General features: G+C 63.5%; 51 protein-coding genes (2 of these 51 cut by a window edge). 11 read left to right on the top strand and 40 right to left on the bottom strand.

Features of this window, described 5'->3' with window-relative positions; genetic code table 11:
* From AC1RJW_RS01525 to AC1RJW_RS01510, 4 genes are all read right to left on the bottom strand, one after another.
* Positions 1–5,163 carry the 5' portion of a YDG domain-containing protein gene (locus AC1RJW_RS01525; RefSeq protein WP_493042880.1) on the bottom strand. The gene continues 2,712 nt to the left of window position 1, outside the view, so the window shows 5,163 of its 7,875 coding nt (coding positions 1–5,163); it begins with the start codon at positions 5,161–5,163; the stop codon falls past the left edge of the window.
* Positions 5,164–5,179: 16 nt separating this feature from the next.
* On the bottom strand, positions 5,180–6,790 hold the full coding sequence (locus tag AC1RJW_RS01520; protein ID WP_493042879.1) for a ShlB/FhaC/HecB family hemolysin secretion/activation protein: 1,611 nt from the start codon (positions 6,788–6,790) through the stop codon (positions 5,180–5,182).
* Positions 6,791–7,000: 210 nt separating this feature from the next.
* On the bottom strand, positions 7,001–9,202 hold the full coding sequence (locus AC1RJW_RS01515) for a CHASE2 domain-containing protein (RefSeq protein ID WP_493044195.1): 2,202 nt from the start codon (positions 9,200–9,202) through the stop codon (positions 7,001–7,003).
* 50 nt (positions 9,203–9,252) lie between these two features.
* Positions 9,253–10,875 (bottom strand): GAF and HD-GYP domain-containing protein, encoded by a 1,623-nt coding sequence (locus AC1RJW_RS01510; RefSeq protein WP_493042877.1) that lies wholly within the window; start codon positions 10,873–10,875, stop codon positions 9,253–9,255.
* Between the two features lie 198 nt (positions 10,876–11,073).
* Here AC1RJW_RS01510 and AC1RJW_RS01505 point away from each other — a divergent pair, with 198 nt between their 5' ends.
* Entirely contained in the window at positions 11,074–11,970 is an 897-nt protein-coding gene (locus tag AC1RJW_RS01505; RefSeq protein WP_493042875.1) for an MBL fold metallo-hydrolase, read from the top strand.
* Between the two features lie 169 nt (positions 11,971–12,139).
* Here the strand turns inward: AC1RJW_RS01505 and AC1RJW_RS01500 are convergent, their stop codons facing one another.
* From AC1RJW_RS01500 to rpsF, 7 genes are all read right to left on the bottom strand, one after another.
* Positions 12,140–13,153, bottom strand: a complete 1,014-nt coding sequence (locus tag AC1RJW_RS01500; RefSeq protein WP_493044194.1) for an inorganic phosphate transporter — start codon at positions 13,151–13,153, stop codon at positions 12,140–12,142.
* A gap of 39 nt (positions 13,154–13,192) precedes the next feature.
* Positions 13,193–13,819, bottom strand: a complete 627-nt coding sequence (locus tag AC1RJW_RS01495) for a DUF47 domain-containing protein (protein WP_010400015.1) — start codon at positions 13,817–13,819, stop codon at positions 13,193–13,195.
* 94 nt (positions 13,820–13,913) lie between these two features.
* A complete protein-coding gene (locus AC1RJW_RS01490; RefSeq protein WP_034750488.1) occupies positions 13,914–15,299 on the bottom strand; it encodes a replicative DNA helicase in 1,386 nt (461 codons plus the stop codon).
* Positions 15,300–15,434: 135 nt separating this feature from the next.
* Positions 15,435–15,890, bottom strand: coding sequence for a 50S ribosomal protein L9 (rplI, locus tag AC1RJW_RS01485; RefSeq protein ID WP_034783456.1), 456 nt, complete (start codon positions 15,888–15,890; stop codon positions 15,435–15,437).
* Positions 15,891–15,917: 27 nt separating this feature from the next.
* Entirely contained in the window at positions 15,918–16,208 is a 291-nt protein-coding gene (gene rpsR, locus AC1RJW_RS01480) for a 30S ribosomal protein S18 (protein WP_010400024.1), read from the bottom strand.
* A gap of 25 nt (positions 16,209–16,233) precedes the next feature.
* On the bottom strand, positions 16,234–16,533 hold the full coding sequence (gene priB / locus AC1RJW_RS01475) for a primosomal replication protein N (RefSeq protein WP_034783455.1): 300 nt from the start codon (positions 16,531–16,533) through the stop codon (positions 16,234–16,236).
* A gap of 20 nt (positions 16,534–16,553) precedes the next feature.
* The gene (rpsF, locus tag AC1RJW_RS01470; protein ID WP_034750499.1) at positions 16,554–16,943 is read right to left on the bottom strand and encodes a 30S ribosomal protein S6; all 390 of its coding nucleotides are present in this window, start codon (positions 16,941–16,943) and stop codon (positions 16,554–16,556) included.
* A 275-nt stretch (positions 16,944–17,218) separates the two neighbouring features.
* Between rpsF and lexA the strand changes: the two genes are divergently transcribed.
* A complete protein-coding gene (lexA, locus tag AC1RJW_RS01465) occupies positions 17,219–17,854 on the top strand; it encodes a transcriptional repressor LexA (protein ID WP_034750502.1) in 636 nt (211 codons plus the stop codon).
* A 65-nt stretch (positions 17,855–17,919) separates the two neighbouring features.
* On the opposite strand, the gene AC1RJW_RS01460 is transcribed toward lexA, so the two are convergent.
* The 16 genes from AC1RJW_RS01460 to leuC all read right to left on the bottom strand — a co-directional run bounded on the left by AC1RJW_RS01460 (position 17,920) and on the right by leuC (position 36,005).
* Positions 17,920–19,161, bottom strand: coding sequence for a cystathionine gamma-synthase family protein (locus AC1RJW_RS01460; RefSeq protein WP_493042872.1), 1,242 nt, complete (start codon positions 19,159–19,161; stop codon positions 17,920–17,922).
* A 69-nt stretch (positions 19,162–19,230) separates the two neighbouring features.
* Complete coding sequence (purF, locus tag AC1RJW_RS01455; protein WP_493042871.1) at positions 19,231–20,754, bottom strand: amidophosphoribosyltransferase; 1,524 nt, start codon at positions 20,752–20,754, stop codon at positions 19,231–19,233.
* Between the two features lie 39 nt (positions 20,755–20,793).
* Complete coding sequence (locus tag AC1RJW_RS01450; protein ID WP_077407525.1) at positions 20,794–21,282, bottom strand: CvpA family protein; 489 nt, start codon at positions 21,280–21,282, stop codon at positions 20,794–20,796.
* A gap of 20 nt (positions 21,283–21,302) precedes the next feature.
* Positions 21,303–22,289: an SPOR domain-containing protein gene (locus tag AC1RJW_RS01445; protein WP_493042868.1), complete on the bottom strand. Its 987-nt coding sequence runs from the start codon at positions 22,287–22,289 to the stop codon at positions 21,303–21,305.
* A 24-nt stretch (positions 22,290–22,313) separates the two neighbouring features.
* Complete coding sequence (gene folC / locus AC1RJW_RS01440; protein WP_493042866.1) at positions 22,314–23,612, bottom strand: bifunctional tetrahydrofolate synthase/dihydrofolate synthase; 1,299 nt, start codon at positions 23,610–23,612, stop codon at positions 22,314–22,316.
* 103 nt (positions 23,613–23,715) lie between these two features.
* Positions 23,716–24,588, bottom strand: a complete 873-nt coding sequence (accD, locus tag AC1RJW_RS01435; RefSeq protein WP_010400390.1) for an acetyl-CoA carboxylase, carboxyltransferase subunit beta — start codon at positions 24,586–24,588, stop codon at positions 23,716–23,718.
* A 197-nt stretch (positions 24,589–24,785) separates the two neighbouring features.
* Positions 24,786–25,583: a tryptophan synthase subunit alpha gene (trpA, locus tag AC1RJW_RS01430; protein ID WP_493042864.1), complete on the bottom strand. Its 798-nt coding sequence runs from the start codon at positions 25,581–25,583 to the stop codon at positions 24,786–24,788.
* A gap of 86 nt (positions 25,584–25,669) precedes the next feature.
* Positions 25,670–26,920 carry a tryptophan synthase subunit beta gene (gene trpB, locus AC1RJW_RS01425; RefSeq protein ID WP_493042862.1) on the bottom strand — a complete coding sequence of 417 codons (1,251 nt, stop codon included), beginning with the start codon at positions 26,918–26,920 and terminating at the stop codon, positions 25,670–25,672.
* Entirely contained in the window at positions 26,913–27,596 is a 684-nt protein-coding gene (locus AC1RJW_RS01420) for a phosphoribosylanthranilate isomerase (RefSeq protein ID WP_493042860.1), read from the bottom strand. The genes trpB and AC1RJW_RS01420 overlap by 8 nt, the downstream gene beginning before the upstream one ends.
* Positions 27,597–27,618: 22 nt before the next feature.
* A complete protein-coding gene (truA, locus tag AC1RJW_RS01415; protein ID WP_493042858.1) occupies positions 27,619–28,449 on the bottom strand; it encodes a tRNA pseudouridine(38-40) synthase TruA in 831 nt (276 codons plus the stop codon).
* A 250-nt stretch (positions 28,450–28,699) separates the two neighbouring features.
* The gene (locus tag AC1RJW_RS01410; protein ID WP_493042856.1) at positions 28,700–31,201 is read right to left on the bottom strand and encodes a motility hub landmark protein FimV; all 2,502 of its coding nucleotides are present in this window, start codon (positions 31,199–31,201) and stop codon (positions 28,700–28,702) included.
* A 255-nt stretch (positions 31,202–31,456) separates the two neighbouring features.
* The gene (gene asd / locus AC1RJW_RS01405; RefSeq protein WP_493042853.1) at positions 31,457–32,584 is read right to left on the bottom strand and encodes an aspartate-semialdehyde dehydrogenase; all 1,128 of its coding nucleotides are present in this window, start codon (positions 32,582–32,584) and stop codon (positions 31,457–31,459) included.
* A gap of 45 nt (positions 32,585–32,629) precedes the next feature.
* Positions 32,630–33,700, bottom strand: a complete 1,071-nt coding sequence (leuB, locus tag AC1RJW_RS01400) for a 3-isopropylmalate dehydrogenase (RefSeq protein WP_409028109.1) — start codon at positions 33,698–33,700, stop codon at positions 32,630–32,632.
* Positions 33,701–33,711: 11 nt separating this feature from the next.
* Positions 33,712–34,359, bottom strand: coding sequence for a 3-isopropylmalate dehydratase small subunit (gene leuD / locus AC1RJW_RS01395; protein WP_099410045.1), 648 nt, complete (start codon positions 34,357–34,359; stop codon positions 33,712–33,714).
* Positions 34,360–34,410: 51 nt separating this feature from the next.
* Positions 34,411–34,533 (bottom strand): entericidin A/B family lipoprotein, encoded by a 123-nt coding sequence (locus AC1RJW_RS01390; protein ID WP_010400408.1) that lies wholly within the window; start codon positions 34,531–34,533, stop codon positions 34,411–34,413.
* A 68-nt stretch (positions 34,534–34,601) separates the two neighbouring features.
* Positions 34,602–36,005, bottom strand: a complete 1,404-nt coding sequence (leuC, locus tag AC1RJW_RS01385) for a 3-isopropylmalate dehydratase large subunit (RefSeq protein ID WP_493042850.1) — start codon at positions 36,003–36,005, stop codon at positions 34,602–34,604.
* Positions 36,006–36,336: 331 nt separating this feature from the next.
* Between leuC and AC1RJW_RS01380 the strand changes: the two genes are divergently transcribed.
* Positions 36,337–37,482, top strand: coding sequence for a S41 family peptidase (locus AC1RJW_RS01380; RefSeq protein ID WP_493042848.1), 1,146 nt, complete (start codon positions 36,337–36,339; stop codon positions 37,480–37,482).
* 58 nt (positions 37,483–37,540) lie between these two features.
* On the opposite strand, the gene AC1RJW_RS01375 is transcribed toward AC1RJW_RS01380, so the two are convergent.
* A complete protein-coding gene (locus AC1RJW_RS01375; RefSeq protein WP_493042845.1) occupies positions 37,541–39,439 on the bottom strand; it encodes a chemotaxis protein CheA in 1,899 nt (632 codons plus the stop codon).
* On the bottom strand, positions 39,439–40,299 hold the full coding sequence (locus tag AC1RJW_RS01370; protein WP_493042843.1) for a protein phosphatase CheZ: 861 nt from the start codon (positions 40,297–40,299) through the stop codon (positions 39,439–39,441). The genes AC1RJW_RS01375 and AC1RJW_RS01370 overlap by 1 nt, the downstream gene beginning before the upstream one ends.
* Before the next feature lie 466 nt (positions 40,300–40,765).
* On the opposite strand from AC1RJW_RS01370, the gene AC1RJW_RS01365 reads away from it, so the two are divergent.
* From AC1RJW_RS01365 to AC1RJW_RS01340, 6 genes are all read left to right on the top strand, one after another.
* Positions 40,766–41,233 carry a universal stress protein gene (locus AC1RJW_RS01365; protein WP_436494519.1) on the top strand — a complete coding sequence of 156 codons (468 nt, stop codon included), beginning with the start codon at positions 40,766–40,768 and terminating at the stop codon, positions 41,231–41,233.
* 142 nt (positions 41,234–41,375) lie between these two features.
* On the top strand, positions 41,376–42,020 hold the full coding sequence (locus tag AC1RJW_RS01360; RefSeq protein WP_034750556.1) for a response regulator: 645 nt from the start codon (positions 41,376–41,378) through the stop codon (positions 42,018–42,020).
* A gap of 337 nt (positions 42,021–42,357) precedes the next feature.
* Complete coding sequence (locus tag AC1RJW_RS01355; RefSeq protein WP_034750901.1) at positions 42,358–43,164, top strand: Crp/Fnr family transcriptional regulator; 807 nt, start codon at positions 42,358–42,360, stop codon at positions 43,162–43,164.
* A 241-nt stretch (positions 43,165–43,405) separates the two neighbouring features.
* Entirely contained in the window at positions 43,406–43,603 is a 198-nt protein-coding gene (gene hemP, locus AC1RJW_RS01350; RefSeq protein ID WP_034750559.1) for a hemin uptake protein HemP, read from the top strand.
* Positions 43,604–43,688: 85 nt separating this feature from the next.
* Positions 43,689–44,015, top strand: a complete 327-nt coding sequence (locus AC1RJW_RS01345) for a hypothetical protein (RefSeq protein WP_493042841.1) — start codon at positions 43,689–43,691, stop codon at positions 44,013–44,015.
* 48 nt (positions 44,016–44,063) lie between these two features.
* A complete protein-coding gene (locus AC1RJW_RS01340) occupies positions 44,064–45,293 on the top strand; it encodes a DUF2325 domain-containing protein (protein WP_493042840.1) in 1,230 nt (409 codons plus the stop codon).
* A gap of 59 nt (positions 45,294–45,352) precedes the next feature.
* On the opposite strand, the gene AC1RJW_RS01335 is transcribed toward AC1RJW_RS01340, so the two are convergent.
* Genes AC1RJW_RS01335 through AC1RJW_RS01315 form a run of 5 tightly spaced genes read right to left on the bottom strand, consistent with a single transcriptional unit; the run spans position 45,353 to position 49,823 of the window.
* The gene (locus AC1RJW_RS01335; protein ID WP_493042838.1) at positions 45,353–46,717 is read right to left on the bottom strand and encodes a sulfite reductase subunit alpha; all 1,365 of its coding nucleotides are present in this window, start codon (positions 46,715–46,717) and stop codon (positions 45,353–45,355) included.
* A gap of 13 nt (positions 46,718–46,730) precedes the next feature.
* A complete protein-coding gene (locus tag AC1RJW_RS01330) occupies positions 46,731–47,759 on the bottom strand; it encodes an FAD:protein FMN transferase (protein WP_493042836.1) in 1,029 nt (342 codons plus the stop codon).
* 26 nt (positions 47,760–47,785) lie between these two features.
* Positions 47,786–48,610: a DUF4198 domain-containing protein gene (locus AC1RJW_RS01325; protein ID WP_493042834.1), complete on the bottom strand. Its 825-nt coding sequence runs from the start codon at positions 48,608–48,610 to the stop codon at positions 47,786–47,788.
* 12 nt (positions 48,611–48,622) lie between these two features.
* The gene (locus AC1RJW_RS01320) at positions 48,623–49,138 is read right to left on the bottom strand and encodes a DUF2271 domain-containing protein (protein WP_436553067.1); all 516 of its coding nucleotides are present in this window, start codon (positions 49,136–49,138) and stop codon (positions 48,623–48,625) included.
* Positions 49,139–49,169: 31 nt separating this feature from the next.
* Positions 49,170–49,823 carry a PepSY-associated TM helix domain-containing protein gene (locus tag AC1RJW_RS01315; RefSeq protein ID WP_493042831.1) on the bottom strand — a complete coding sequence of 218 codons (654 nt, stop codon included), beginning with the start codon at positions 49,821–49,823 and terminating at the stop codon, positions 49,170–49,172.
* A gap of 263 nt (positions 49,824–50,086) precedes the next feature.
* On the opposite strand from AC1RJW_RS01315, the gene AC1RJW_RS01310 reads away from it, so the two are divergent.
* On the top strand, positions 50,087–50,584 hold the full coding sequence (locus AC1RJW_RS01310; RefSeq protein WP_493042829.1) for a pyridoxamine 5'-phosphate oxidase family protein: 498 nt from the start codon (positions 50,087–50,089) through the stop codon (positions 50,582–50,584).
* Positions 50,585–50,671: 87 nt separating this feature from the next.
* Positions 50,672–51,268, top strand: coding sequence for a DUF2239 family protein (locus AC1RJW_RS01305; protein WP_493042828.1), 597 nt, complete (start codon positions 50,672–50,674; stop codon positions 51,266–51,268).
* 9 nt (positions 51,269–51,277) lie between these two features.
* On the opposite strand, the gene AC1RJW_RS01300 is transcribed toward AC1RJW_RS01305, so the two are convergent.
* The 6 genes from AC1RJW_RS01300 to AC1RJW_RS01275 all read right to left on the bottom strand — a co-directional run.
* The gene (locus AC1RJW_RS01300) at positions 51,278–51,544 is read right to left on the bottom strand and encodes a hypothetical protein (RefSeq protein ID WP_493042827.1); all 267 of its coding nucleotides are present in this window, start codon (positions 51,542–51,544) and stop codon (positions 51,278–51,280) included.
* Between the two features lie 196 nt (positions 51,545–51,740).
* The gene (locus tag AC1RJW_RS01295; RefSeq protein ID WP_493042826.1) at positions 51,741–52,112 is read right to left on the bottom strand and encodes a KGG domain-containing protein; all 372 of its coding nucleotides are present in this window, start codon (positions 52,110–52,112) and stop codon (positions 51,741–51,743) included.
* A 192-nt stretch (positions 52,113–52,304) separates the two neighbouring features.
* Positions 52,305–52,979 carry a ligase-associated DNA damage response endonuclease PdeM gene (gene pdeM, locus AC1RJW_RS01290; RefSeq protein ID WP_493042824.1) on the bottom strand — a complete coding sequence of 225 codons (675 nt, stop codon included), beginning with the start codon at positions 52,977–52,979 and terminating at the stop codon, positions 52,305–52,307.
* Positions 52,976–55,435 (bottom strand): ligase-associated DNA damage response DEXH box helicase, encoded by a 2,460-nt coding sequence (locus tag AC1RJW_RS01285; RefSeq protein ID WP_493042822.1) that lies wholly within the window; start codon positions 55,433–55,435, stop codon positions 52,976–52,978. Before AC1RJW_RS01285 ends, pdeM begins: the two co-directional genes overlap by 4 nt.
* A gap of 7 nt (positions 55,436–55,442) precedes the next feature.
* Positions 55,443–57,074 carry an ATP-dependent DNA ligase gene (locus AC1RJW_RS01280; protein WP_493042820.1) on the bottom strand — a complete coding sequence of 544 codons (1,632 nt, stop codon included), beginning with the start codon at positions 57,072–57,074 and terminating at the stop codon, positions 55,443–55,445.
* Positions 57,067–57,191, bottom strand: partial view of a ligase-associated DNA damage response exonuclease gene (locus tag AC1RJW_RS01275; protein ID WP_493042818.1) — the end only. 916 nt of this gene lie beyond the right edge of the window; 125 of the gene's 1,041 nt are visible here — the last part of the coding sequence; the start codon falls outside the window, past its right edge; the stop codon is at positions 57,067–57,069. Before AC1RJW_RS01275 ends, AC1RJW_RS01280 begins: the two co-directional genes overlap by 8 nt.

Below are 57,191 nucleotides of genomic sequence, written 5' to 3'. Positions count from 1 at the left end.
GCCAGTCCCTGCGTTCTTGTTGCCGAAGGCAGCGTTGCCCGCCACCGTCAGGCTATCGCCCTGGACGCGGTCGTCGCCAAAACTCACTTGCGCGCCCGTTGTGCCGTCGTAGGTCTTGTTGACGCCGTTAAAGCTTACGTTCAAGGTACGCGCCGCGATGTCGGCCGTGGTGCTGCCCGCATGGCTGTTCAGCACATAGTTGCCGGCGTCGCTTCCGCTCACGCCCACATTGGTCACATTAACGGCTTTGCCAGTCCCTGCGTTCTTGTTGCCGAAGGCAGCGCTGCCCGCCACCGTCAGGGCGTCGCCCTGAACGCGGTCGTCGCCAAAGCTCACTTGCGCGCCCGTCGTGCCGTCGTAGGTCTTGTTGACGCCATTGAAACTCACATTCAGGGTGCGTGCCGCGATGTCGGCCATGGTGCTGCCAGAGTTAGCGCCCAGCACATAGTTGCCGGCATCGCTGCCGCTTACACCCACGTTCGTCACCGTGACAGCCTTGCCAACACCCGCGTTCTTGTCGCCAAAGGCAGCGTTGCCCGCCACCGTCAGAGTATCGCCCTGGACGCGGTCATCGCCAAAACTCACTTGCGCGCCCGTCGCGCCATCGTAGGTCTTGTTGACGCCGGTAAAGCTCACGTTCAAGGTACGTGCCGCAATGTCCGCCGTGGTGCTGCCAGAGTTAGCGCCCAGCACATAGTTGCCGGCATCGCTGCCACTCACGCCCACATTGGTCACATTAACGGCTTTGCCAGTACCCGCGTTCTTGTCGCCAAAGGCGGCGCTGCCCTCCACCGTCAGGGTATCGCCCTGAACACGGTCGTCGCCAAAGCTCACTTGCGCACCTGTCGTGCCGTCGTACGTCTTGTTGATGCCGTTAAAGCTGACGTTCAAGGTACGTGCCGCGATGTCGGCCGTCGTGCTGCCCGCATTGCTGTTCAGCACATAGTTGCCGGCGTCGGCACCGCTCACACCCACATTGGTTACATTGACGGCCTTGCCAGTACCCGCATTCTTGTTGCCAAAGGCGGCGCTGCCCGCCACCGTCAGGGTATCGCCCTGAACGCGGTCGTCGCCAAAACTTACTTGCGCGCCCGTCGTGCCGTCGTAGGTCTTGTTGACGCCATTAAAGCTCACGTTCAGGGTACGCGCCGTGATATCGGCCGTCGTGCTGCCCGTATTTCCATTGAGCACGTAGTTGCCCGCATCGGCGCCCGTCAGGTGGCCCGTCGCCACTTGATAATCGACAGTTTTGCCAGCGCCGACATTCTTGTCGCGGAAACTGCCCTGCAAGCCGGCCATGCCCACTTGGTCGCCCGTCACGAGACCTTCGAAATAGCCATTCAGGGCCGCCTGCAAGGTACCGTCGTAGACGCGGCTTTGCGCGCCCGAGACGCCATAGTTCAGGACGCGCGCCGTGATGGCCGCCGTACCATCGGCCGTCGTCGCGGCCAGGCTGTAGTTGCCCAGTTCATTGCCGCCCAGGGCCAGGCCGCTGGCGTGCACGGTCTTGCTGGTGCCCACATTCTTGTCGAGGAAGGCGGCGCTGCCGCTGACGCTGATGTTGTCGCCCGCCACCACATTGCCCAGCACAAAGCTGGCGCCATCGTAGCCGAGGGTGCCGTCATAGATCTTGCCATTGCCGCCGATGCTCACCGTCAGCGCGCGTGGCGTGATGGCGAAGGTGGTCGTGCCGCCCATGGTGATGTCGTACTTGGTCGACCACAGGCCCGTCGCTTCGTAGCTGCCCACGTTGCGCGCGTTGCTGCCGTAGCCGAGGCTGCCATTCACGCCAACGTCACCGTCGAGCAGTCCCACGTAGCCGATCGAGCCGAGGAAGGTGGCCAGCTGGCCATCATAGACCTTGCCCGCGGCATTGCCCGAGAGGTTCACCTGCAGCGGCTTGAGGAAAGCCTTCAGCATCGGCGTCGTGTAGCCTTCGTAGATACGCCACACGCTGCTGAAATTGTAGTCGTTGAACATGCCCTGCTGCTGCATCTGCGCCGTGCTGCGGCCGCTGGAGCCGCCGCCATCGGTCTGCACCAGCGACGTTTCATAATTGAAAAAGCCATAGGCGAACGGCGAACCGGTAGCCACGCGGCCGGCCACCGCGCCCATCGCCGCATAGCCGTCGCCGGTCACGGCACCGCTGCTGAAGACATGGCTGACGCTGCCCGTGCTTTCACCGACCAGCCCGCCCATGTTTTCCCGGACCAGGATGGGATCGGCAATGCCGGCCCGGCCCACGGCGCCGCTGGCATACGCATCATTAATGGTGCCGCCGTTCAAGCCCACCAGGCCGCCGATACTGCGCGCGCCAGTGACATTGCCGGTGGCATAAGACTGGCTCAGCGCGCCCTGGTTATTGCCGACCAGGCCGCCGATCATCTCGCGCGCGCCCGTCACCACGCCGGTGGCGTACGAGGTCGCGATGCTGGCGCCGGACGCATTCGATCCCGCCAGGCCGCCGATGGCGCCGCCGCCATCGGCATTCACGCCGGTGACGGCGCCGCTGCTGGCCGACAGCGTGATGGCGCCGCCGTTGCTGCCCACCAGGCCGCCGACATTGCGCTGGCCGCTGACGGCCACGCTGCTGTTCACGCCGTCGATAGTGCCGCTGACGACCTCGCCCGCCAGCGCGCCCACGTTGGCCGTGCCGGTGACGCTGCCGCCGCTCAGGGTCAGGTTGCGCAAGGTGCCACCCTGCACGCTGCCAAACAGGCCTGCCGCCGAACTTGGGGCCAGACTGCGGTCGATTTTCAAATTGCTGAGCGTAAATCCGCCGCCATCGAACACGCCGGAAAAACCGCTGCCGCTGCCGGCGATCGGCATGAAGCCCTGTCCATCGTTCCAGTTCACGGTGCCGCTGGCGTCGATATTGCCAGCCAGGCGATAGCTGTTGCCAAGACCAAGGCTGGCGATACCTTGCAAGCCATAGATATCGGCGAGCAGATAAGGTGTCGCGGCACCGTCGCCGCCGGCCACGCGCAGGAAACTGGCGCCGCTGCCGATGGTGAAGTTTCTGGCGCTAAATCCTGGCAGGACCGCCGCGTTTTGCACCCAGGCACCGCCTTCGAGAGCAAACGTGCCGTCGACCGTCACGGCGCCCGTGGCGGTGATGGCGGAACCTGAATTGATGTGCAGATCGCCGGTCCTGGCGAGCGCATCGGATATCCGCATGTCGCCCGTATTCGTGCCATCGCCAATGGTCAGCTTCGCGGCCGAGATGCCAGCGAGTTCAACCGTGTTCAAACTCAGGGCCGTGCCCGATTTGGTGCCCAGGTCGATGTCGCGCGAACTGCTCAGGGGCTTGATGATGACATTCGCGCCGCCCGCCGTGCCGCCGACGTCGATGCCGCCGGCAACGGTGATATTGTCGGCCTGCAGGGTCACCGTCTGGCCGGCGATGCCGCTGCCAGCAAGCTGGCTGGCGCCGCCCGACAGATTGATGCCGCCCAGCGCTTCATTCGCGCGCAAGCTCAGATTGCCGTTGCCGACATTCACCGCGGCGGCTCCCTCGATGCTGGCGCCGGACAGCGAAATATTGCCGCCGTTGCTGGTAATGGCAGCGTTCAGGTTGACGTTCGATCCCAAGCCATAGTTGCCGCCGTTGCTGGTACGGTCATTCGCCGACAGCGTCACATTGCCGCCATTGGTGGTGATGGCGGCATACACATTGATGGTTTCGCCCGCCTGTGCCGTCAGGCTGACGCCGGAATTGAGCATGTTCACCGAACTGCTGAAATTAATGCGGTGCAGGGCTTGCAAAGTGACGTCGCTGGTGGCGCCGGAGATCGTATCGGCGCCGATGCTGGTGCTGCCAGTGGACGGCATGTCGCTGAACTGATCGACATTGGCCAGATTGCCGCCCGCCCCCTGCACCACGTCGATATCATACGGATCGAGCAGCCAGTTGCCGCGCTTGCCGCGCGCCGCGCCGGTATTGACGCGGATGCCGTCGACGGCCAGGTAATGGCCGGACGTTTCCACGAAGCCGCCGTCGCCCCCTTGCGCGCCGCCGCGCGCGGAAATGCTGCCGTGCACCTGCGCCGATTCATTGCCCCAGGCGATGACCTTGCCGCCGTTGCCGCTGACAATCGCATCGGCATTGACGCTGGCATCCTTCCCGACGAGTACTTGCCGCGCATTCTGCACGGCCGCGTTCTTGCCCTGATAGTCGCCGCCCAGCAAGACCGTGCCGCCGCCCGTGGCGCCGCTGGCGTCGATCTTCGCATTGCCCAGCAAACCCACTTGTTCGCCGAGCACCTGGATCTGGCCGCCCGTGCCGGCCGCGCCCGTGGCGCTGGTGACGCTGCCCGCTTCGAGCAGCGCCTTGCCGCTGGCCTTGAGCACGATCCTGCCGTTCTCGCCGACGACGGCGCTGTTGGCGTTGAGCACGCCGCGCTGGCTGACCAGCGCACCCGCCATGCCGATGCTGCCGCCCTGGGCGATGATCTGGCCCAGGTTCAAGGCCTGGTCGGCTGGTGCCGAAACCAGCACGCGCAATTGCGGATTGCCGGGATCGGCCAGCTGCACGCTGCGCCCGGCCGCGAGGATCACTTCGCCATTTGGCGCCGTGATGATGCCCGTGTTTTCCACGTTCGGCGCGATCAGCAGTACTTGCCCGCCCTTGCCCGCGTTGATCAGGCCCGCATTGCTGACGCCGCCGGCCACGCCGCCGGCCGTGAACTGGCGCTTGCCGGCCAGGAAATCCTCATTCGTCATGCCCAGGCTGGAGGCGACCAGCCCGTTCACGTCCACTTTCGCCCCCTGGCCGAAGACGATGCCGTTCGGGTTGATCAGGAAGACCTTGCCGTTCGATTCGAGCGAGCCCAGGATCTTGCTGGGGTCTTGTCCCGTGATGCGGTTGAGCACGGCGCTATTGCCGTTTTGCTGGATGAAACGCGTGATTTCGCCCGCATGGATGGAAAAGCTCTGCCAGTTGATGATGGTGTTGGGCGTATTCGTGATCGAGAAGATGTTGCCCTGCTGGTTGAACGTCGCCTGTCCGTTGACCACCTGCGGCAAGGCGGGATTGGCTTGCGCGGCGCCGAAACAGCCGGCCAGCAGCAGCGCCAGCGCCGTGCGGCGCAGGGGCGGCGCAAGGGGGGGAGCAAATGAAGGCGTCAGGATGAAAATGGAGGCGTGCTGGACGTGGTTGTGCATGGTGTTCATCCTGATGCTAGTAGGCCAAGGCGAGGCGGAAATGCAGGCGGTTGGCGCCCCGCTGTCCCGTGTCGCCGCCATTGGCGACATGGGCGTAATCGAGTTGCAGATTGGCGTAGCGGCTCAGCAGCAAACGCAGGCCGAGGCCGCCGCTGCTGATGCCTTGCGACGCGCTTTCGCCGGGCAGCGCATGGTTGCGGCGCAGCCAGGCCGTGTCATAGAAGGCCAGCGCGCGGCACTGGTAAGCGAGCGCCTGGCCGCACCAGTTCGGCGTGTACAGTTCCAGGTTCAGGTTGACGCCCGAATCGTTCGATACCTCGCGCTCGGCAAAGCCGCGCACGGATGCGGCGCCGCCGGCGCCGAACTGCTCGCCCGGCACCAGGGCGTCCGGCGTCACCTGCGCGTTGGCCAGCGCGCGCCATTGCCAGTCGCCGTCCAGCACGCGGCCCGTGCTGGCGCTCAGGCGCAGCGTGTTATAGGCGGCCTTGGCATGCGCGCGCACGCGGTCGAAATCGGCTTGCGCGCCGTGCTTGCCGCCAGGGATATTGTGCGCGAAGGTGACCGCCACGCTGGTCTCGCCCGTGGGCAAGGTCCAGTTGCCGATGTAGCTGACGCTGAGCGGATGCACGGTGACGTCGGCACCCAGTTCCATGCCAAACAGCTGCACGCTGTTGCGGTAAGCCTTGTAATCGACGCCGTACACGAGCTTGGGTTCGAAATCGCCGCTGCGGGCAAAGTTCTGGTTGTAGCGGATGCCGGCCATGCTGCCCTGGCCGCTGACGGCCAGGTCGAAAATGCCGGCCGAGACGCTGCCCGAATCGACGTTCGAATAGCTGGCGAAAAAGTCCATCGAATCGCCCAGCGCATACAGCGGCAAATGGTAGCCGGCGCCATACACGCCCACCTTGTCCGGCTTTTCCAGGCTGCTCGTGTATTGCAGGCTGGCAACATGATCGCGGCCGAACAGGTTGGCATGCTGCAGCACCACGCCCACATGTGTCTTGCCCGTCTGCGCATTGCCCGTATTGTCCACGTTGAGCATGGCTTTCCAGGGCTTGTCATCGGCTACCGTGACGATGGCGTCGATGGCGCCCGCCGGCTCGTCGGCTTCCAGGCGCACTTCGATCTTGCGCGCCGGGTTTTCATTGGCCAGCTTCAGGCTTTGCGACAGGTCCGGCAAGTTCGGCGTCTCGCCTGCGCGAAGAGACGGCAGGGCGCGCCGCACGTTGGCCTCGTCCACATGCACGTTGCCGCTGATGGCGACCTTGCCCAGCGGCGTTTGCAGCACGCTCAGGCGCACCACGCCCCGCTCCAGCTCCTGCTCGGGCAATTGCACCTGCACGGCGCTGTAGCCACGCTCGCGGTAAGCCCCTTCCAGCGCCTCGACGGCGCGGGCGATGTCGGAAAAATCGCGCTGCGCTCCCGTAAAGGGCGCCAGCAAGGCTTGCACCTGCGCGGACGTGAGCAGGGTATTGCCCTGGACGTCGAAGCGGCCGATCTCGAAGCGCGGCACGCCGTCGTCCTGCATGGCAGGAGCAGCTTCATCCATGGAAACAGCGGCGCCGGCGGCGCCGACGGCGAACAGCAGCGCGGAACCCGCAAGCAGGTGCACCAAACGATATGTCATGTGAAGGATTTCTTGTGTAACCGGACAAGCGCGCGGCCCGCAGGCGCCAGCGTGTCCGGCAATGGATTGAAGCCAAATTTTAGACGGCTTTTAGTTTCCAGTCAGAAATTTCTAACATTTCTGACTGATTTTTATCGCAACGCAACAAACAGTGCGCCGGGAATGCTGAAAAATGCCGCCATGGCGGGTATTTCCCGGCGCGGTGACAGCTTATTTGCTCTGCAATTCTGTCACGCCATCCCAGTCGGCAGGCGGCGGCAGCTGGCGATACCGCTCCAGGCGCGCCGCGTACAGGCGGTACAGGCTATCGTCGGGAAAGTCTTCCTGCAGGCGGGCCAGCTGCGCGCCCGCCTGCGCCCAGTCGCGCGCGCGCAGCCTGGCCAGCACCGCGTGCCAGCGCTCCAGCTGCGCCAGCTCGGCGGCTGCGGCGCCGGCCAGCAGGCAGCGCGGCTCGAAGATGGCCACCGCTTCCTGCTTGCCCAGCACCCGGATCCGGTCGAGTTCGCGGTACAGGAAGTCCGGGGCCGCCGCACGCGTGGCCTCGCCCACCACGATGCCCACGCCATACAGCTTGCTGGCGCCTTCCAGGCGCGCGGCCAGGTTGACGCTGTCGCCCATCACGGTATAGGCGCGGCGGATGCGCGAGCCCATGTCGCCCACATGCATGGGCCCCGTATTGATGCCGATGCCGATGCGCAGCGCCGGCCAGCCGCGCGCGCAAAACTGCTGGTTCAGCCGCGCCGCGCTTTGCTGCATCAGCAGGGCGCTGGCCACGGCCCGGCTGGCGTGATCGCCAAAGGCGACGGGCGCGCCCCAGAACGCCATCACGGCGTCGCCGATGTATTTGTCCAGGGTGCCGCCATGGCTGTCGCGGATATCTTCCGACATGGCCGTCAGGTATGCGTTGATGTATTCGCGCAGTGCGGCCGGGGCCAGCTGCTCGGAAATGGCCGTGAAACCGCGCACGTCGGCAAACAGCACCGTCAGTTCGCGGTTCTCGCCTTCCATGGTGTAGCGGCGCGGATCGTCGGCCATCTCGGCCACCAGCTCGGGCGCCACGTATTCGCCGAAGCGCGCCACCAGCGCGCGTCCCTTGCGCACCTCGAAAAAATAACCCCAGGCCAGGTTGGCGACGAACAGCGCAAGGATCAGCAGCAACAGCACGGCGCCGCCCAGCACCAGGTCGTGCGCAGCATACAGGAACAGATTGATGCCGATGGCGGCCGCCAGCGCGCCCATGGTGGCCAGCATCACGCCGGCCGGCGGCAGCACGGCCAGGGCGCCCGCCAGCAGCAGGCCAAACAGCACGATCTGCACCAGTTCGAGCGCCAGCGCGTAGTCGGGCCGCGCCTTGAAGCGCCCGTCGAGCATGGACTTGATCAGGTTGGCGTGCACCTCCACTCCCGGATATTCGGCATTCACGGGCGTGGCGCGGATATCGTTCAAGCCGGGCGCCGTGGTGCCCACCAGCACGATGGCGCCCTTCAGCAGCGCGGGCGGCACCGTGCCGGCCAGCACGTCGGCAGCCGAGACGTAGCGGAAGGCTCCGCCATCGGGGCCGCCCGCGCCGCGGTACTGCACCGTGGTCGTCAAGGCTTCGCCGACGGGGATCGCCATCGCGCCGCGCGGCGTAAACAGCATGATGTGTTCGAGGCCGCCGCTGGCCAGTTCGCGTGCCGACAGGGTATCGGCCGTGCCCGTGAAACGGGGGGCGATGGCGCGCGCCTGCAGGTAGACTGCGACGGTGGCCAGCGACAGCGAAGGATAATAGCCGTCGCCGATGCGCTGCAACAGGGTCGAGGAACGCACGACGCCATCGGCATCGGTCAGCGCCGTGAAGATGCCGGCGCCCTGCGCGGCGTCCTGCAGGGGCGCGATATTGGCTTCGTAGCCGCGCGCCACGTAGGCCGTGACCGTGCGCCCGTTCAAATCGGCGACGGTGAAGGCGGGTTTGGGCAGCACGCCCTTCCTTTGCTGCCCCGAGACGCTGTAGCCGAGCACCACGGGCTGGCCGCGCATGGCGCCTGCAAACAGGCCGTCGTAGTCCATGGCCGGGCGCAGCTTTTCCAGCTGCGCCGGCAAGCCGGCCACGCCGGCCAGTTCGCCGCGCGCCAGGCCTTGCAGCACGGCGTAACCGGAACTGGTGTCCGCTTCGGGAAACGAGATATCGAAACCCAGCGCGGCCACGCCGTAATGGCCGGTGAGCTGGCGTACCAGGCGCGCCTGCACGTCGCGGCTCCAGGGAAAACGGCCCACGCGGGCCAGGCTTTGCTCGTCGATGTCGACGATGACGATGCGGCGGTCCAGCTGCGGCGCATCCAGGCGCATGCGCCAGTCGCCCAGCATGGCATCGAGGCGGGCAATATTCTCATTCCCGGCCAGGCACAGCACGGCGGCGGCCAGCGTCAGCATTACGCCCAGCGCGAAACGCGCGCCATGCTTGCGCCAGGCCAGCGGCAGCTTCAAGGGGTATAGCCCGGAATGGCTGCCTCGTCGACGGCATCGATCTGGCTCGGATGCATGTGCTTTTCAGCGAAGGTCAGATAGACCTTGCTGCGGATAAAAACGTCGAACAGCTCCGGGTCGATATGTCCGTTCAGGCTGAAATTGCCGAGGATGCGCAGCGATTCGGACAGCGACTTGCCCTTTTTATACGGCCGGTCGCGCGCCGTCAGCGCCTCGAAGATGTCGGCAATCGCCATCAGCCGCGCCGGCACCGACATCTGCTCTTTCGTCAGCCCGCGCGGATAACCCTTGCCATCCATGCGCTCGTGGTGGCCGCCCGCGTATTCCGGCACCTTCTGCAGGTGCTTGGGCCACGGCAGCGCTTCGAGCATGCGAATCGACACGCTGATATGGTTGTTGACGATGGCCCGCTCGGCCGCCGTCAGGGTGCCGGCGCGGATGGTCAGGTTTTCCGTCTCGTCGGCATCGAGAAAATCGCGCAGTTCGCCGTCGGCCGCGCGCCAGCGGCGCCGGGCGATCTGCCGCACTCTTTCCTGGTCGGCCTGCGCCATGCTCTCGCCGCCGATGTTGACCCTGCGGATGAAGTCGCGCTCCTCGCGCAGCGCCGCCTGCTCCAGCTCCAGCGCGCGGGCGATGGCGTCCTTCTGCTGCGGCTGCGCCGCCTGCTGGCGCAGGGCCGCGATCTCGGCGTCGCGCAGCAGCACTTCGTAGCGCGTGTCGATCAGGGCGATGCGGTCGAAAATCGTTTCCAGCTTGGTGGCCTTGTCAACCACGTGCACGGGCGTGGTGATCTTGCCGCAATCGTGCAGCAGGCCGGCCAGCCACAACTGCTTGCGCTCGTTGTCGCTGAGCCGGAAATCGGCCAGCGGCCCCGTTTGCGTGGCATGCGCGGCATCGGCCAGCAGCATCGTCAACTCGGGCACGAACTGGCAGTGCCGTCCCGTGTAGGGTGACTTTTCGTCGATGCCGATATTGATCAGGGTAACGAGCGACTCGAGCAACTCTTCCAGCTGAGAGATGAGCAGCTGATTGGTCAGCGCCACGCCTGCCTGCGCAGCCAGCGCCTCGATGAAACGCTGGTCGGTGGAGGAAAAGGCGCGCACCTGGCCCGTCTCGCCATCCTTGGCATTGACCAGCTGCAGCACGCCGATCAAGTCGCCCTCGTGGTCGCTCATGGGCACGGTCAGGATCGATTGCGTGTGGTAGCCGTGGTGGCGGTCGAAATCGCGCATGCCGGAAAAATTGAAGCCCTCGTCGCGGTAGACGTCGGCGATATTCACGCTGCGGCGCATGTTTGCCGCATACGCTGCCACCGAGGCCAGATTGGGCTGGTCCGCGCCATCGAACAGGGGCACGCCCGGCAAGCCCATGTCCGCCCCCTGCGCAATGCCCAGGCTGTCGTTGACGCTGATGTCGAACGCCAGCTGGCGCCCCTCCAGCGCGGGCCGGTACAGGGTCGCGCCATCGGCGCCGCTCATGCTTTTTGCCAGCAGCACGATGCGCTGCAACAACGCGCCGATATCATGCCCCTCGCCGCCCAGGCCGTGGCCGAGCGCGACACTGAGTTCGGTCAATTGCTCCAGTCTGTGGGCGATTTTCTCAGGGTGCAACTGAGGCATGTTGGTGGCAATCAGGAAATGGGCAAGCAAAAAAGGGGAAGTCGGCAAGCGCCAGTGTAACGGCCACCCTGCGCACTGTACATTACTTAGTCACAACAAAATGAAATAACTTTCCGTATTGCAACACACATAAATGTTGCCGCCAATCTCATTAATTAGAATAGAATCAACAATAATTACACCGTAACAAGGTACTGAATGAAATTCACGTTCAGGGGCGTGCGCGGCTCCATCCCCTCCCCCGGCCCGCGCACGGCGCGCTATGGCGGCAACACCACGTGCATCGAGGTGCGCACCGACAACGACAGCCTGATCATTCTCGATGCGGGCAGCGGCATCTTCGCGCTGGCGCAGCAACTGCCGCCGGGCCAGCCCGTCGACGCGCACGTCTTCATCACGCACAGCCACTGGGACCACATCCACGGCCTGCCCATGTTCTCGCCCCTGTTCGTGGCCGGCAACCGCATGCGCCTGCATGGCGCGCTGGACGGCATCAGCGGACGCGGCATCGAACACGTGATGGCGGTGCAGCTGCAGGGCAGTTATTTTCCCGTCAGCGAAGCGGCCATGGCGGCCAGCATCGAGTACCGCACCCTGGCACCGGGCGAAGCCGTCGAAGTGGGCGGCGCACGCGTGCGCGGCGCGGAAATGAACCATCCGGTGGTCAACCTCGGCTACCGCATCGACTGCGGCGGCGCCTCGCTGTTTTTCAGCGGCGACCATGAACCGTTCTATAACCTGCATCCGCCCGGCCACGCCGAGCACGCTGCCTGCGCGGCGCGCAACGCACAGCGCCAGGCCGGCATCGACGCGCTGGTCGCCGGCGTCGACGCGCTGATCATGGATTGCTCGTACACGCGCGAGGAATACCCGGGCAAGCAGGGCTGGGGCCACGGCACCTTCGACGCCGCCTTCGACCTGGCCCTGCGCTGCGGCGCGCGGCGCCTGTACTGCACCCACCACGAACCAACCCGTAGCGACGAGCAGCTCGAAGCCGTGTTTGCCGACGTGATGGGCCGCTATGCGAGCCGTCTGGCCGGCCTGCAGGTGTTCCTCGCCTGCGAGGGACTGACGGTGGAACTGGCCGGCGCATAAAAAAAGGAACCTTACGGTTCCTTTTTTATAAATGTGCCCAGTTGGCCCAAGGCCCTCTGAAAACCGTAGCGAGCAAGCCCGATATCGGATTGAGTAGCGGAGCTGTACTTTAGTACAGTGAGCAACGGAGATTCGATAGTGGGCTGCGCAGTAGGTTTGCAGAGGTGCCTTACATAATGTGGTGGCCAATCCACCAGGCAACCGCGGCGACGAAAGCGGAAGCGGGAATCGTGAAGATCCAGGCCCAGACGATATTGCCCGCCACGCCCCAGCGCACGGCCGACATTTTTTGCGACGAGCCGACGCCGACGATGGCGCCCGTGATCGTGTGCGTGGTCGACACGGGAATGCCCAGCGCGGTCGAGACGAACAGGGTGATGGCGCCGCCCGTTTCGGCGCAAAAGCCGCCGACCGGTTTCAACTTGGTGATCTTCTGGCCCATGGTCTTGACGATGCGCCAGCCGCCGAACAGGGTACCGAAGCTGATGGCCGTGTAGCACGAGATGATGACCCACATCGGCGGCATGGCATCGGCCGCGCTGGAGTAACCTGCGGCAATCAGCAGCATCCAGATGATGCCGATGGTTTTTTGCGCATCGTTGCCGCCGTGCCCCAGGCTGTAGGCCGCCGCCGATGCCAGTTGCAAACGGCGGAACCACTTGTCGACCTTGCGCGGCGTCGAACGCACGAAGATCCACGACACGATCAGCATCATGATCGAGCCGAACACGAAGCCCAGCACGGGTGCGATGACGATGAAGGCCACGGTTTTCCACAGGCCGGCCGCGACCAGCGCGCCCGTGCCGGACTTGGCGACAGCGGCGCCCACCAGGCCGCCGATCAGGGCGTGCGAGGACGACGACGGAATGCCGTAGTACCAGGTAAACAAATTCCAGAAGATGGCGCCCATCAGCGCGCCGAAGATCACGTACTGGTCGATCACGGCCGGGTCGATGGTGCCCTTGCCCACCGTGGCGGCCACGGTCAGCTGGTGGAACACGAAGATGGCGACGAAGTTGAACGTGGCGGCCATGGCAACCGCGGTCTGCGGTTTCAAGACGCCCGTCGAGACCACCGTGGCAATCGCGTTGGCGGCATCGTGGAAGCCGTTCATGAAGTCAAACAGCAGCGCCAGGACGATCAACAGGCCTAGCACGTAGATGCTGATTTGTATGGTCATTATAGTTTCTTTTCTGATTCTGGTTCAGGACAGGCCCAACGCTTACGCGTTTTCGACGATGATGCCTTCGATAATATTGGACACATCTTCGCAACGGTCGGTCACGGTTTCCAGAATTTCGTAGATCGCTTTCAGCTTGATCAGGTTGCGCACGTCCGGCTCGTCGCGGAACAGCTTGGACATGGCGGCGCGCATCACGTGGTCGGCATCCGATTCCAGGCGGTCGATCTCTTCGCAGATGGCGACGATCTTGCGCGAGTTGTCCATGTTGTGCAGCATGGCGACGGCGTCGCGCACTTTCTCGGTACAGGCCAGCACCAGTTCGGCCAGGCGCTTGGCTTCCGGCGTGACGGCTTTCAGGTCGTACAGCGAGACGGTTTGCGCCGCATCTTCCAGCAGGTCGAGGATGTCGTCCTGGCGCGTGATCAGCTGATGGATGTCATCGCGGTCGATCGGCGTGATGAAGGTCTTGTGCAGCATTTCCACGGTGGCGTAGGTGACTTTGTCCGCCTGTTTCTCGATGCTTTCGATCGCATGCACGCGGTTTTCCAGGTCGTCGAAATTGGTCATCAGGCCGAGCATCTCTTTGGCGCCCTTGACGCACAGTTCCGCGTGCTGGTTAAACAATTCAAAAAACTTGCCCTCAGTGGGCATCAAGCGTCCAAACATGTCATTCTCCGTTAAGCATTGAGTCGTGTTATTTACTACAGAAAGCCGCCCCGTTGTCGGGGGCGGCCGATGGAATTGCCAGTGCTGCTGAGTCTTAGTCGCCTTGGTAAAGCGCCAGGCCACCACTGTAATTGCCAAATTTGGTGTACTGCCCCATGAAGGTGAGGCGGATGCTGCCGATTGGACCGTTACGCTGTTTACCGATGATGATTTCGGCCGTTCCCTTGTCCGGCGAGTCGGGGTTATACACCTCGTCGCGGTAAATGAACAGGATCACGTCGGCATCCTGCTCGATAGCGCCCGATTCGCGCAAGTCGGACATGACAGGACGTTTATTGGGACGTTGTTCCAGCGAGCGGTTCAGCTGGGACAGCGCGATCACGGGACAACCGAGTTCCTTCGCCAGACCTTTCAAGCCCCGCGAAATCTCGGAAATCTCCGTGGCGCGGTTGTCGCCCGGGGTATTGGCCGACATCAGTTGCAAGTAATCGACGATGATCAGGCCCAGCTTGCCGCATTGACGCGACAAGCGACGCGAGCGGGCGCGCAATTCGATCGAGTTGAGCGCCGGCGTTTCATCGATGTACAACTGCGCGTCGTTCATCTTCTGGATCGCATTCGTCAGGCGCGGCCAGTCTTCGTCGTTCAGGCGGCCCGTGCGCAGGCGGTGCTGGTCGAGCTGTCCGACGGAGCCGAGCATACGCATGGCCAGCTGGGCGCCGCCCATCTCCATCGAGAACACGGCCACGGGCAAGCCGCTGTCGATGGCCACGTTTTCGCCGATGTTGACGGAAAACGCCGTCTTGCCCATCGACGGACGGCCCGCCACGATCACCAGGTCGCCCGGCTGCAGACCGGAGGTCATGCGGTCGAGGTCGATGAAACCGGTGGGCACGCCCGTGATTTCACTCTGGTTGTCGCGGCTGTACAGCTCGTCGATGCGCTCGACCACCTGCGTCAGCAGGGGCTGGATGGCGGTCCAGCCCTGGGCGCCGCGCGCGCCTTCTTCGGCGATGGCGAAAATCTTCGACTCGGCCTCGTCAAGCATCTGCTTGACTTCCTTGCCTTGCGGGCTGAAGGCCGTGCCGGAGATATCGTCAGCGACGGTGATGAGTTTGCGCAGCACGCCGCGGTCGCGCACGATCTCGGCATAGCGCCGGATGTTCGCGGCCGATGGCGTGTTTTGCGCCATGGCGTTCAGGTAAGCGAGTCCGCCCACATCATCGGCCTTGCCGAGCTGGGTCAGGGTTTCAAAAACAGTAATGACATCGGCTGGCTTGGAAGCGTTAACCATCTTGACGATTTGCTCGAAGATGATGCGATGGTCATAGCGATAGAAATCCTCCGCATGCATGAAGTCGGCGATGCGGTCATAGGCGGCATTGTCGCGCAGCAGACCACCGATAACGGATTGTTCTGCTTCGATCGAATGCGGCGGAATACGGAGGGAATCCAGTTGCGGATCAGAGGGGGCGTTCATGGCGCGAATTATACCCGCTTCGGCGTACTGGCAAAAATAAAGGGCTGAAAATGAGCGAAAAAAAGGCCACAAAAAAGCCGGGCGAACCCGGCTTTTCATAGTGCGGTAGCGCTTGCGGGCCAGGCCCGCAGACGATTACGCGTTCGCGTCTGGAACGACAGCGATAACAACTTCCACGACCACGTCGGTGTGCAGAGCAACCGAAACGTTGTGCTCGCCAACGATCTTCAGCGGGCCGGTAGGCATGCGGATTTGTGCTTTTTCAACAGCAAAACCTTGCTTGGTCAGCGCTTCAGCGATGTCGAAGTTGGTGACGGAACCGAACAGACGGCCATCGACGCCAGCTTTTTGAGCAACTTGAACGGTCAGGCCGCTCAGTTTTTCGCCCTGGGCTTGCGATGCGGCCAGTTTGGCGGCAGCAGCTTTTTCCAGTTCGGCGCGCTTGACTTCGAATTCAGCCACAGCGGTTGCCGTAGCACGACGTGCCAGGCGTTGCGGGATCAGGAAGTTACGTGCGTAACCGTCTTTGACTTTGACGACTTCGCCGAGGTTACCGACGTTTACAACTTTTTCTAACAGAATGATTTGCATAGTTCTTCTCCAGGAATATCTGACCGATTAAGCGTGGTGCAGATCGGTGTATGGCAGCAGCGCGAGGAAGCGAGCGCGCTTGATTGCGGTGTCGACTTGGCGCTGGTAGTGCGCTTTGGTACCGGTCAGGCGTGCTGGCATGATCTTGCCGTTTTCCTGGACGAAGTCTTTCAGCGTGTCGACGTCTTTGTAGTCGACTTGCTCAACGTGAGCTGCCGTGAAGCGGCAGAACTTCTTACGTTTGAACAAAGGGTTTTGCTGTTTGCGTTTTTCTTTAAGCTTGAGCTTATTTTTGTCGAACTTTTTACCGAATGCCATGTCAGGCTCCTGTATCTAAAATGCGCTAGTCAGAATTGACTGCACTAAAATCAATGATGTGAAACACCAAACTCTTGCTGTTGCGGCTCTTCCTGGCCAGGAAACCCGTGAACTGATACACCCCGCCCAAGCTTGCCTGGCTGAACCTGCCTGAAATTTCGCCAGCGGCTAGCGCGGCAACATCAAACTCGGTCAAACGGGCAATCCCTGCTTCCATCTGCTGCGAACTGTGTTGCAATACTGCATTCACAATCGGCAGCCCTGCCGGGGTATAGCGCAATATTTCGCGCTCGGCAATGATGGCGGTGACTTGTAGCTGGTTCAGCGCACGATCCTGGTCAAGAATTAAGCTGCTGCTGCGGCTGGAGCGGCTGCTGGTGCTTCGGTGCGGTGGCTTTTGGCCGCGTCTTCGCGTTGTACCGATTTCATCATCGGCGAAGGAGCTGTTTCAGCTTTCTTCATTTTAACGGTCAGGTGACGCAACACGGCATCATTGAATTTGAATGCTGTTTCCAACTCGACCAGGGTCTCGTTGTCGCATTCGATGTTCAGGCAGATGTAGTGTGCTTTAGGCAGCTTTTGGATCGAGTAAGCCATTTGACGGCGGCCCCAATCTTCCACGCGGTGAACCGAACCGCCGCGGGTGGTTACGCTGGCTTTGTAGCGTTCGATCATCGCGGGCACTTGCTCGCTTTGGTCCGGATGGACGATAAAGACTATTTCATAATGACGCATGCAAACTCCTTCAGGTCGGATTGATAATCGCCCACCCCGGCGTCAAGACGGGTGTGGGAAGGTCAGCCGAAGATTATAACCGCCTTTTGCAAACGTTTCAATCATTGCTTGCACCAGCGCCCGAAAAGGCCGCGCGCCACCGCACTTTCCGACCGCGGACAAGTATTTCTTGCGAAATTCGCCGAAAACACGGAAATCCCCTTGCATAGTGGACGATACTGTACAAAAATACAGACTGTTCATATAGACAGCATTTCAGTATGCACCCACCGCTCATGATCAAGCTGACAGCACGACAAGAACAAATCCTGAACCTGATCAAGGACGCGATTGAAAACACGGGCTTTCCTCCCACCCGTGCCGAAATCGCCAATGAACTGGGTTTCAAATCGGCCAATGCGGCCGAAGAGCATTTGCAGGCCCTGGCCCGCAAGGGCGCCATCGAGATTTCGCCCGGCACCTCGCGCGGCATCCGCCTGATCGGCGCGGCGGCCGAAGCGCCGCCATCGAAAGTGCCGGCGGCGCTGCTGATGTCGCTGCCCCTGATCGGCAGGGTGGCGGCCGGTTCGCCCATCCTGGCGCAGGAAAACCTGGAAGCGAGCTACAACGTGGACCCGGCCCTGTTCTCGGCCAAGCCCGACTTCCTGCTGAAGGTGCGCGGCTGGTCCATGCGCGACGCCGGCATCATGGATGGCGATTTACTGGCCGTCAAGAAGGTCGACAGCGCCAAGAACGGCCAGATCGTCGTCGCCCGCATCGGTGACGAAGTCACCGTCAAGCGCTACAAGAAGACGGGCTCCGTCATCGAATTGCTGCCGGAAAACCCCGACTTCAAGGTCATTACCGTGTCGCCGGAAGACGAATTCGCCCTGGAAGGCCTGGCCGTGGGCTTGATGCGCAGCTGGCATTAAACGACTGCACACAAAAAGGGCCGCAACAACATGACTGTTGCGGCCCTTTTCATTTGTCCGGCGACTTATACATCGAGTGCCTGGCGGAAATCCTCGAGCAGATCCACCTCGTCCTCGATGCCGACGGAGACGCGGATCAGCGATTCGGCGATACCCATGCTGGCACGCCGCTCGGCACCCATCTCATAGAAGATCGTGTGGGCGACGGGAATGACCAGGGTGCGCGTGTCGCCGAGGTTGCTCGCTGGAATGGCCAGATTCAAACGATTGAGGAAATCGAAGCAGTCGATGCCATCCTTCAATTCAAAGCTGAACAGCGAACCATAGCTGCGGAACAAGTCCGTCGCCAGCGCATGCTGCGGGTGCGACGGCAAGCCCGGGTAATGCACGGCTGCCACGCGCGGATCGGCGGCAAGCATGGTGGCCAGCGCCAGGGCGTTCGAACAGGTACGGTCCATGCGCAAGGCCATGGTTTCCGCGCCGACGGCGATATGGTGCGCCGCTTCCGGCCCCAGCGAGGCGCCGAAGTCGCGCAAGGCCTTGGCGCGGATTTGCGCGATGCCCCACTGCGTGGGCGCCGCTTTTTTGTAATTCTCGAAAATATTCGGATATTGCGTCCAGTCGAACACACCCGTATCCGTCAAGCTGCCGCCCAGGGCATTGCCGTGGCCGCCGATGGATTTCGTCAGCGCATTGACCACCAGGCCCGCGCCCACGGCTTTCGGACGGAACAGGTATGGCGTCGTCATGGTGTTGTCAACGATGTACAAAATACCCTTCTCGCGGCACAAGTCACCGATTTTTGCCAGGTCGGCGATCTGCGTGCGAGGATTGGCAATAGTTTCCACAAAAACAATTCGCGTGGCCGGCGTGATGGCCTCCGCCACGTTCGCCACATCAGTGGCATCGACGAACGACACGCCGATGCCTTGCCCCGTCACCGTTTGCCACAGGCTGTTGGTATTACCAAACAGAAAGGCCGACGACACGACATGGTCGCCCGCGCGCAGCAAGGACTGCACCACGGCGCCGATGGCGCCCATGCCGGTGGCAAAGCACAGGGTCGCCACGCCGTCTTCCATCTTGTTGACCTTGTCTTCCAGCGCTGAGACGGTCGGGTTGCCCTGGCGGCCATAGCGGAAGCCCGGCTCCTTGCCCTGGAAGACGGAGGCGAGCTGGCGCGCGTCGGCGTAACCAAACGCAACGGAAGTGTGCACGGGCTTGTGCAGCGAGCCATGCTCGATGCCCTTGCGGCGGTCGTTATGCAGGATGGTGGTGGTAAAGCCGTAGTTTTTGTTGTTGCTCATAATCAAGTGGCGCGCAAGGCAGCGAGAAATATCAGATAAAAAAAAGCCCGGCCATAGCCGGGCTCCACATCACCCTTCGGTGGTGGCGAGGTTCAGGTTCAGCTGGGAGCGCGGTGTATCTTCGGGCGCTGCCGCCTTCGGATGGTGGCGCGCATACTCCAGGCGGTCCAGGTATTCCTGCGACACGTCGCCCGTCACGTAGATGCCATCGAAACACGATGCCTCGAAGTTGACCAGTGCCGGGTTGACGTCGGCGATGGCCTGCTTCAGCGCGCCGATATCCTGGTACACCAGGTAATCGGCCGTGATTTCGCGGCAGACTTCTTCCGTCGTGCGGCCGTAGGCGATCAGCTCGTCGCGCGTCGGCATGTCGATGCCGTACACGTTCGGGTAGATCACCGGCGGCGCGGCCGAGGCGAAGATGACTTTCGTCGCGCCCGCCTCGCGCGCCATCTGCACGATTTCACGGCTGGTGGTGCCGCGCACGATGGAATCGTCGACCAGCAAGACCACTTTATCCTTGAATTCGGATGGAATCGCGTTGAGCTTCTGGCGCACGGATTTCTTGCGCGCCGCCTGGCCCGGCATAATAAAGGTGCGGCCGATGTAGCGGTTCTTGATGAAGCCTTCGCGGTACTCGATGTTCAGCGCCATGGCCAGCTGGATGGCGGCCGGACGCGAGGAATCGGGAATCGGCATGACCACGTCGATATGCACGCCAGGCAACTCGGTGCGGATCTTCTCGGCCAGGTATTCACCCATTTTCAGGCGCGTGGCATACACGGAGGCGCCATCGATGACAGAGTCGGGACGGGCCAGGTAGACGAATTCGAACACGCATGGATTCAGGCTGGCGTTGTCGGCGCACTGGCGGCTGTGCAATTGCTTGTCGGCGTCGATGAAGACGGCTTCGCCGGGACCGATGTCGCGCACGAAACGGAAGCCCATGCCTTCCAGGGCCACGGATTCGGAGGCAATCAGGTACTCGGCGCCCTGCTCCGTTTCATTGATGCCCAGGCACAGCGGACGGATGCCGTGCGGGTCGCGGAAGGCCAGCAAGCCCACGCCGGCGATTTGCGCCACGGCAGCGTAGCCGCCCTTGACGCGGCGGTTCAGCACGGTGACGGCCTTGAAGATGGCGTCCGGGTCCAGGTTCAGGCCCGTCGTCGCTTCCTGGATTTCATGCGCCAGCACGTTGAGCAGCACTTCCGAGTCGGAGTCGGTATTGATATGGCGGCGGTCGTTCTTGAACATTTCCTGCTTCAACTGTTCCCAGTTGGTCAGGTTGCCATTGTGCGCCAGGGTGATGCCGAATGGCGCATTCACATAAAACGGCTGCGCTTCCTCTTCGCTCGACGAACCGGCCGTCGGATAACGACAGTGGCCGATGCCCGAATTGCCTTGCAGCGAACGCATGTTGCGCGTACGGAAGACGTCACGTACGAGGCCGTTGGCCTTGTGCATGGAAAACATACTGCTGTGATTGGTCGCAATCCCTGCCGCGTCCTGACCGCGATGTTGCAAAAGCAACAATGCATCATAGAGCAATTGATTGACAGGTTGATGGGAAACGACGCCGACGATGCCACACATGGTGTGCTCCTAAACTGTGCTACTGATTTTAAAAAAAATTCAAAATTTCACATGCTGCGCGTAAGCGGCAGGCAGATAAGGCTTGATGGCGCGCGCGCCCTGCTCCGCGAGCGGGCTGAGCTGCGCGTTTTTCCAGAATGGCTGCTGCGGTATGGACGTCATGCCACACAAGATGACGGCGGTCAGCACGATCACAAGGCCCCGCGCCACGCCAAACAGGCTGCCCAGGGTGCGGTCGGCCAGGCTCAGGCCCGTCACCTTGACGAGGGCGTCGACCGTCATGGACAGCAATCCCATCAAAATGCGCACGCCGATGAACAGCACCACGAAGGCCAGCAACAAACGGATGGCTTCGCCCGGCACGGCTTCCGGCAGGAATTTCGCCAGGGTGGCGCCATAGGCGTTGGCAATCACGAACGCCACGATCCAGCTGACCAACGACAGTATTTCCTTGACCAGGCCACGCATCATGCTGATCAGCACGGACGTCACCAGCACGAACAGCACCAGGTAATCGAAGATCGTCACGCGCGTTCAGCCTTGCAACATCACGCCGGTACCAGGCTGCCGCCCAGGCCCAGCTTTTGCAGCTTGGCGCGCGTCTTTTCCGCGTCTTCGCGGCTGCCGAACGGCCCCACGCGCACGCGGATGCGCTCGCCCGCCGGGCTGGAGACTTTCTGCGTGTACGACTTGATGCCCGCTTCGCGCAGCTTGTCCTGCAATTCGTCGACCTTGTCCTGCGTCGCCAGCGCCGCCACCTGCACCACGAACTTGCCGCTGCCGGCGTCGTGGGCCTTGTCTTGCGCTTTTTCTTGCGGCTTGCCCTCCAGAATCGCCAGCGCGCGCGCGGCATCGTCGGCCGATTGCGCCGGCTTGGCAGGCTTCGGTTCAGGCTTGGCTTCCGGTTTTACTTCATGCTTGGGTTCCGGCTTGGACTCGGGCTTGGGCTCGTGTTTCGGCTCCGGCTTGGCTTCGTGCTTCGGCTCGGGTTTCGGTTCCGGTTTCGGCTCCACCTTCACGGGCTTGGGTTCAGGCTTGGGTTCGGGTTTCGGCTCCACGTAGGTTGGCTTGACCGGTGCAGGCTGGGCGGCGGCCAGCACGGGCGCCGGTGTCGGCTTGGCCGCAGGCGGCAGCGGTGCGTCGACGATTTCCTCGGACTGGTCCAGGCCATTCGCCGCAGCCCGGGCCGGAACGGCCGGCACGGGCGCCGGTGCAGGCGCAGCCTTTTCCTTCGACGGAATGTCGATGGCGATATCGTTGAACGGTGCTTTCGGCTCGGAATCGAGCAGCATCGGCAAGCCGACGGCCACGCCCAGGGCCAGGGCAATGGCCCCGACCAAGCGGCGGCGTGCGCGCTTTTTTTCAGGCAAGACCGGGTCCGGCGCTTCCTTGCCGCCACGGCGCGATCCGCCGCCACCGGAGGTGTTGGCGGCGCGTTTGCGGGTCGGCGACTGCGCTTCGCCAGGGACATAAAAGCCGCTGTCTTCGCCAGAGGATTCTTGCTTGTTTTTAAACAGTTTCGAGAACAAGCCCATGCGTGATTTTCAGTCGAGTGCGTTTCAGTGAAGTGAGGATTTTCGGGCCTTCATCACGCCGGCGACGGTGAGGAAAGAACCAAAGACCACAATTCTATCATTCTCACCGGCCCGGCTCATTGCATTTGCAAAAGCTTGTGCCGGATCATCGAAAATAGACACAGTGTGCTCGCTGCTGTCGGGCCTATCTTCGAGCATGATCTGCACCTTGGCAGCCAGTTCGGAGGCCGTGGCCGCGCGCGGCGAAGGCAGGCCCGTCAGGCACCAGTGGTCGACGTGCTCGCTCATCGCGGCCAGCACGCCATCGATATCCTTGTCGTGCATGGAGCCAAAGACGGCGTAGGTGTACGGGTGGAAACCCATATTGCCCAGGTTCTGATTCAGCGCCGAGGCCGCGTGGGGGTTATGCGCTACATCAAGGATCACGCTCGGGCGGCCAGGCAAGACCTGGAAGCGGCCCGGCAATTCCACCGTCACGAGGCCCGTGCGCACTTCCTGCGCGCCCACGGGCAGTTTCAGCTTCAGCACTTCCAGCGCGGCCAGCACGGCCGTCGCATTGAGGATCTGGTTGGCGCCGCGCAAGCTCGGGTAGGCCAGCGAATTGCGGCGCTGCTCGCGCCCGCCGTAGTTCCACTGCTGCTTGTCGCCCGAATAGTTGAAATCGCGGCCCATCAGCCACAGGTCGGCGCCGATGGCCTCGGCATGGTCGATCAGCGATTGCGGCGGCACGGGGTCGCTGCAGATGGCCGCCTTGCCCGGACGGAAGATGCCCGCCTTTTCAAAGCCGATCGCTTCGCGCGTGTCGCCAAGGTAATCCGTGTGGTCGATGTCGACGCTGGTGACGATGGCCACGTCCGCGTCGATCACGTTGACGGCATCCAGGCGCCCGCCCAGGCCCACTTCCAGGATCGCCACATCGAGGTTGGCTTGCGACAACAGATGCAGGATGGCCAGGGTGGTGAATTCGAAATATGTGAGCGGCGTATCGCCGCGCACGGCTTCGACGGCCTGGAAGCTGGCGACGAGCTGTTCGTCGCTGGCCATCTCGCCCAGCACGCGGGCGCGCTCGTTAAAATCGAGGAAATGCGGCTTGATGTACAAGCCCACTTTGTAGCCGGCACGCAACAGCACGGATTCCAGCATGGCGCAGGTGGACCCCTTGCCATTCGTGCCCGCCACCATGATCACGGGGCAAGTAAAAGCGAGCTGCATGCGCGCCTTGACGGCTTGCACGCGGTCCAGGCCCATGTTGATCTGGGTTTCCGAATGGCGGTTTTCCAGCAGGGCGAGCCAGTCCGGCAAGGTGGTGGGGAGGTTTTGCATGGGAGACTTCTTGATGAGGAGACAGTGCGCGCGGCGCGGAGACGATGTTGCGTGGCAACCGGGCGGGTCCGCAGGACACCGCCCGGCCTGTTACTATTTGCGATTAAGCAAGCACTTCAACGGCCTGGTTTTGCAGCAAGGCCAGCAGACGGGCGATTTCTTCGCGCATCTTGCGGCGGTCGACGATCATGTCAACGGCGCCCTTGGTGACGAGGAACTCGGCGCGCTGGAAGCCTTCCGGCAGTTTTTCGCGCACGGTGTTTTCAATCACGCGCGGGCCGGCAAAGCCGATCAGCGCTTTCGGTTCAGCAATGACCACGTCGCCCATGAAGGCGAACGAGGCGGACACGCCGCCCATGGTCGGGTCGGTCAGCACGCTGATGAATGGCAATTTCTTTTCCGACAGCTTGGTCAGCATGGCCGTGGTTTTCGCCATCTGCATCAGCGACAGCAAGCCTTCCTGCATGCGCGCGCCACCGGTGGCGGTGATGCAAATGAACGGCACTTTCTGCTCCAGCGCGATCTGCGCGCCGCGCACGAAGCGCTCGCCCACGACCGAGCCCATGGAGCCGCCCATGAATTCGAATTCGAAGCACGCCACGACTACTGGCAGGCTCATGATGGCGCCGCCCATGACGACCATCGCATCCGTCTCGCCCGTCGCTTCCATGGCGGACTTCAGGCGGTCCGGGTATTTCTTGCTGTCTTTGAACTTCAGGGTATCGACGGGCAGGATTTCCTGGCCGATTTCATAGCGGCCGCCCGCGTCGAGCAGGCTGTCGAGGCGTTCACGCGCGCGGATGCGCATGTGATGGTCGCATTTCGGACACACGTGCAAATTCGATTCCAGGTCCGTACGGTACAGCACGGCTTCGCACGACGGGCACTTGACCCACAGGCCTTCCGGCATGGTCTTGCGCGCGGCAGCATCAGAACGCTGGATGCGCGGTGGCAGCAGTTTTTCCAACCAACTCATATTTTCTCCTTGGGCCCTTGTAGGGGTAGCGTCGGTGGACGCCCCCGGCAGACGGTAAACGGCGACGCCCCGCAGGGCGCCACCAAAAATTTTATCTATTGCACAATAACAGGCAAATCAGTGGCCGAAGTGTAGCCGTTTATCGCCGGGCTGTCGAACTTTGCCGCCAACGCATCTTGCGTAAACGGCAAGCTTGCTCAGGCGTCCAGTGCGGCGCGGATACCTGCCGTAAAGCTGCGCACGGCGTCGACGGCGCCCCCTTCCGGGGCATTTTCAATTTCCTGGATGATGCGGCTGCCGATCACGACGGCATCGGCCACCTTGGCCACGGCCTTGGCGGTGGCGCCATCGCGGATGCCGAAGCCCACGCCGATGGGTAATTTTACATGCTGGCGGATGGCCGCGAGGCGCTCTGCCACCTGTTCCGTATCAATGTTACCGGCACCCGTGACGCCTTTCAGCGACACGTAATAGCTGAAGCCGCCGCCAACCTTGGCCACTTGCGCGATGCGCTCTTCCGTCGAGGTGGGCGCCAGCAGGAAGATCAGGTCGAGGCCCGCCGCGCGCATGGCGCCAGCAAATTCCTCGCACTCTTCCGGCGGATAGTCGACGACGATCGCGCCGTCGGCGCCGGCCGCTTGCGCTGCATCAATAAACGCGGCGCTGCCGATGCGTTCGATGGGGTTGGCATAGCCCATCAGCACCACGGGCGTCGTCTGGTTCGTTTCACGGAACTGGCGCACGTAAGCGAACACGTCGTGGATGCCGACATTGAATTTCAATGCCCGCTCGCAGGCGCGCTGGATGACGGGGCCTTCGGCCATGGGGTCGGAAAACGGCACGCCCAGCTCCAGCACGTCGGCGCCGCCCTCGACGAGCGCGTGCATCAGGGGCACGGTGGCGTCGGGGCCGGGGTCGCCGGCGGTGATGAACGTGACCAGGGCGGTCTTGTTATTGGATTTTAATTGGGCAAAGGTGGCGGCGATACGGGACATGGTGAGCTTTCTTTATCGGTGGGGGATGCCGGATTACGTGCTTGCGCGCGAATCCGACCTACGCGTTACTGGGGGTTGTCAGTTATTCAACTGAAATTGAGCCCCATGCGCTCCGCCACGGTATGCATGTCCTTGTCGCCACGGCCCGACAGGTTGGCCAGCACGATCTGGTCTTTCGGCAAGGTGGCCGCCAGCTTGGCCGCGTAGGCCAGCGCGTGCGACGATTCCAGGGCCGGGATGATGCCTTCGATATGGCAGCAGTCGTGGAATGCCTGCAATGCCTCGTCATCCGTGATCGACACGTACTGCGCGCGGCCGGAATCCTTCAGCCACGCATGTTCCGGCCCCACGCCCGGGTAGTCGAGGCCCGCCGAGACGGAATGCGTCTCGATGATCTGACCGTTTTCATCCTGCAGCAGATAGGTGCGGTTGCCGTGCAGCACGCCCGGGAAGCCGGCCGTCAGCGAGGCCGAATGCTTGCCTGTGTCCAATCCCTCACCGGCCGCTTCCACGCCGATCAGTTTTACATCCTTCTGGTCGATGTACGGGTAAAAGATGCCCATGGCGTTCGAACCGCCGCCGATGCAGGCCAGCACGTAGTCGGGCTGGCGGCCCGTCATTTCCGGCATCTGCACCAGGCATTCCTCGCCGATCACGGACTGGAAATCGCGCACCATCATCGGGTACGGATGGGGTCCGGCCACGGTGCCGATGATATAAAAGGTGTTTTCGATGTTGGTGACCCAGTCGCGCATGGCTTCGTTCAGCGCATCCTTGAGGGTCTTCGAACCCGATTCGACGGGCACGACGGTCGCGCCCAGCAATTTCATGCGGTACACGTTCTGCGCCTGGCGCTTGACGTCTTCGCTGCCCATGTAGACCACGCATTCGAGGCCGAAGCGGGCGCAGATGGTGGCCGTGGCCACGCCGTGCTGGCCCGCGCCCGTCTCGGCGATGATGCGCGGCTTGCCCATGCGCTTGGCCAGCAGGGCTTGCCCGATCACGTTGTTGATCTTGTGCGCGCCTGTGTGGTTCAGGTCTTCGCGCTTGAAATAGATTTGCGCGCCGCCCGCCATCTGGGACCAGCGCTTGGCGTGGTAGATGGGCGATGGGCGGCCGACGAAGTGTTTCAGCTCGTAGCGGAATTCTTCGAGGAATTCCGGGTCGACGCTGTAGCGCGCATAGGCGTCCTTCAGCTCGGCCAGCGCGTGCGTGAGCGTTTCGGCAACAAACGAGCCGCCGTAGGGGCCGAAGTGGCCGCGCAGGTCGGGAAACGGGTAATCGGTAGCGTGGAACAATGCGGCGGCTGCGCCGGGCGCTGTGGTGTGGTCATTCATGGTGGTTTCCTCTGGCAATGATGGCATCGGCATCCTGCACCGCGGCGATAAACGCGCGGACTCGGGATGCGTCCTTGATGCCCTTGGACGCTTCGACACCACTGCTGATGTCGACGGCGTAAGGGCGCACGCGCACCACTGCGTCAGTCGCGTTTTGTACGCTCAAGCCACCACTTAAAACGACCCGAGGCGCGAGTTCTTCTGGAATGAGGGACCAATCGAATACCTTTCCTGCACCGCCATACGCATCCACATAGGTATCGAGCAAGAGGCTCGAGAACAAGGGACTGGCGGCGCGATAGCGCTGTTCGTATTCTAGCAAATCTTCAAAGCGGGTGTCGGGTTTGACGCGGAACACTTGCGTAAACGGCGTATTCACGGCGCCAGCAAGCGCCGCGCTGTGCTCGGGCGTCTCGTCGCCATGAAATTGCAGCAGAGATAAAGGCGCCACGGCCCTGGTTGCCCGCACTTCTTCCACGGTGGCATTGACGAACAGGCCCACCGTCGTCACGTAGGGCGGCATGGCCGCGATCAGGCTGGCGGCCTGCCCGGGCGTGACGTAACGTGGGCTTTTCGGATAAAACACGAAGCCGATGGCGTCGGCGCCCGCCGCCACGACCGCGTGAATGTCTTCGACGCGGGTCAGACCGCAGATCTTGATGCGTGTGCGTGGCATGCGATTCCTTTATTGATACAGCTCAAAACCAGGGCAAGGCGCTGCTGCTGTCTTGCGGCAACTCCCATTTCGGATCGTAATCGATCTGCGCCAAGTACAGGCCGTCGGGCATGAAGGTAGGCGCCGCCGCGTGGCGATCCTTGCTTTCCAGCAAATGCCCGAGCCAGTCCGGCTTTTCGCGCCCCGTGCCCACATACACGAGCGAGCCGACCAGGTTGCGCACCATGTGATGCAGGAAGGCATTCGCCGTAATCGTAAAAATGACGCAATCGCCGCGCCGCTCGATACGGATGTCATGCATCAGCTTGACAGGCGACTTGGCCTGGCATTGCGCGGCACGGAAGGCCGTGAAATCGTGCCAGCCCAGCAGCGGCTGCACGGCCTGGCGCATCAGTTCCACGTCCAGCGGACGGAAAAAGAAGCCGGCGCGCCCTTCCACCAGCGGCGAACGGGTAGCGTTGTTGTACAACACATAATGATAGGTGCGCGCGCGGGCGCTGAAACGGGCGTGGAAGTAGTCATTGACCGTCGGATCGCCGTCGAGTTCCTTCGCCCAGCGCACGGCGATCGATTTCGGCAGGAAGGCGTTGACGCCGCGCACCCACGAGTGCACGTCGCGGTTCAATTCCGTATCGAAATGCACGACTTGCTCGAGCGCATGCACGCCCGTGTCCGTGCGGCCGGCGCAGGTGGTGGCCAGGCGCACGCGGGCAAACTGCTCCAGCGCATTTTCCAGCTGGTCCTGCACCGTTTGCCCGTCTTCCTGTTTCTGGTATCCATGCCAGGCCGTGCCGTCGTACTGCAGGCCGAGGACGATACGCTTCAATGGCGTTGCTGTCGTAATATTTTGCATCGAAGCATTATACCGGCGCAAAGGCGGCCCCGCCTCCCGACGACGCCAGCGCCTGAGACGGCGTTCAGGGCAAGGCGCATGGTCGAAGACAGTACGAATAGTACGGCGAGACCGTGCAACGCAGCCATGGACGTCGTATCTGGTGCTGGAAAGCGAACGAGACGGCGTTCAGGGCCAGGCGCATGGTCGAAGACAGTACGAATAGTACGGCGAGACCGTGCAACGCAGCCATGGACGTCGTATCAGGTGCTTAGCTCAGAAGTGCCTTCATTGTATTCGCCTTGGCAACCTGCTCTTCGCTGCCGCCCTTGATGACCTCATCGATCAGCTCGCGCGCGCCTTCCTTGTCGCCGATTTCCTGGTAAGCGATCGCCAGGTCCAGCTTGGTATCCATTTCCATGTGGATGGCCGACAGCGGGTCGTCCACGCCCACGCTGGCCGTCTTGCCATCGTTGAGGTCCAGGTCGATGCCGGACAGGTCGAATTCCTGTGCAGGCGGTATGGCTTCCGGCAAGGTGGCCGGCGTTTGCGCATCGTCAAACAGGCTGTCGATCGACGGTTCGGCCGCCGCGACGGGCGCGGCAGCCGGCGCCACGGGTTCGTCGAGGTCGAAATGGGCCAGGTCCACATCCTTCAACGGGTCAGGCAACGGCGTCAAGCCGGCGCCCACGCCATTCACGGGGCCGGCAGGCGGCTCCAGGTCGAGGCCGAAATCCATGCTGGCGTCATACTGCGCATCGTGCGCGGCCGGCTGCGGCTTGCTGTCCGGTCCCGGCATGACGATCGGGTCGCTGGTGGAAACGGGCTCGAAATCGAGGCTGTCGAGGTCAAAATCGAGGGGATCGCGCGCATCGCGGGCCGTCACGGAGGATACCGGCTCGGCCGGCGCCAGGTCGGCCAGCGGCGCGGGCGTCGACAAATCGTCGGGCAAATCCATGCTGTGGCCATGCACGTCGCCGCCGGCACCCTTGCTCAGGCTGACAACGGCATCGTCTTCCGTATCGCCATACAGGGGATTGGTAGGGTCGAGCGCCAGGCCCAGCGCGGCCGCTTGCGGCCACTCTTCGCCCTGGCCCCGCGTCAGGCTGTACAGCTCGCTGGCCTGGTCTTCAAACGCGCGCACGTCGTTGCGGGCCGAATAGATTTCCAGCAGCTTCAAGCGGGCCGCATGGCGCTCCGGATGGATGCGCAAGGCTTCCTTGAGGATATCTTCCGCCTGGCCGTCGCGGCCGTAGGCGATATACACGTCCGCTTCGGCGACCGGGTCCGTTTCATTGCCTTCGAACACGCTGGCGCCCGCCGCGGCGGCGACGCCGGCAGCGGCGGCGCCCGTACCGAACAGGTGATTGCTCGCTTCGGACTGCTGGTCTTCCGGCGCCAGGCCGGACGGCGGCGCGACGGGCGGCTCCGGCTCGAACACTGGAGCCACGCTCTCCGGCGCGGGCGGCGCGTCCTTGCGGCGGCGCGCGACCACCAGCGCGGCCACGGCGGCCAGCAGCGCGGCGATGCCGATGCCGATGGCGCCCAGGTGGTCATTGATCTTGTCGGTAATCGTCGGTTCCAGCGGCGACGGTTTTTTCACCAGCGGCACCGGTTTGGCCTTGGGTGCGGCCGGCTGAGGTGCGGGCGGCTGCGCTTCGGCCGGCGCGCTGGCGATGGCGCTGGCCGCCGCACTTGCCGGTGCGCTGGCAGCAGCCTCGGCAGGCTTGGCGGGCGCCGGGGCGCTCTTGTCGGCCATGGCCTTGCTCTTGACCGCCATCAACTTTTCCAGGTCGCTGACGTTCTTTTCCAGCTCCTTGACGCGGGCAGCCGCTTCATCGACCTGTTTCGCCTTGGCGATCTTGTCTTCCTCGCTGGCGACGGCGCTCTTGCCGGCCGACTTGGCCGCCGGCTCCGCTTTCGACAGTTTCAGCTTGTCTTGCGACTCGCTCACAGCCGTCGGCTTTTCCTGCACCTTGGTCGCGCCAATCTTGCCGGCCGTGCTTTGCGTCGCTTGCGCCGCCTTGGCCGGCTTGCTTTGCGACACCTGGCCCGCCAGCTTGTTGCGGTAGGCTTCGAAATCGATGGCGTGCGCCGTCACGATGCCTTTCGCTTCGGCCGCACCGGTGGCACGCACGGCGTCCGCGCCCGGCACGGCCAGGATGCGCCCGGCCTGCATGCGGTTCATGTTCTCGCCCTTGAAGGCATCGGGATTGGCGCGGTACAGGGCGACGAGCATCATGTCGAGCGACACGCCCGAAGGCTTCAGTTCACTGGCGATGCGGCTCAGGGTATCGCCCGCCTTGACTTTGTATTCGCCCGCCGCCTTTTTCGCCGGCGCGGTATCGGCAGCGGCGGCGGCCGGCTTGGCCTTGCCTGGCTCGACTGGCGCCGTCACTTGCGCGCCCCGCGTCTGGCGCGCTTCGGGCGTGTCGAGCACAAATGCGTATTCGCGCACCTGGCGCCCGCTCTTGCCGCTCAGTTCCAGCAGCAGGTCGACCATGGGCTCGGCCACAGGCTGCGCCGAGCTGATGCGGATGAAAGGCTTGCCATTGCGGTTTTCCACGGCAAACGTCAGGGCGTTCAGCGCGGGATTGAATTCCACGTTGGCCTGGCGGTAGGCCTCCGGCGGCGCCAGCTTGGCCAGCAGGCTGGCGGCCTCGCCGGGCTTGATGGCCGATAATTCGACCTCGGCGCGCAGCGGCTGGCCGGCGGCGGACAGCACCGTGATCTTGCCCAGCTCGGCTGCGGATGCCGCCGGTGACAACAACACCGCACAGGCGACAGCGCTGCTGAGTGTTTTAATGGCAAGGGAGGCGACCCGGGGACGAGTGTGTACAGGCATAGTTGGCGGCATCTTAGTTGACATGGGAAAACTGTTACTTTTCCAGAGGTATCAACATATCATCATGCCCAGAGCTATGCAAGCTCCGCATGGTTGAGCCTTGACGGGCTCAGGACGAAAAAAAAGCCGGGAAAACAGCCCCGGCTTGATCTGGATCAGCAATTGATTGCTGATTTATGGCTGTTACGCGTCGAGCAAAATGCGCAGCATGCGGCGCAGCGGCTCGGCCGCGCCCCACAGCAACTGGTCGCCCACGGTGAACGCGGACAGGTATTCGCCGCCCATGCTCATCTTGCGCACGCGGCCGACGGGAATCGTCAGGCTGCCCGTGACGGCTGCCGGCGACAGGTCGCGCACGGACGCTTCGCGCGTGTTCGGCACGAATTTCACCCATTCATTGTTGCTGGCGATGATGTCGTTGATTTCATCGAGCGGCACGTCTTTCTTCAGCTTGATGGTCAGCGCCTGCGAATGGCAGCGCATGGCGCCGATGCGCACGCACAGGCCATCGACAGCAATTTCCTTGGTGCCGAAGTCGATGCCGCGGCCCAGGATCTTGTTCGTTTCCGCGCCCGCCTTCCACTCTTCCTTCGACTGGCCGTTGCCCAGGTCCTTGTCGATCCACGGGATCAGGTTGCCGGCCAGCGGCGCGCCGAATTGCTTGATTTCGTCCGGCGAATAGCCGTGCTGGGTGGCCAGCACCTGGCGGTCGATTTCCAGGATGGCCGAAGCCGGGTTTTCCAGCAGCGCCTTGACGGAGCTGTTGATGGTGCCAAATTGCGTCAGCAGTTCGCGCATGTGCTGCGCACCGCCGCCCGAAGCCGCCTGGTACGTCATCGACGTCATCCAGTCGATCAGGTCGTGCTGGAACAGGCCGCCCAGGCCCATCATCATGCACGACACGGTGCAATTGCCGCCGATGTAGTTCTTGACGCCCTTGCCCAGCGCATCCTTGATGACGTGCAGGTTGACGGGGTCGAGCACGATGACGGCGTCTTTTTCCATGCGCAAGGTCGAGGCCGCATCGATCCAGTAACCGTTCCAGCCGCTAGCGCGCAGCTGCGGGAAAACGGCGCTCGTGTAGTCGCCGCCCTGGCAGGAAATGATGATGTCGCACTTGGACAGTTCGGCGATGTTATTGGCATCCTTGAGGATGGTTTCATTCTTCGCCATGGCCGGCGCCGCGCCGCCCGTGTTCGAAGTGGTGAAAAACACCGGTTCGATGTGGGCAAAATCGCCCTCTTCCTGCATGCGCTGCATCAGGACCGAACCGACCATACCGCGCCAACCTACCAAGCCAACTAATTTCATTACCATTCCTCAAGATGAGACGGCGACTGCCGTCATTGAAATATTTTATCCTAATGCACGCACTACGGCATCGCCCATGGCCTCGGTACCGACCAAAGTGGTGCCCGCCTCGTGGATGTCGGCCGTGCGCAGCCCCTGCGCCAACACCTGCTTGACAGCACCCTCGATGCGGTTTGCCTGCTCTTCGCGGTTCAGCGAATAGCGCAGCATCATGGCGGCCGACAAGATCGTCGCCAGCGGATTGGCGATGCCCTTGCCCGCGATATCGGGCGCCGAACCGTGCGACGGCTCGTACAGGCCCTTGTTGTTGGCATCGAGCGAAGCGGACGGCAGCATGCCGATCGAGCCCGTCAGCATGGCTGCCGCGTCCGACAAGATGTCGCCGAACATGTTGCCCGTCACCATGACGTCGAATTTCTTCGGCGCCCGCACCAGCTGCATGGCCGCGTTATCGACGTACATATGATCTAACGCAACATCCGGGTATTCCTTGTGCACGTCGATGACGATGTCTTTCCAGAACTGGAAGGTTTCCAGCACGTTCGCCTTGTCCACGCTGGTGAGGCGCTTGTCGCGCTTTTGCGCGGCCTGGAAAGCCACGTGGGCGATGCGGCGGATTTCACCTTCCGCATAGCGCATGGTGTCGAAACCTTCGCGCTGGCCCTTGAACGGACCGTCCGGGCACTCGCGCACGCCGCGGGGCTGGCCGAAATAGATGTCGCCCGTCAATTCGCGGATGATCAAAATGTCCAGGCCGGAGACCACTTCCGGCTTCAGGGTCGAGGCGCCCGCCAGTTCCGGGTACAAGATGGCCGGACGCAGGTTGGCGAACAGGCCCAGGTTCTTGCGCAAGCCCAAAATCGCCTGTTCCGGACGGAACTGGCGCTCCAGGTTGTCGTATTGGTAGTCGCCCACGGCACCGAACAGCACGGCATCGGCCGCCTTCGCCAGCGCCAGCGTGCCTTCCGGCAGCGGGTGACCATGGGCCGCATAGCCGGCGCCGCCCACGGGCGCCGTTTCCAGCTCAAACGATTCGCCCAGCACATTCAAGACCTTGACGGCTTGCGCGACGATTTCAGGACCGATGCCGTCGCCGGGTAAAATTGCAATTTTCATATTTTTATCGATTAAATGACGTTGGCGAGCCACGGTTGGCTATTCAAGTGACGCTCTTCGAAGGCGCGGATATCGTCGGCATGGCGCAGGGTCAGGCCGATATCGTCGAGGCCATTCATCAGGCAATATTTGCGGAAGGCATCGATCTCGAATGGATACGAGACGGAACCATTGCTGGTACGCACGCACTGCTGTTCCAGGTCCACCACCAGCTTGTAGCCGGGGAAAGCCTTGACTTCATTGAACAGGTGCTCGACCTGGCTTTCCGACAGCACGATGGGCAGCAAGCCGTTCTTGTAGCAGTTATTGAAGAAGATGTCGGCAAACGAGGGCGCGATGATGGCGCGGAAGCCATATTGATCAAGCGCCCACGGCGCGTGTTCGCGCGAGGAGCCGCAGCCGAAATTCTTGCGCGTGAGCAAGATCGAGGCGCCCTGGTAGCGCGGCTCGTTGAGCACGAACTCGGGGTTCAGCGGGCGGCGGCTGTTGTCCTGGCCCGGTTCGCCATGGTCGAGGTAGCGCCATTCGTCGAACAGGTTGGGGCCGAAGCCGCTGCGGTGGATCGATTTCAGGAATTGCTTCGGGATAATCGCGTCGGTGTCGACGTTGGCGCGGTCCAGCGGGGCTACCAGGCCTTCGTAAATCGTAAATTTATCCATGCTGTTTCTACTCGGTAAGACGCGCGGCGCGGGGCGCCGGCACGTCACGGTTTATTTTCCGCCGGCGCCAGTGACGACCTGGCCGACTTTCTGCACATCGCGGCCGATGCCGGAGACGGTGTTGCAGCCGGACAAGATGACGGTGGCGATAAGGAGGGCGAAGAGTTTTTTCATGATGATTTCTTGATAGGTAATAAGGGACTGGGAACGCTAGTGTAAACCAGCGGCGCCAGTCCCTGCCGTCATCGCAAAGCCCGCACGTCGACAAAGTGGCCGGCGATGCCCGCCGCCGCCGCCATCGCGGGCGACACCAGGTGCGTGCGTCCGCCCTGCCCTTGCCGGCCTTCGAAGTTGCGGTTCGAGGTCGAGGCGCAGCGTTCGCCCGGTTCCAGGCGGTCCGCATTCATGGCCAGGCACATGGAACAGCCCGGCTCGCGCCACTCGAAGCCGGCATCCTTGAAGATGCGGTCGAGTCCCTCGCGCTCGGCCTGGTCTTTCACCAGGCCGGAACCGGGCACCACCAGCGCCAGGGTCACGTTCGAGGCGCGGTACTTGCCGCGTACCACGGCGGCGGCCGCACGCAGATCCTCGATGCGCGAATTGGTGCAGGAACCGATGAAGACCTTGTCGATGCGGATGTCCGAGATCGGCGTGTTCGGCTTCAGCGCCATGTAGACGAGCGCCTTTTCGATGGCGTCGCGCTTGACGCTGTCTTTCTCATTGTCCGGATCCGGTACGCGGCCATCGATGCCGACCACCATCTCGGGCGAGGTGCCCCACGTCACTTGCGGTTCGATCTCTTGCGCGTTGAGCGTGACGACCAGGTCGAAACGGGCGCCCGGATCCGAATGCAGCGTGCGCCAGTAGGCCACGGCGCGTTCCCAGTGCGGACCGGCCGGCGAAAACGGACGGCCCTTGACGTAATTGATGGTGGTGTCGTCCACGCCGATGATGCCGGCGCGCGCGCCCGCCTCGATGGCCATGTTGCACACCGTCATGCGTCCTTCCATCGACAGGGCGCGGATGGCCGAGCCGCCGAATTCGATACAGTAACCGGTGCCGCCAGCCGTGCCGATCTTGCCGATGATGGCCAGCACGATATCTTTCGCCGTCACGCCGGCCGGCAGAGCGCCGTCGACCTGCACCAGCATGGACTTGGATTTCTTTTGCAGCAAGGTCTGCGTGGCCAGCACATGTTCCACTTCGGACGTGCCGATGCCGTGCGCCAGCGCGCCGAACGCGCCGTGCGTGGACGTGTGCGAATCGCCGCAGACCACCGTCATGCCGGGCAGGGTCGCGCCCTGTTCAGGGCCGATCACATGCACGATACCCTGGCGCTTGTCGTTCATATTGAAGTAGGTCAAGCCGTAGTGCTTGGCGTTCTTGTCCAGCGTTTCCACCTGCAGGCGCGAGACCGGGTCGGCAATGCCGTCGACCCGGCTGGTGGTGGGCACGTTATGGTCGGCCACGGCCAGGTTGGCGGAAATGCGCCACGGCTGGCGGCCCGCCACGCTTAGGCCATCGAAGGCTTGCGGGCTGGTGACTTCGTGCAGCAAGTGCCGGTCGATGTACAAAATTGTCGTGCCATCATCTTCGGCCCGAACAACGTGGGATTCCCAGAGTTTGTCGTAAAGCGTCTTCATCATGATTTATGCAGCGTTGCCACAGCCTGTAGTAAGTGATCAAGTGATACCAGATCATACGGTGATCCACAAGGATTATGCCATATATTGCGCGACACAGAACCGAAACAGGCAAAAGCGTGGGATTGGCGATACAAAGTTTGGCCTCCTTGTTGGATATGAGCTGGAAATTGCCGATATCGGCATATCGGCGACATGGCGGCCCCATCTGTGGGCAGGCCGCCGAACGAGCCACGGCGCGGCCAGAAATCGATATTTCTTCTTCAATCTTTCGTGTATTGTATTTCGACAACAATGACCGGCGCAGCCGCGCCACCACACCTGGGGGATCTCGATGAAACTGAACTTGTTGGCGCTGGCCGCCCTGACCCTATCCGCCCTGCCCCTGGCTGGCGCCCACGCGGCGGCCACCACGCCGGGAGAAACATGCGTACAGGACTTGCGCGCCATGGCGCCCTTCCTGCTGGAGAACGACACGGGCGCGCGCCAGCACCTGGAGCAAAAGGGACAGGCATATTTCGACCTGACGCTGGCCACGGCCACCAAGGCCGCCGCCGGCGCGGCCGACGGCAAGACGTGCGATGCGATCCTGGAAAACTATGCGCGCGCGTGGCGCAAGGGCCACTTGCACGTGAAGCCGGGCAGCGCGGTCGATATCGCCAAACCGGCGCCGGCCCGCCCCGCCGCGCCGGGACAGGCGGCGCCATCGAAGCAACCGGTGCTGCAGATATTATCGGACTCGACTGTGCTCCTGACCCTGCCCAGCTTTCACGGCAGCTACCGCGCCGCCGTGGCCAGCCTGCTCGAGACCCATCGCGCGGCGCTGGCGGCGCGCCCCAACTGGATCCTCGACGTGCGCCGCAACGGCGGCGGCAGCGACAGCACGTATGCGCCGCTGTTGTCCTGGATCAGTTCAGGCGAAATCGTCAGCATGGGCGCCGAATGGCTGTCCACGCCGGCCAATATCGAAGGCCAGGAAAAGGTGTGCGCGCTGCTGGCGCCCGGCGACCAGGCGTGCACGGCTTTTGCGGCCCAGGCCGTGGCGCAGATGCGCACGGCCAAGCCAGGCGAATATGTACCGCAGGAAAGTGGCGGCGTCATCAGCTATACACGCGTGGACACGCCGGAGCCGCGCCGGCCGGCGCGCGTGGCGGTGCTGGTCGACCGCGACTGCGCCAGTTCCTGCGAAGAATTCCTGCTGGCGGCACGGCAAAGCTTTCATGTGAAATTGATCGGCCGCAACAGTTACGGCGCGCTCGATTATTCGAACATGCGCCTGCACGTCCTGCCGTCGGGCCAGCGCCACCTGCAATACGCCACCTCGCGCTCGGCCCGCCTGCCGCAGCTGCAGGTCGATCTGGGCGGCATCATGCCCGACATCTACCTGCCGCCGCCGAAGGACGAGGCGGAGCGCGCCCAGGAAATCGTGCGCGTGCAGCGCTGGCTGGAAGGCGGCACCTTACGCCCCGACGGCGTTTGATGACACCATAAAAAAAGCCCGCTATGCCTAGCGGGCTTTCTAACGAATGAAGCAAGACTCAGGCAGCTAGACGAACGCTTCCCCGGCAGCCGTCCATCAGGAACGACAAGCCGACTACCAGCACCAGCTCGCCTTCGGCCGAACGGGCCGTGCCCGTGATGCCTTCCACGGTGATGGCCGTCATCGGCTTGATCACCAGGTCGGCCGTACCGTCGACGGCTTCCACGGCAAGAATGTACGGCTGCGGCGCGGCGACGACGATGCCGACCCGCTCGCTGCATGATTCGTAGCCCAGGGCGCCGGCCAGCGAGCGCACGGGCAATGGACGGCCCTGGTCTTTCAGCACGGGCGCGCCGCCCACTTCCATGAAGGTTTCCGGCAATTCGACGACGCGCTGCACCACCGCCATCGGCAGCGCCAGCGCGGCGCCCGAGGTCGATACCAGCATGGTCGGCACGATCGACAGTTCGATCGGCAGGCGGATGGCAAACTTCGTGCCCTTGCCCAGCATGGATTCGATGTGGATGGCGCCGCGGTTTTTCTCCACGGCCGTTTTCACCACGTCCATGCCCACGCCGCGCCCGGAAACGCTGGACGCCACTTCCTTGGTCGAGAAGCCCGGCAGGAACACCAGCTGGAAGCACTCGTCGTTGCTCAACTGGGCGTTTTCGCTGATCAGGCCCTTTTGCTGGGCCTTGCTGCGCAGGAAGACCGGGTCCATGCCCTTGCCGTCATCCTGCAGCACGATCATGACGCTGTTGGCTTCCTGCCAGGCCTTGAGCGAAATATACGATTTGGCGGGCTTGCCGGCGGCCAGGCGCGCTTCCGGCGATTCGACGCCATGGTCGAGCGAGTTGCGCAGCATGTGCACGAGCGGATCGTACAGGCTGTCCACGACGACGCGGTCGACTTCCGTCTCCGCGCCCTCGATGGTCAGCTCGACGTCCTTGCCCAGGTCTTTCGCCAGTTCGCGCACCAGGCGCGGGAATTTCTGGAACAGACGGCCGACAGGCTGCATGCGCGTGGCCAGGGTGGCCCGCTGCAGTTCCGTCGAGTAGCGCGAGGCGCGTTCCAGGGTTTCCGCCAGGGTCGCCATCAGGGTGGCGGCCTGGCCTTCGAATTTGAATTGCAGCAAACGCTCGAGCAGCACGGCAGCCTGATTGGCGGCCTGCACGGATTCGCCGGCCACTTCCAGCAGCGCGTCGAGCTTGACGGCGTCGACGCGGATGCTGTCTTCCTTGACGGGCGCGGCATGGCGCACTTCCGGACGCTCTTCACGGCGTTCCGCGCCATCCCAGGCCTTGGCGGCCGGCTTGGCGGCAGCGGCGGAAGTAGCGGCGGCGGCCACGGCAGGCGCGGCAGCCACGGCGACAGGGGCTGCGACGGCGGACACGGCTGCGGCAGCGATCTGGCTACCGGCCGGCACGACGGCGTTGTACATGCCCTCCCAGTCCAGGCCATCGGCGCTGGCAGTGGACACGGCGGCGGCAGGCGCGGCGACAGGCACTTCGGTGACCTCGGCAACGGCCACTTCCGCCACCACGGCGGCGGCAGGCGCCGGTGCGTCCATGCCCTTGCCTTCGATGGCGTTCGTCAGGATGTGTTCCAGCTCTTCCGGCATGGCCGGCAAGCTTTCCGGCGCGGCCCCGTTGGCCAGTTCCGTCAGCTGGTCGGCGACGAAACCGGACGCTTGCAGCGCCGCCTCGATGGCGATCGGGGTGACGGGCGCGGCGCCCGTGCGCAAGGCGTCGAACAGGTTTTCCGTCAGATGGCAGGCCGCCACCAGCGCGGGCAGGCCCATGAAGCCGGCGCCGCCCTTGATGGTGTGGAAGGAACGAAACACGGCATTCAGTGTTTCCTTGTTGTCAGGATCGCGCTCGAGGCGCAATAAGTGCTCTTCAACATTAACCGCAAGATCCATCGCCTCAACGACGAAATCCTTGAGCATATCGTCCATTAGAATCCCAAATCCGCAAGAAGGTCGTCTACATTATCCTGGTCCAGCGCCACCGACGGCACGGACGGGCCCTGCATCAGCGGCGCATCCTGCTTCTGTGCCAGCTTTTCGCGCACCTCGGCCGGCGCGTTGTCGCGCAGCAGCTGAGCCAGCTCGTGCTCTACCGTCTTGGTGATGTTGACCACTTTTTTGATCAGCTGGCCCGTGATGTCCTGGAAGTCCTGCGCCATCATGATTTCCAGCAAGCGGGCTTTTTCCGCTTCCGTCGCTTCGGCAACGGCTTGCGCGAACTGGCGCGAGTCGCCGGCCAGGGCCTTGAATTCTTCCAGGCTCAGCTTGCCGTCGAACAGGGCCGTCCAGCGGCCATCCATGTCCTTGGCTTTCTTCGACAGCACATCCTGCGCCGGCATGCCTTCGTCGAGCGTGTTCAGGACCTTGTTGGCGGCCTGTTCGGTCAGGGTGGCGACATATTCCAGGCGGTCCTGGGCGTCGACGATCTGCGACGACGCTTCCGTCAGCGCCTTGTCGTAGCCCAGTTCGCGCAGCGAATCGTGCAGCAGGCGCACGATGCCGCCCAGGCGCTCGAACATCGGCTTGTCGGACTGGTCGACGGGATCGGCGGCGTCGCCAGGCGCGTCGGCGCTGGCGACGGGCGCCGCTTCCGGCGCGGCGGCCACGGGTGCCGCAGCGGCTGCCGGCACGGCGGCGCTGGCCGACACGGAGTCGAACAGCGCGTCGAAATCGTCATCCGCAATCACGGCGGGAGCGGGCGCGGCGGCAGGCGCGGGCTGAGCCGCGGCCGCACTTTGCGCAGATACTTCATCGAATAATGCATCGAAATCATCAGCGGCGTTGGTCATATCCCTGCTTCTCCATAATTTGTCAAAATTCCGCCTGAACTGTGCGTTTTACAGACTGATACCCACAATTTCTCGATTAAGATGATTTGAGGCAATACCGCTGCGATGGTGCGAGTGTAGCAGGGCGCCGCCCTGTTGGTAAATCTCAAAACGCGCTTCCTGGTGCAAAGCTGGTCCACAAGAGCTTTTCCACCAGGAAATAAGTGTTCCTGCTGTTGTATTTTGAAATACTACCATTGGCGTGCGTGCAAGACCACGCGCGGCACAAGAAATCCTGCCTGCGGGCGCCTGCGCAACAGCGCTGCACGGAAATCGTTGCAGCCAAACACGATCTTTCTGCCAATGTTGTCTATACTGAAGGTGCAGTTGTATTGATAATTATCAAGTCTTTACATGAATACAATGCTGCCGCCGCGTCTACAATAAGAGGCGTTGCGCGCGCTGAGTCACCGCCAAAGGACCTGCCATGTATAAGAAAATTCTGATCGCCACGGACGGCTCCACCGTCTCCAACTTGACGGCCTGTGCTGGCGTTGCCTTTGCCGAACAGATGCACGCCGACATCCTTGCCGTGTACGTGGCGCCCGAATACCAGTACCCGGTGTACATCGAGATCATCCCTCCAAGCTATCCCAGCGAAGAGGAATACCGCATCGCCATGCGCAAGGCGGGCGCCGACCACTGGCAGCCCATCCTCGACGCGGCCGCCAAGCGGGGCCTGGAAGCGACGGGCTTGACGGCCTTTTCCGACAGCCCGGCCCTGAAAATCGTGGAAGTGGCGCAATTGCAGCATTGCGACCTGATTTTCATGGGTTCGCATGGCCGCAGCGGCTGGGGGCAGTTGCTGCTGGGCAGCGTGACCAATAAGGTGCTGTCGCACTCGAAATTGCCGGTGCTCGTGCATAGGCTGATCAAGGAACCCGCAACGAAATAGGCGGTCAGATGGCCACGGGGGCCGCCGCTGCCGGCACATGAAGTAAAAGGCAAACTTGCGGCCATATCAGTTAAAATGACAACGTTTCTCGCTTCTCAACATTTGCTTGTCCGGCGACGGACACCCTCCAGATTGCCCGCCTATGATACGTATTGTGATTGCCGACGACCACACCATCATGCGAGAAGGATTGAAGCGCATCCTTGACGGCGCGCCGGACATCGATATCGTGGGTGAGGCCATCGACGGCTTTGAAGTACTCAACCACGTACGCCAGGGCGGCTTCGACCTGTTGCTGCTCGACCTGTCGATGCCGGGCCGCAGCGGCGTCGACCTGATCCGGCAAATCCGTAGCGAGGCGCCCAAGCTGGCCATCCTGATCCTCACCATGCACGAGGAAGAACAATATGCGGTGCGCGCCATCCGCGCCGGCGCGCAAGGCTATCTGACCAAGGAAAGCGCGGGCACCCAGCTCGTGGGCGCCATCCACAAGGTGGCGTCGGGACGCCCCTACATCAGCGCCGAGGTGGCCGAGCAGCTCGTGCTCAACATCATGATGCCGAATGAAAGCCTGTTGCACAAACAGTTGTCGGACCGCGAGTTCGAAGTGTTTTCCCTGCTGGTGGCGGGCAAGTCGATCACGGAAATCGCCAACAACCTGCACCTGAGCGTCAAGACGGTGAGTACGCACAAGACGCGCATCATGCAAAAAATGGGCATGAGTTCGCTGTCGGAAATGGTGCAGTATGCCGTGGCGCACCGCCTGCTCTCCCCCTTCAAGACGTAAGCCCGGCGACGCGCGCCCGCGCGTCCGCTGTAGGAACAATCCTACCTCGCCTACCGTAGCTCTTACTCCCATATTCAGCCACTGCTGATATTAATTGCACACGGTTGTTGGCATACTGAAACCAGTAATCAAGTTGCTGGGAAGTTATTTCATCACACAGCAAGTCGTCAGCGAATTGAGCTTTACCTGCCTGGACGCGCGCCGCCCCTTCCCTGCCCGCCGTCCTGCGCACCCTGTTATTCAACTCTGAACTACCTGTCACCAGGAGATGAACATGCTGTCCACGCAAACGCCTGAAACCCGCGCCGCCGCCCCATCGCTGGCCCCCTCCTCTCCGATGGAAGCAGGGCGCCAGCGCCAGGGGCGGCTATGGTCGAACCTGAAGGAGGTATGCGATCTGCTGCATATCTCCAGCGCCTGCACCATCGCCGCCGACGAGCTGCTGTTCCAGCACGTGCAATTCAAGACGGGCCAGCGCGTGCATACCATCGGCCAGCCGTTCGACACTTTGTACATCGTCAATTCGGGCTTCCTGAAAACCGTGCTCATCGACGAATTCGGCAATGAACAGGTACTCAGCTTCCCCATGAAGGGCGACATGCTGGGCGTCGACGGCATCCACTCGCGCCATTACTCCTCGGAAGCGGTGGCCCTGTCCGACTGCGACCTGATCCTGCTGCCGTTCAAGAAGCTGACGGCGCTGGGACGTGTTCACCTGGAACTGGAAAACGTCATGTACGGCGTGATGAGCCGCGAACTGGTGCGCGAACAGGCGATGATCGGCATGCTGGGCGCCCTCAGCGCCGAAGCCCGCGTGGCGCGCTTCCTCGTCTCGCTGGCCGACCGCTTCGCGCAGATGGGCTACTCGAGCAAGCTGTTCAACCTGCGCATGACGCGCCACGAAATCGGCAGCTACCTGGGCCTGACCCTGGAAACGGTCAGCCGCACTTTGTCCGCCTTCAATGAAATCGGCCTGATCTCGGTTGACCAGCGCACCATCGGCATCAAGGATCCGGACGCCCTGAAAACCCTGCGCCGCCTGCCGCCGTCGCGCTCGCGCGCCAAGCAGCTGGCCGCCGCCAAGCTCAAGGCCGACACCACCGCGGCCGCCACCGCCTCGGCGCAATTGCTGGCCACTATTTAGCACCATCCCGATTTCTTCCAGCTTGGCACAGGCTTGACCCGGCCGAGGCGCGCACCGCCTTGGCCGGGTCTTTTTTGCTGCCGCGCCGCGCCCGCGGCCGCCTTTGCGCAGCACCATCCTCCACCCCGCCATCCCATCGCAAAAAAGCGCGGATTCCGCGCAAATAAGCCTTGCTTTTCGGGCCACATTCAACAATAATGCAAATACGAATCATTCTCAACTGAGATAAAGAAAGCCCAACATGCAAAGCTCAAAACCAGCCTTGATCCAGGATGCCGCTACCGCCCACGTCCGTCCTCCCGTCAGCATGGCCCAGCCGGCGCGCCGCATCACCAGCGAAGCGCTGCTGCAGCAGGGCCGCGAAGTGGAGATTGAGCACAGCGGCAAGATCTATCGCCTGCGCGTCACCCAATTGAACAAGCTGATCCTGACTGCCTGAAGCAGCACGGCAGCCAGTCACCACACTCGCCAGCCAGTCGCGCCACGTGCGCGCAGCCAGCCAAACCACCGCACAGGAGTGTTTGATGGCGAACGACCGACCTTCCCCGATGTTTCCTTCCCCGCAAGGCCAACAGCCTGAATTGCTGCTATCGGCCGTGCTGCACCTGATGTCGCACTACCATGCGGGCAGTCCCTGCGAGAAACTGGCCGGTGTCATCGAACGCCATCTGCAAGTGCTATCGAATTCGCCCGGCCTGGGCCCCGTGCTGCAAGCAACCTGCCAGCAACTGGCGCAGCAATGGGCTGCCCTCGTGGCGCTGCACCGGCCCGCGCCGCCGAAGGCCACCCTGCTCGAGCGCCTGGCGCGCATGCTGAGCGCCAGGCGCCCCGCCTCGCCCCTGCCGCAATAATTTCTATTTATCTTCAACTGCTGCCCCACCGCCCAACAGGATATCGCCATGTGTGACAAAGACCAGTCCTTGCCCGTCATCAGCAATTGCACCCACGCCGACACGGAAACGGCCGCGCTCGCGTCTCGCCGCCGCCGGCTGTGGGAACTGTCGCATACCTGCCATTGTCCGCTGGTCGGCGTGGGCTTGCCATTGGGCTACCTGCGTAAGCTGGTGGGCAAGATGACGGGCGGGCGCGTACTGGCCGACGACTACGAAGTGCACGTGGGCGCCGTGACGGAATGCGGCGCGCGCAACCGCCTGTCCGAAGCGCTGCAAAAGGAACTCGAACGCCGCTACGCCCCCGTGATCCTGCGCTTTCGCGGCGCCAAGACCACGCAACAGGTAGCGCAACTGTGGCGCACGGCCGTCGCCAACGGCGACGTGTCGGGCGCCTTCTGGGCCGGCCTGACCCACCCGCGCTGCGATGCCGAGCTGGAAGAGCAGATGTGCCGCGACCTGCACATGATCCAGCACCAGGCCGGCGCCTGCGTGCGCGCCGACATGGGCAAATTTACGGCCTTGCAGGAAGAAAACGCGCGCCTGACGCAGGAACTGGCCAAGCTGCAGCAGCGCAGCCAGGCCGCACTGATGGAAAAGACGGGCGAGCTGGAACGCCAGGAAGCCGTGCTGCTGCGCACGCGGGCAGAGGCCATCGGCAAGGATAGCGTGATCGACGGCTTGCGCTTTGAGCTGGCGCAATTGCAGGCCGCCATTCCCGCACTGGAATCGCGTACGCGCCTAGTCGAGCGCCTGGCGCAAATGGATGAGCGCGAAAAGGAATTGCGCCAGCAAATCGCGGAATTGAAACAGGCCCAGCCGCGCCCGGCCGCCGCCGTGCCGCCACCGGCGCCGAAGCTGGAAGTGCCGACGGGCGGCAAGCTGAAAATGCCGATCCGCCTCGTCGATCAAAGCGTCTTGTGCGTGGGCGGGCGCAGCGGCAACGTCGCCACCTACCGCGCCCTGATCGAGCGGGTCGGTGCGCAATTCGCCCACCACGATGGCGGCCTGGAAGACAATGCCAACCTGCTCGACTCGAGCCTGGCGGCAGCCGACCTGGTGATATGCCAGACGGGCTGCATCAGCCACAGCGCCTACTGGCGCGTGAAGGATTATTGCAAGCGCACGGGCAAGCGCTGCGTCTTCATCGACAACCCCAGCATCTCCAGCCTGGCGCGCGGCTTGCAGGAAGTGAGCGGCGAGATGGAAGCAGCGCCGCTGGCCGCAGTCCAGCCGTAAGCGGGCTCGCCCAATAAAAAAGGACTGGCTTGGCCAGTCCTTTTTTTATGCGCAGTCGGTCAATACACGTCGCGCCGGTAGCGCCCTTCGGCCGCCAGCGCATCGAGCGCGGGCCGGCCCAGCATCTCCTGCAGCGCCTGGTCGACGCCGCCCGCCATGCCGGCCAGGCTGCCGCAGATGTAGATGGCCGCGCCCTGCGCCAGCCACAGCTTGACTTCATCGGCATTGCCGCGCAGGCGGTCCTGTACGTAGGTGCGCTGTGCCTGGTCGCGCGAAAACGCCAGATCCAGGCGCGGCAGGTCGCCGCTGGCGTGCCAGCCTTCAATTTCTTCGCGGTAATGAAAATCGTGGGCGGCATTGCGCTCGCCAAAGATCAGCCAGTTGCGCCGCTGCCCCGCCAGCACGCGGCTTTTCAGGTGCCCGCGCAAGCCGGCGATGCCGCTGCCGTTGCCGATCAAAATCAATGGCCGCTGGGCATTGTCTTCCAGGCGAAAGCGTTTATGCTGGCGCAAGCGCAGCTGCACCACGTCGCCGACTGATGCCTGCGCTGTGAGCCAGCCCGAGGCCAGGCCCAGGCTGCCGTCGGGATGCGCATGCTGGCGCACCAGCAAGTGCACGCCGCCATCGCGCGGAATCGAGGCGATCGAATATTCGCGCGGTTGCGTGGAATCGGCCGGCGCCGCCACCTGCACCAGGTCGCCCGATTGCCAGTCGGGCAAAGCGCCGGCCACGGGCGCCAGTTCCACGTGATAGATGGCGCCGCCCGCGCTGCCCGGGTTGAGCAACAGCCGACGCGCCAGGCGCCAGTCGCCGAAGGCGGGCGCGCTCCAGTCGGGCGCGTCGCTGGTGCCGGCCAGGTGGCTCAGATGCTGGAACCATTGCTCGATGGCGGCGCTGGCGCTGCGGTCGACTTCGATGCGTTCGAACAGGCGCGAGGCGCCCTGCCCCGCCAGCCAGGCATCGAGCGCGCGGCCGAAGCCGCAGAACTGGCCATAGCTGCGGTCGCCCAGGGCCAGCACGGCGTAATGCAATTGCGGCAGCGCCAGCTCGCCCGTCATCATGCGCCCCATGAAGGCGGCCGCATTGTCGGGCGCGTCGCCTTCGCCATAGGTGCTGACCAAAAACAAGGCCCGTTCCGCTTGTTGCAGATCAAGAGCCGTGAGTTCGGCCAGCGCGCACAGGCGCACGGGGATGCCGGCCAGCTGCAGGCTCTGCGCCGTTTGCGTGGCCAGTTCCTCGGCATTGCCCGTCTGGCTTGCATACGCCACCAGCCAGGCGGGACTGTCGGCCAGCGCCGCCTTGGCGGCAGCGGACGCGCGGCGCCTGGCGCGCGCGCGCAGCCAGGGCGCCAGGCACACGCCCGCATAACTGAGGGACAGGGCGGCCAGCAAGGCCAGCCGTGTCGTATCGTGCGTAAAAATCATGGGAAATAAATCTTCATTCGTCGAGCATGGCCAGCATGTGGCTGCTCAGAAATTCGCGGTTGCCGTGGCCGTCGCGCTGCAGGAAGCGCGCGGCCAGGCCCTGCTGCTCGGCCAGCGCCATGCCGGCCTCGACGCCCAGCACCGTCAGGGCCGTCGACCAGGCGTCGGCCGCCATGCATTCGGCATGCACGACGGTGACGGAAGCGAGTTGATTGGCGATCGGCATGCCGCTGCGCGGATCGATCGTATGGGAAAAGCGCGCAGTGCCATCCTGGAAGAAACGCCGGTAATCGCCCGACGTCGCCACGGAGAGGCCGTGCAGCGCCAGCAGCATTTCCGCCGGTTGCTGTGCATTATCAGCGCCATCGACCTGCTCCAGCATGACCCACCACGGCTGACCGTCGGGCTTGCTGCCGGCGCCGCGCAGCTCGCCGCCCACTTCGACCAGGTAATGGTGAATGCCCTGGCTGTCCAGGTAGCGGGCCAGGCGGTCCACGCCATGGCCCTTGGCCACGGCGGACAAATCGAGCTGCAAGCCGCCCGGCTGGCGTGCGCGGCGGGCCGGCAAGTCCAGCTCCAGGCGGCGGCGCTGCCGTTGCGACAGCAGCAAGGCCACCGTATCGTCTTTCGGCGGCAAAAATCCGGGCTCATCGTAGCGATTGCGGGGGCCGAAGCCCCACAGGTTGACGAGGGCGCCCGCGCACGGGTCGTACGCGCCGCCGGACGCCTGCGCCACGTGCATGGCAAAGCCCAGCACCTCGCAAAAGGCGGCGGGCAGGCTGTGCCAGCTGCCCGGTTCGGCCCGGTTGAAGCGGCCCAGGTCGGACTCCTCGCTCCAGTGGCTCATTTGCGCCACGACAAGGTCCAGCTGCTGCTGCAAGCCCTGCTGCAAGTCGGCGCTGCCGGCGCGTCCCGGCATGGCGGGCTCGAGCAGGCGCACCGACCAGCTGGTGCCCATGGTCAGGCCGCGCAAGTCCCGGATCGCGGCGCCGGGCGGCGCGGCCTGATCGGAAATATGCTGCGGCAGCAGGACCCGGCGCATCGGCGAGCTCGTGACGATGCCGCCGCTTACTGCGGCAGCACTTCCACGGTGGCCGCGTAGGTCATGCGGCGTTCGGGCATGGCTGGCGGCTGGCCGGCCACGGCAGGCGCTGCCGCCGGCCAGGTGCTGCTCAGGTAATACATGCCGGCCGCCGGCACGGTGAACGTGATCTCGCCCTTGGCATCGGTGCTCTGGCGGATTTCACCCAGCACGCCACGGTAGCGCACGCCGCCCGGCACCAGGCTGAAGGCCTGGTTCGCGGCCGGTTTACCGTCGACCAGGAAGCGCCACGTGGCTTTCTCGCCCGCGCGCAAGTCGTTCGGATGGGTCACCGGCACGAATTCCAGGCCCACGCCCGTCGGCTTGAATACTTCCGTGCTGGTTTCCCCATTGCTGAAGAAGGTTTCCAGGCGGCTGGCCGTGCGCGTGATTTTCAGCTCTTGCGCATCGGCCGGCACGTCCTTCTTGAACGTCTCTTCGTTGCCGCGGAAGCGTTTCTGTTCGCCATTTTGCTTGTAGCTGGCCATGACGTTCTGCGACACGATGGCCGCCTTGTACGTGCCCGGCTTTTCCATTTTTACGTCAAACACGCTGCGCAGACGGCCCGTGACGGTATTGGCCGGCGTCACTTTCGCGCCATCGGGGCCGGTCACTTGCAGCGCGTCCAGGCGCAGCGGCTGGTGGTCGATCTCGAACAGGCCGTCGGAGACGGCGGCATCCACCGTCACCCAGGCGTCCTTGCTTTCCACCATCGTGCTCGACGGCACCATCCAGCCGCGGTGGGCGTGGGCGTTCATGGCCAGGCCGGCCAGCGCCAGGGCGATCAGCGGTTTATTCAGTTGCTTCAACATGGTAGAGGCGCCTTAAGGTTTGAGTTGGACGACGACATTGCCGAGTTCTTCCTTGCCCTTGCCAGGAACGGACTGGGCCGATTTCAGCGGCCACTGGAACGGCACGCGCACCAGTTCGCGTCCGCCCGCTTCACGCGCCGCTTCCACCACCACCTGGTATTCGCCGGCCGGCAGCTTGTCGAGCAAGGCCTTGGCGCCAGGGAAAGTCAGCGTATGTTCGCCAGGGGCGCGCGTGGCGCCGCTGACGCCGTCGACGGGCATGGCCAGGTCGCGGCCGCTCTTGCGCCACCACTGGCGCATGTCCTTCAGCCATTTTTCGCCGGCCTTGTCCTTCTTTTTCACGTCATACAGCACCGTCAGGTTGCCGACGACCTTTTGATCGGCCGTTTCCAGCCACGCCGCCACGTAGGGACGATGGTATTCCGCCACGTTCAGTTGCGGGATTTCAAGCTTGAGAGCCAGGTCGGCCGCCATCGCCGACGTACCGATCAGGGGAAGGCCAAGCGCCAGGGAGTAGCGTAATTTCATGGTGTGCCTGTAAAAAGAAAAGTAAAAACGATCAATGAATAAACAGCAAGGCGATCGCGCAAGGTATCAAGATACCGAGGCCAACCATCGGCCAGGTAAATGGCCGGTTGGCCGCGTGGAACTTTAAAATCAATAGCCCCGTCAGGCAAAACACGATGCAGGCACCGGCAAAGATGTCGATGAACCAGTTCCAGGCCACGCCCGTGTTGCGGCCCTTGTGCACATCGTTGAGCCAGGACACCCAGCCCCGGTCCGTCAATTCGTATTCGGCGGCGCCGTCTTCCAGGCCGATGCGCACCCAGGCGTCGCCGCCCGCCTTGGGCAGCGGCAGATACACTTCGTCGACCGACCATTCGGCGGAACGGCCGCCCGCATTGAGCGACCATTGCTGCTTGAGCCAGGCTTCGGCGGCGGCCGGCATCGGTGCATTGGTGCCATCGTGCTTGGCGGCAAAGGCGGCCAGTTCCGTGACGAGGGGTGCCGGCAACTGCGCCTTTTGGCGCGTGATCGACGGTTTCGACTCGATCTGGCTGGCGTGGTTCAGGGTGATGCCGGTAATGGCGAACAAAAACATGCCCAGCAAACAAAGTGCCGAGCTGATCCAGTGCCATTGATGCAAGTTCTTCAGCCACACGGCGCGGCTGGCGTTGTTCCTTGCCTTGTCGGCGGCGCCCGCACTATGCATGCTCCGCTCCCGGCAAGGAGCGGGCCAGGTGGCGCGACAAGTCAGTGTGCTTCATTCCCATCCTTCAATCAGAGTGCATGCTTATATAGTCAAACAAATGATAATGATTATCATTTATTAAGTCAATACATGGGGCGCCCCGCCGGGCCAGCGTTTTGTAACAGCTTTGAAACAAAGCACCGCTGCTACGTAAGCTGCCGTACAGAACCGCATGCAGCACTCGCCTATGCTTGTTGTTCAGGACAACCAACAAGGGAGCACCCATGCAAGCGTATTCCAGCGAACAACTGGCCAGCATCGCGGCCAGGATCAAGGACGTCAAATTCGGCATGCTGACCACCAGCGACGACATGCGCACCCTCACCAGCCGGCCGCTGACGCAGCAGCAGGTCGACAGCGACGGGCAGATCTGGTTCTTTGTCTCGGACGAGGCCAGCTATACGCGCGATTTGCTGAACAACCCGCAAGTCAACGTCAGCTTCGTCGACACGGGCGACAGCCTGTATGTATCCGTCTGCGGCCACGCGCAGCTGCTGAAAGACCGCGCCAAGGCGGAAGAGTTGTGGAGCCCGCTGGTAAAAGCCTGGTTCCCGGGCGGACTCGACGATCCGAAGCTGTCGCTGATCAAGGTGACGATCCAGTCGGCCGAGTATTGGGATAGCAGCGCCAGCAAGATGATGCAATTCTATGAAATGGCCAAGGCCGCCATCACGGGCGAACCGCCGAAAGACATGGGCGAACACGGCCGGGTCGATCTGTAGCAAGGTTGCCCTATTTTACCCGGGTGTTATTGACTTTCAATTTAACCCGGGTAAAATTGCCTGCATACTGACTCACTGGAGCAAGCCATGCACCCCCAACTGACCGCCTTTGCCGGCCCACACAAGGTGGCCGCCGGCACATTGCATGCCGTGGCGCAAACACTGAAGGAACTGGTGACGCGCGATCCCGATGCACAGATCCTCATTTTCGACGATGCCAGCGGCAGCCAGGTCGACCTGAACCTGCACGGCAGCCTGGCCGAGGTGCTGCAGCGCCTGCCTCGCGCAGCAACGCCGGCGCCGCAGGACGACGCTCCCGCCCCCGCGCGCACGGCAGGCCGGCCGAAGCTGGGCGTGGTGGCGCGCGAAATCACCTTGCTGCCCCGTCACTGGGAATGGCTGGCGACGCAGCCGGGCGGCGCTTCCGTCGCCTTGCGCAAGCTGGTGGAACAGGCGCAACGGGGCAACAAGGCGCACGACGAACAGCGCCAGGCGCGTGAAGCGGCGTATAAAGTCATGAGTGCGCTGGCCGGCGATGCGCCAGGCTTCGAGGAAGCCAGCCGCGCCCTGTTCGCCGGCAAGCAGCCAGCGTTCCTGGCGTGCGTGCAGGCATGGCCAGCCGACGTGCGCGAACACGTCTTGCAGCTGGCCCAGCGCGGGTGGTCCGGGAGTGAAGAGAGTTAGGCGGCCAGGTCAGACGCCCGTACTGCCCGTGGTGTCGGGCGCATCGTCGGCGCTCTGCCGGCTCTGCCCGGCGGAGCCGGACTGGTGATGGGGCAAGCGGTCGGCGCGCCGCACTTCGCCGATGGAAAACAGATCGTCGCCGATATCGAGCCCTTGCTCGCTATCGACCAGCACAAAGTTCTCGGCAGAATCGGCCGTACTTTGCTTGTTGCCTGCCACGGACGGCGTGCCGCCCTGGCTATTGCCGGGTTGCGGCGTGGTGGAGTTGCCCATCATCTTCTCCCTGATCGTAAATGCGAGTTGATTGCAGATTAACTGCGTGTCGGCCGAGGCCGGCGCAGCTATTTCATCATAGTCCATGCCTGCTGCATTGCATCAAAATTTTGCGCTAGCCAGCGGTAGCCAGCCAAGCGGCACGGCCCTGGCCAGCGGCGTGCCTGCTTCCCGCCGGCCAGGGTCACTTGCTACTCACCTACTTGTTGCGCGACCCGGAGCTGGAACCGGAACCGCCGCTTTGCTTGTTGCCACTGTCGCGGTTGCCCTCCTGGTTCATGCTGGCATTGTCGCGCGAGCCGCTGGAGGTGGCGGCGCTTTGCCGGTTGGCATCATTCTTGTGGCTTTGGCTGCCTGCGCGGCGTGCCTCTTCCGACGTGAATTCATGCGCCGTGCCCTTTTCATGCGCGGCACGTCCGCCTTCGCTGGCGATTTCGCGCTGCTGGGCCGGGTCCATGGAAGCGAAACCCCGTTTGCTGGTATCGCTTTGCTTGCTGCCGCCGCTGCCGCCACTGCTGCTGCCGCTACTGGTTTTACTACCTTGCTGTTTATTGTCGCTCGATGTGGCCATGATGATCTCCTTGATCGATAGAATCGAAACAGTGCAAACCATGCAATTCTTCCCCCTCGCATGGCAAGGGAACCGTCATCTTAGTGCGCGCATGGGGCACAAGAAATAGGAGGATGGCAAGAGCGCATGTAGGATGAGTCCCGCCCACGGTGGCGCAGTTACTTTCAGTTTTCCACCAAAAGTACCAGACACTCAGCAGTTCTCGGGCAGTGGAAAAATCGCCGCGTCCGCCGTCACGTAGACGCGCTCGCCAGCGCCTGGCCGCACCGCATGGCCGCCCGTAAAGGCGCCAAACGAGGGCAGGATGGCGCGCTGCCGGCCCAGCAGGAAACATGGCAGGCGCAGGCCGCCCCGGTCTGCGCGCAAGTGAAACACGGGATGCACGTGGCCCGCCAGCACATAGCCGGGCGCCACGGTGTCCGGGTGATGGCAGAACGACAGCTTGCCCACCTGGTGCGGTTCATCGACCATGCGGATGCCCAGCGCGGCGGCCGGATCGCCCGCATGCGCGTCATGGTTGCCGCGCACCACCGTCAGGCGCACGTCGGGATGGCGCGCGCGCCAGGCCAGCATGGCCGCCACGGTGGCGGCCGCATGGGCGGCGCGCGCGTGCAGAAAATCGCCGAGAAAGACGATTTCCTCGCAGGCGTAACTGGCCAGCAAGGCGTCGAGCGCCAGCAGGTTTTGCGTGGTGGTGCCGCGCGGCACGGGCACGCCCAGCGCGCGGAAGGCGGCCGCCTTGCCGAAATGGATGTCGGCAATGATCAGCATGCCGCGCGCCGGCCAGTACACGGCCTTGTGCGCCAGCAGCCAGACCAGCTCGCCGGCCAGCTCCACCGCGCAATGCGCTTGCCGGGTCCCGTTCATGCGGCCGCCTTTTCCAGCGCCAGCACCAGCCGCGCTACCCGGTCCGACAGTTTTTCCGTCGTCAGCTGTTCGCGGAAGCGCTCGACCATCAGGCCGAAGGCAAATGGCGAGGCGCGCTCCAGCGCTTGCAGGCAGATACTGCGTCCATGCAGCTCACGCAGGGTGGCGCGCAGGCGCGTCAGTTCCAGTTCCTGCTCCAGCACTTCGCGCTGCGCCTGCGTGAGCAGCAAATTGGCCGCGTCATGCTTGCGGAACACTTCAAAGAACAGCGAAGACGATGCCTGCAGCTGGCGCGCGCTTTTCGGCTGGCCCGGATAGCCCTGGAAGACGAGGCCGGCGATACGGGCGATTTCGCGGAAACGCCGCTGCGACAGTTCCGTCGCGTTCAGGCTGGCCAGCACGTCTTCCAGCAGGTTGTCCGTGCTGAACAGGGGCACATCGGCGCCGCTGGCGGCCGTCAACAGCGGCGCAAACGCGATATCGTCCGCGCCCAGCAATTCGAAGCCGTAATCGTTGACGGCGATCGACAAGGTGGCCGGCTGCACGCGGGCGATGCGGTAAGCCAGCAGTGACGCCAGGCCCAGATGCACGGAGCGGCCCGCGAACGGATACACGAACAGGTGCTGACCTTCGCGGCTGGACAAGGTTTCCAGCAACAGGCTGGCGCGCGTGGGCAGGCTGGACCATTTCTGCTGGATGGCCAGCAGGGGCGCCAGCGCGCGCATTTCCGGCCCGCTGGCCTTGCCCTCCTGCGCCAGCTGCAGCTGGTCCAGCACGGCGTGCGCCAGTTCCGACGACAGCGGCATCTTGCCGCCCTGCCAGCGCGGCACGGCACCGCGGCTGCCCGTAGCGCGCCGCACGTAAGCCGTCATCTCGTGCACGCGCACGAATTCCAGGATGCGCCCGCCAAACAGAAAATGGTCGCCCTGCTTCAGGCGCGCGATGAACGATTCCTCGATGCTGCCGATCCGCCCCCCGCCGAGGAACTTGACCTGGATCGCCGCCTCCGAGACGATGGTGCCGATGCTCATGCGGTGGCGCCGCGCCAGCGCCACGTCCGGCACGCGGTAGACGCCTGCATCGTCGGGCAGCACCCTGCGGTATTCCGGGTACACGGTGAGGCTTTGCCCGCCGCGCGCGACGAAATCGAGCGCCCATTGCCACTCGTCCGGCGTCAGGCGGCGGTACGACCAGGCCGCGCGCACTTCCCCGTACAACTGGGCTGCATGGAAACCGCCGCCCAGCGCAATCGTCACCAGGTGCTGCACCAGCACGTCGAGCGGCTTGTCGGGTACGGGCCGCGCCTCCAGGTGGCCCTGCGCCAGGGCAGCGCGGGCGGCGGCCGCTTCCAGCAATTCCAGGCTGTTGGTGGGCACCAGGGTGACGCGCGAAATGCGCCCCGGCGCGTGGCCGCTGCGCCCCGCCCGCTGCACCAGGCGCGCGATGCCCTTCGCGCTGCCCACCTGCAGCACCCGTTCGACGGGCAGGAAATCAACGCCCAGGTCCAGGCTGGACGTGCACACGACGGCTTTCAGCTCGCCCGTCTTCAGGTGCTGCTCGACCCACTCGCGCACTTCGCGGTCCAGCGAACCGTGGTGCAGGGCGATCAGGCCCGCCCAGTCGGGCCGCGCATCGAGCAGGTGCTGGTACCACAGCTCGGCCTGCGAACGGGTATTGGTAAACACCAGGGTGGTGGCGCTGCCCTCGATCTCGGCGATCAGCGGTTGCAGCATCTGGATGCCCAGGTGGCCGCCCCAGGGAAAGCGCGTGGGATTGACGGGGATCAAACTGTCGACGAGGATGCGCTTCCTGACTTTACCTTCGACCAGCACGCCGTCATTGTCTTCGCCCAGCAGCACGTCCTGCGCCTGCACCAGGTTGCCCAGGGTGGCCGACAGGCCCCACGTCATCAGGTTTTCCTGCCAGCGGCGCAGGCGGGCCAGCGCCAGCTGCACCTGCACGCCGCGCTTGCTGCCCATCAATTCGTGCCACTCGTCGACGATCACCGTTTCCAGCAGGCTGAAGCGTTCCTGTGCGTCCGCCTGGCTCAGCATCAGGGACAGGCTTTCCGGCGTCGTGACGAGCACCTCGGGCCAGGCCTTCGCCTGCCGCGCCCGCTGCGCGGCGCTGGTATCTCCCGTGCGCGCCTCGATGCGCCAGCCGGGCGCCAGCGTTTCGCCGGACGCCTGCAGCGCGCGCACGGTATCGGCCGCCAGCGCCCGCATGGGCGTGATCCACAGCACGCGCAAGCCCTGCTTGCGGCGCTTGCGCGCCAGGCGCTCGGCGCGCAGCAAGGCGCCGAACCAGACGGCATACGTCTTGCCGGAACCCGTGCTCGCATGCAGCAGGCCCGATTGTCCCTGTGCAGCGCTGCGCCAGACGGCGCGCTGGAAGGGAAACACCGTCCATCCGCGCCCCGTGAACCAGGCATCGATGCGCTGCGCCAGCGTGCTCATCGCCTGCTCATGCGGCGCTCGCCAGCATGGCCTTCAGGGTGGCCAGGGTATCGGCGTCGGCGACTGTCTTGTCTTCTCGGCGGCGCAGGATGCGGGGAAAGCGCACGGCGATGCCCGCCTTGTGGCGGCCGGACGCGGCGATGCCTTCGAAACCGATCTCGAACACCATCGTCGGCTGCACGCTGCGCACGGGGCCGAATTTTTCTATCGTCGTCTTGCGGATGGCCGCGTCGACTTGCGCGATCTCCGCATCGGTCAGGCCCGAATACGCCTTGGCGAACGGCACCAGCTTGCGCTCCTCGCCACCTTCCTCATCCCACACGGCAAACGTGTAGTCCGTGTACAGCGAGGCGCGCCGGCCGTGGCCCGCCTGGGCATAGATCAGCACGGCGTCGATGGCATACGGATCGATCTTCCATTTCCACCACGTCCCTACATCCTTGGTGCGGCCCACGCCATACGCGGCCGACACGGCTTTCAGCATCAAGCCTTCCACGCCGCGCGCGCGCGATTCCTCGCGGATGGCGGCCAATGCCTCCCAGCTTGCCGCCTCGATGCGCGGCGACAGGCGCAGCGCGGGAGCATGCACGCCGGCCACCACGCTTTCCAGCAACGCGCGGCGCTCCAGCTGGGGCAGTTGGCGCACGTCCACGCCATCGAGTTCCAGCACGTCGTAGGCGACCAGCACGGCGGGCAGCTGAGCCAATAGTTTGGACGAGACCGTCTTGCGGCCCATCCGTTGTTGCAAATCGGCAAATGGCGCCGGCACGTCGCCCGGCTGCCAGATGAGGATTTCGCCATCGAGCACGGTACCCTCCGGCAAGGCCAGCTGCGCCAGTTCGGGAAAGCGCTCCGTGATCAATTCCTCGCCGCGCGACCACAGCCAGTTCACGCCATCGCGGCGCAGCAGCTGGGCGCGCATGCCGTCGTATTTCCACTCGGCCAGCCAGCCGGCGGGCTCGCCCAAGCTCTCCGGCGCCGCCTGCAAGGGGTGCGCCAGGAAGAAGGGATACGGCTGGCCGCCGTGCAGCGCATGTTCGCCCTCCGACTGCGCGGCGATCAGTTTCAAGAATCCCGCGCCCGTGGGGTTGACCTTGCCATCGGTCCAGCCCATCAGGCGCTGGGCGATCAGCTTGCTGTCGACGGCGGCGATGGACGCCAGCGCGCGCGTCACCAGCAGTTTCGACACGCCCACGCGAAAGCCGCCGCCGATCAGCTTGATCAGCAGAAAGCGTTCGCGCGTTTCCAGCTCGTCCCAGTAGGCCAGCAGGGCGGCGCGGATGGCGTCGGGTGCCGCGCCGCGCAAGGGTGCGATGCGCTGCTCGATCCACTCGGCCAGGCCGACGTCGCTGCGCCTGGCGGGCGCGGGCAGGATCAGGGCGATGGTTTCGGCCAGGTCGCCCACGGCGTGATAGGCCTCGTCGAACAGCCAGGCATCGAGGCCCGCCCGTTCGGTCGCGTATTCGCGCAGCAATTTGGTGGGCACGGCCTGGCGCGGCTTGCCGCCGGCCAGGAAATACACGGCCCAGGCCGCATTCTCGGGCGAGGCGCCGCGAAAATAGGCCTGCAGCGCCGCCAGCTTGCGGCTGGTGGAGGTGGTTTCGTCGAGTTCCGCGTACAGCCGGGCAAAGTCACGCATGGCTGACGTCCTCCGCCGCCGTGGGAGCACCAGGCGCACCGTCATCGGCCTCATCATCGCCATATTCCGTCTCGAAACCGCCCGCCTGCCAGCCGTTCTGCTGGAGCCAGCGCACCA

It is taken from the genome of Janthinobacterium sp. GW822-FHT07A03 (genome assembly GCF_058798815.1).
The sequence above is the reverse complement of the archived record's forward strand: the minus strand, read 5'-3'. Positions and strand labels throughout refer to the sequence as shown.

Bases quoted from the DNA above. Each gene is read 5' to 3' on its own strand.
- pdeM (WP_493042824.1), bottom strand. From the start codon at position 52,979: ATGAACGGGACCCGGCAAGCGCATTGCGCGGTGGAGCTGGCCGGCGAG.
- purF (WP_493042871.1), bottom strand. From the start codon at position 20,754: ATGTGTGGCATCGTCGGCGTCGTTTCCCATCAACCTGTCAATCAATTG.
- AC1RJW_RS01370 (WP_493042843.1), bottom strand. From the start codon at position 40,299: ATGACCAACGCCGCTGATGATTTCGATGCATTATTCGATGAAGTATCT.
- leuC (WP_493042850.1), bottom strand. From the start codon at position 36,005: ATGATGAAGACGCTTTACGACAAACTCTGGGAATCCCACGTTGTTCGG.
- AC1RJW_RS01330 (WP_493042836.1), bottom strand. From the start codon at position 47,759: ATGCGCCGGGTCCTGCTGCCGCAGCATATTTCCGATCAGGCCGCGCCG.
- AC1RJW_RS01505 (WP_493042875.1), top strand. From the start codon at position 11,074: ATGAAATTCACGTTCAGGGGCGTGCGCGGCTCCATCCCCTCCCCCGGC.
- rplI (WP_034783456.1), bottom strand. From the start codon at position 15,890: ATGCAAATCATTCTGTTAGAAAAAGTTGTAAACGTCGGTAACCTCGGC.
- hemP (WP_034750559.1), top strand. From the start codon at position 43,406: ATGCAAAGCTCAAAACCAGCCTTGATCCAGGATGCCGCTACCGCCCAC.
- AC1RJW_RS01490 (WP_034750488.1), bottom strand. From the start codon at position 15,299: ATGAACGCCCCCTCTGATCCGCAACTGGATTCCCTCCGTATTCCGCCG.
- lexA (WP_034750502.1), top strand. From the start codon at position 17,219: ATGATCAAGCTGACAGCACGACAAGAACAAATCCTGAACCTGATCAAG.
- trpB (WP_493042862.1), bottom strand. From the start codon at position 26,920: ATGAATGACCACACCACAGCGCCCGGCGCAGCCGCCGCATTGTTCCAC.
- AC1RJW_RS01300 (WP_493042827.1), bottom strand. From the start codon at position 51,544: ATGATGGGCAACTCCACCACGCCGCAACCCGGCAATAGCCAGGGCGGC.
- AC1RJW_RS01320 (WP_436553067.1), bottom strand. From the start codon at position 49,138: ATGAAATTACGCTACTCCCTGGCGCTTGGCCTTCCCCTGATCGGTACG.
- AC1RJW_RS01340 (WP_493042840.1), top strand. From the start codon at position 44,064: ATGTGTGACAAAGACCAGTCCTTGCCCGTCATCAGCAATTGCACCCAC.
- AC1RJW_RS01285 (WP_493042822.1), bottom strand. From the start codon at position 55,435: ATGAGCACGCTGGCGCAGCGCATCGATGCCTGGTTCACGGGGCGCGGA.
- AC1RJW_RS01375 (WP_493042845.1), bottom strand. From the start codon at position 39,439: ATGGACGATATGCTCAAGGATTTCGTCGTTGAGGCGATGGATCTTGCG.
- AC1RJW_RS01280 (WP_493042820.1), bottom strand. From the start codon at position 57,074: ATGCGTGACTTTGCCCGGCTGTACGCGGAACTCGACGAAACCACCTCC.
- truA (WP_493042858.1), bottom strand. From the start codon at position 28,449: ATGCAAAATATTACGACAGCAACGCCATTGAAGCGTATCGTCCTCGGC.
- AC1RJW_RS01345 (WP_493042841.1), top strand. From the start codon at position 43,689: ATGGCGAACGACCGACCTTCCCCGATGTTTCCTTCCCCGCAAGGCCAA.
- AC1RJW_RS01420 (WP_493042860.1), bottom strand. From the start codon at position 27,596: ATGCCACGCACACGCATCAAGATCTGCGGTCTGACCCGCGTCGAAGAC.
- AC1RJW_RS01360 (WP_034750556.1), top strand. From the start codon at position 41,376: ATGATACGTATTGTGATTGCCGACGACCACACCATCATGCGAGAAGGA.
- AC1RJW_RS01305 (WP_493042828.1), top strand. From the start codon at position 50,672: ATGCACCCCCAACTGACCGCCTTTGCCGGCCCACACAAGGTGGCCGCC.
- leuB (WP_409028109.1), bottom strand. From the start codon at position 33,700: ATGAAAATTGCAATTTTACCCGGCGACGGCATCGGTCCTGAAATCGTC.
- AC1RJW_RS01510 (WP_493042877.1), bottom strand. From the start codon at position 10,875: ATGCCTCAGTTGCACCCTGAGAAAATCGCCCACAGACTGGAGCAATTG.
- AC1RJW_RS01335 (WP_493042838.1), bottom strand. From the start codon at position 46,717: ATGATTTTTACGCACGATACGACACGGCTGGCCTTGCTGGCCGCCCTG.
- AC1RJW_RS01515 (WP_493044195.1), bottom strand. From the start codon at position 9,202: ATGCTGACGCTGGCCGCCGCCGTGCTGTGCCTGGCCGGGAATGAGAAT.
- AC1RJW_RS01365 (WP_436494519.1), top strand. From the start codon at position 40,766: ATGTATAAGAAAATTCTGATCGCCACGGACGGCTCCACCGTCTCCAAC.
- AC1RJW_RS01520 (WP_493042879.1), bottom strand. From the start codon at position 6,790: ATGACATATCGTTTGGTGCACCTGCTTGCGGGTTCCGCGCTGCTGTTC.
- AC1RJW_RS01495 (WP_010400015.1), bottom strand. From the start codon at position 13,819: ATGTTTGGACGCTTGATGCCCACTGAGGGCAAGTTTTTTGAATTGTTT.
- AC1RJW_RS01315 (WP_493042831.1), bottom strand. From the start codon at position 49,823: ATGCATAGTGCGGGCGCCGCCGACAAGGCAAGGAACAACGCCAGCCGC.
- rpsF (WP_034750499.1), bottom strand. From the start codon at position 16,943: ATGCGTCATTATGAAATAGTCTTTATCGTCCATCCGGACCAAAGCGAG.
- folC (WP_493042866.1), bottom strand. From the start codon at position 23,612: ATGCAAAACCTCCCCACCACCTTGCCGGACTGGCTCGCCCTGCTGGAA.
- rpsR (WP_010400024.1), bottom strand. From the start codon at position 16,208: ATGGCATTCGGTAAAAAGTTCGACAAAAATAAGCTCAAGCTTAAAGAA.
- AC1RJW_RS01460 (WP_493042872.1), bottom strand. From the start codon at position 19,161: ATGAGCAACAACAAAAACTACGGCTTTACCACCACCATCCTGCATAAC.
- accD (WP_010400390.1), bottom strand. From the start codon at position 24,588: ATGAGTTGGTTGGAAAAACTGCTGCCACCGCGCATCCAGCGTTCTGAT.
- AC1RJW_RS01390 (WP_010400408.1), bottom strand. From the start codon at position 34,533: ATGAAAAAACTCTTCGCCCTCCTTATCGCCACCGTCATCTTGTCCGGC.
- AC1RJW_RS01355 (WP_034750901.1), top strand. From the start codon at position 42,358: ATGGAAGCAGGGCGCCAGCGCCAGGGGCGGCTATGGTCGAACCTGAAG.
- asd (WP_493042853.1), bottom strand. From the start codon at position 32,584: ATGAAATTAGTTGGCTTGGTAGGTTGGCGCGGTATGGTCGGTTCGGTC.
- leuD (WP_099410045.1), bottom strand. From the start codon at position 34,359: ATGGATAAATTTACGATTTACGAAGGCCTGGTAGCCCCGCTGGACCGC.
- trpA (WP_493042864.1), bottom strand. From the start codon at position 25,583: ATGTCCCGTATCGCCGCCACCTTTGCCCAATTAAAATCCAATAACAAG.
- AC1RJW_RS01325 (WP_493042834.1), bottom strand. From the start codon at position 48,610: ATGTTGAAGCAACTGAATAAACCGCTGATCGCCCTGGCGCTGGCCGGC.
- AC1RJW_RS01380 (WP_493042848.1), top strand. From the start codon at position 36,337: ATGAAACTGAACTTGTTGGCGCTGGCCGCCCTGACCCTATCCGCCCTG.
- AC1RJW_RS01295 (WP_493042826.1), bottom strand. From the start codon at position 52,112: ATGGCCACATCGAGCGACAATAAACAGCAAGGTAGTAAAACCAGTAGC.
- AC1RJW_RS01445 (WP_493042868.1), bottom strand. From the start codon at position 22,289: ATGGGCTTGTTCTCGAAACTGTTTAAAAACAAGCAAGAATCCTCTGGC.
- AC1RJW_RS01310 (WP_493042829.1), top strand. From the start codon at position 50,087: ATGCAAGCGTATTCCAGCGAACAACTGGCCAGCATCGCGGCCAGGATC.